51 protein-coding genes (1 of these 51 running past the window's edge) are annotated in these 56,987 nt (G+C 63.8%); 28 read left to right on the top strand and 23 right to left on the bottom strand.

What is annotated here, in order from left to right:
• On the top strand, positions 1–793 hold the 3' end of the coding sequence (locus FHS75_RS00545) for a cation:proton antiporter domain-containing protein (protein WP_179405777.1). The gene continues 983 nt to the left of window position 1, outside the view; the window shows 793 of its 1,776 coding nt (coding positions 984–1,776); its start codon lies beyond the left edge, outside the window; its stop codon occupies positions 791–793.
• 61 nt (positions 794–854) lie between these two features.
• A complete protein-coding gene (locus FHS75_RS00540; RefSeq protein WP_179405776.1) occupies positions 855–1,025 on the top strand; it encodes a hypothetical protein in 171 nt (56 codons plus the stop codon).
• Between the two features lie 6 nt (positions 1,026–1,031).
• On the opposite strand, the gene alaS is transcribed toward FHS75_RS00540, so the two are convergent.
• From alaS to FHS75_RS00525, 3 genes are all read right to left on the bottom strand, one after another.
• Positions 1,032–3,692 carry an alanine--tRNA ligase gene (gene alaS / locus FHS75_RS00535; RefSeq protein WP_179405775.1) on the bottom strand — a complete coding sequence of 887 codons (2,661 nt, stop codon included), beginning with the start codon at positions 3,690–3,692 and terminating at the stop codon, positions 1,032–1,034.
• A 50-nt stretch (positions 3,693–3,742) separates the two neighbouring features.
• Positions 3,743–4,663 carry a diacylglycerol/lipid kinase family protein gene (locus FHS75_RS00530; RefSeq protein WP_179405774.1) on the bottom strand — a complete coding sequence of 307 codons (921 nt, stop codon included), beginning with the start codon at positions 4,661–4,663 and terminating at the stop codon, positions 3,743–3,745.
• A 113-nt stretch (positions 4,664–4,776) separates the two neighbouring features.
• Positions 4,777–6,453 carry a CHASE domain-containing protein gene (locus FHS75_RS00525; protein WP_229735445.1) on the bottom strand — a complete coding sequence of 559 codons (1,677 nt, stop codon included), beginning with the start codon at positions 6,451–6,453 and terminating at the stop codon, positions 4,777–4,779.
• Positions 6,454–6,632: 179 nt separating this feature from the next.
• Here FHS75_RS00525 and FHS75_RS00520 point away from each other — a divergent pair, with 179 nt between their 5' ends.
• Genes FHS75_RS00520 through FHS75_RS00510 form a run of 3 tightly spaced genes read left to right on the top strand, consistent with a single transcriptional unit; the run spans position 6,633 to position 8,618 of the window.
• Positions 6,633–6,827, top strand: a complete 195-nt coding sequence (locus FHS75_RS00520) for a NepR family anti-sigma factor (RefSeq protein WP_179405773.1) — start codon at positions 6,633–6,635, stop codon at positions 6,825–6,827.
• Positions 6,820–7,380, top strand: a complete 561-nt coding sequence (locus tag FHS75_RS00515) for a sigma-70 family RNA polymerase sigma factor (protein ID WP_179405772.1) — start codon at positions 6,820–6,822, stop codon at positions 7,378–7,380. The genes FHS75_RS00520 and FHS75_RS00515 overlap by 8 nt, the downstream gene beginning before the upstream one ends.
• A gap of 56 nt (positions 7,381–7,436) precedes the next feature.
• A complete protein-coding gene (locus FHS75_RS00510; RefSeq protein WP_179405771.1) occupies positions 7,437–8,618 on the top strand; it encodes an AI-2E family transporter in 1,182 nt (393 codons plus the stop codon).
• Here FHS75_RS00510 and FHS75_RS00505 read toward each other — a convergent pair.
• The 5 genes from FHS75_RS00505 to FHS75_RS00485 all read right to left on the bottom strand — a co-directional run bounded on the left by FHS75_RS00505 (position 8,606) and on the right by FHS75_RS00485 (position 13,327).
• Positions 8,606–9,208: a superoxide dismutase gene (locus FHS75_RS00505; protein WP_179405770.1), complete on the bottom strand. Its 603-nt coding sequence runs from the start codon at positions 9,206–9,208 to the stop codon at positions 8,606–8,608. The genes FHS75_RS00510 and FHS75_RS00505 overlap by 13 nt on opposite strands.
• A 218-nt stretch (positions 9,209–9,426) precedes the next feature.
• Complete coding sequence (locus FHS75_RS00500) at positions 9,427–9,723, bottom strand: hypothetical protein (protein WP_179405769.1); 297 nt, start codon at positions 9,721–9,723, stop codon at positions 9,427–9,429.
• Between the two features lie 21 nt (positions 9,724–9,744).
• Positions 9,745–10,014, bottom strand: a complete 270-nt coding sequence (locus FHS75_RS00495; RefSeq protein ID WP_179405768.1) for a GlsB/YeaQ/YmgE family stress response membrane protein — start codon at positions 10,012–10,014, stop codon at positions 9,745–9,747.
• A 152-nt stretch (positions 10,015–10,166) separates the two neighbouring features.
• Positions 10,167–10,910, bottom strand: coding sequence for a cytochrome c oxidase assembly protein (locus tag FHS75_RS00490; RefSeq protein WP_179405767.1), 744 nt, complete (start codon positions 10,908–10,910; stop codon positions 10,167–10,169).
• 128 nt (positions 10,911–11,038) lie between these two features.
• On the bottom strand, positions 11,039–13,327 hold the full coding sequence (locus FHS75_RS00485; RefSeq protein WP_179405766.1) for an FdhF/YdeP family oxidoreductase: 2,289 nt from the start codon (positions 13,325–13,327) through the stop codon (positions 11,039–11,041).
• A gap of 220 nt (positions 13,328–13,547) precedes the next feature.
• Between FHS75_RS00485 and FHS75_RS00480 the strand changes: the two genes are divergently transcribed.
• From FHS75_RS00480 to FHS75_RS00460, 5 genes are all read left to right on the top strand, one after another.
• Complete coding sequence (locus tag FHS75_RS00480; RefSeq protein WP_179405765.1) at positions 13,548–14,624, top strand: efflux RND transporter periplasmic adaptor subunit; 1,077 nt, start codon at positions 13,548–13,550, stop codon at positions 14,622–14,624.
• Positions 14,614–17,718, top strand: coding sequence for an efflux RND transporter permease subunit (locus FHS75_RS00475; RefSeq protein WP_179405764.1), 3,105 nt, complete (start codon positions 14,614–14,616; stop codon positions 17,716–17,718). The genes FHS75_RS00480 and FHS75_RS00475 overlap by 11 nt, the downstream gene beginning before the upstream one ends.
• The gene (locus FHS75_RS00470) at positions 17,715–19,094 is read left to right on the top strand and encodes an efflux transporter outer membrane subunit (protein WP_229735443.1); all 1,380 of its coding nucleotides are present in this window, start codon (positions 17,715–17,717) and stop codon (positions 19,092–19,094) included. The genes FHS75_RS00475 and FHS75_RS00470 overlap by 4 nt, the downstream gene beginning before the upstream one ends.
• 95 nt (positions 19,095–19,189) lie before the next feature.
• A complete protein-coding gene (locus FHS75_RS00465) occupies positions 19,190–19,999 on the top strand; it encodes an SDR family oxidoreductase (protein ID WP_179405763.1) in 810 nt (269 codons plus the stop codon).
• A gap of 6 nt (positions 20,000–20,005) precedes the next feature.
• On the top strand, positions 20,006–21,472 hold the full coding sequence (locus tag FHS75_RS00460) for an FAD-dependent oxidoreductase (RefSeq protein ID WP_179405762.1): 1,467 nt from the start codon (positions 20,006–20,008) through the stop codon (positions 21,470–21,472).
• Positions 21,473–21,478: 6 nt separating this feature from the next.
• On the opposite strand, the gene FHS75_RS00455 is transcribed toward FHS75_RS00460, so the two are convergent.
• The gene (locus FHS75_RS00455) at positions 21,479–22,306 is read right to left on the bottom strand and encodes an oxidoreductase (RefSeq protein ID WP_179405761.1); all 828 of its coding nucleotides are present in this window, start codon (positions 22,304–22,306) and stop codon (positions 21,479–21,481) included.
• Entirely contained in the window at positions 22,303–23,940 is a 1,638-nt protein-coding gene (locus FHS75_RS00450) for an AMP-binding protein (protein WP_179405760.1), read from the bottom strand. Before FHS75_RS00450 ends, FHS75_RS00455 begins: the two co-directional genes overlap by 4 nt.
• 158 nt (positions 23,941–24,098) lie before the next feature.
• Between FHS75_RS00450 and FHS75_RS00445 the strand changes: the two genes are divergently transcribed.
• From FHS75_RS00445 to FHS75_RS00435, 3 genes are read left to right on the top strand one after another with little or no spacing between them, the layout of a single operon-like run.
• Positions 24,099–25,286, top strand: coding sequence for an aromatic ring-hydroxylating oxygenase subunit alpha (locus tag FHS75_RS00445; protein WP_179405759.1), 1,188 nt, complete (start codon positions 24,099–24,101; stop codon positions 25,284–25,286).
• A gap of 1 nt (position 25,287) precedes the next feature.
• The gene (locus FHS75_RS00440; RefSeq protein WP_179405758.1) at positions 25,288–26,076 is read left to right on the top strand and encodes a sugar phosphate isomerase/epimerase family protein; all 789 of its coding nucleotides are present in this window, start codon (positions 25,288–25,290) and stop codon (positions 26,074–26,076) included.
• Positions 26,076–26,441 carry an EthD domain-containing protein gene (locus FHS75_RS00435; protein WP_179405757.1) on the top strand — a complete coding sequence of 122 codons (366 nt, stop codon included), beginning with the start codon at positions 26,076–26,078 and terminating at the stop codon, positions 26,439–26,441. The genes FHS75_RS00440 and FHS75_RS00435 overlap by 1 nt, the downstream gene beginning before the upstream one ends.
• A gap of 4 nt (positions 26,442–26,445) precedes the next feature.
• Here FHS75_RS00435 and FHS75_RS00430 read toward each other — a convergent pair whose 3' ends face one another.
• Positions 26,446–26,886 carry a nuclear transport factor 2 family protein gene (locus tag FHS75_RS00430; protein ID WP_179405756.1) on the bottom strand — a complete coding sequence of 147 codons (441 nt, stop codon included), beginning with the start codon at positions 26,884–26,886 and terminating at the stop codon, positions 26,446–26,448.
• Positions 26,887–27,041: 155 nt separating this feature from the next.
• Here FHS75_RS00430 and FHS75_RS00425 point away from each other — a divergent pair, with 155 nt between their 5' ends.
• Positions 27,042–28,031 carry an NAD(P)-dependent oxidoreductase gene (locus tag FHS75_RS00425; RefSeq protein ID WP_179405755.1) on the top strand — a complete coding sequence of 330 codons (990 nt, stop codon included), beginning with the start codon at positions 27,042–27,044 and terminating at the stop codon, positions 28,029–28,031.
• An 8-nt stretch (positions 28,032–28,039) separates the two neighbouring features.
• On the opposite strand, the gene FHS75_RS00420 is transcribed toward FHS75_RS00425, so the two are convergent.
• From FHS75_RS00420 to FHS75_RS00405, 4 genes are all read right to left on the bottom strand, one after another.
• Positions 28,040–29,449, bottom strand: a complete 1,410-nt coding sequence (locus tag FHS75_RS00420) for an aromatic ring-hydroxylating oxygenase subunit alpha (RefSeq protein ID WP_179405754.1) — start codon at positions 29,447–29,449, stop codon at positions 28,040–28,042.
• On the bottom strand, positions 29,449–30,777 hold the full coding sequence (locus tag FHS75_RS00415) for an aromatic ring-hydroxylating oxygenase subunit alpha (protein WP_179405753.1): 1,329 nt from the start codon (positions 30,775–30,777) through the stop codon (positions 29,449–29,451). Before FHS75_RS00415 ends, FHS75_RS00420 begins: the two co-directional genes overlap by 1 nt.
• Positions 30,778–30,813: 36 nt before the next feature.
• Positions 30,814–32,217 carry an aromatic ring-hydroxylating oxygenase subunit alpha gene (locus FHS75_RS00410; protein WP_179405752.1) on the bottom strand — a complete coding sequence of 468 codons (1,404 nt, stop codon included), beginning with the start codon at positions 32,215–32,217 and terminating at the stop codon, positions 30,814–30,816.
• Between the two features lie 147 nt (positions 32,218–32,364).
• Complete coding sequence (locus FHS75_RS00405) at positions 32,365–33,537, bottom strand: iron-containing alcohol dehydrogenase (RefSeq protein WP_179405751.1); 1,173 nt, start codon at positions 33,535–33,537, stop codon at positions 32,365–32,367.
• A gap of 155 nt (positions 33,538–33,692) precedes the next feature.
• Here FHS75_RS00405 and FHS75_RS00400 point away from each other — a divergent pair, with 155 nt between their 5' ends.
• Entirely contained in the window at positions 33,693–34,370 is a 678-nt protein-coding gene (locus FHS75_RS00400; RefSeq protein WP_179405750.1) for a TetR/AcrR family transcriptional regulator, read from the top strand.
• Here the strand turns inward: FHS75_RS00400 and FHS75_RS00395 are convergent.
• The 5 genes from FHS75_RS00395 to FHS75_RS00375 all read right to left on the bottom strand — a co-directional run bounded on the left by FHS75_RS00395 (position 34,367) and on the right by FHS75_RS00375 (position 39,520).
• Positions 34,367–35,533: an acyl-CoA dehydrogenase family protein gene (locus FHS75_RS00395; protein WP_179405749.1), complete on the bottom strand. Its 1,167-nt coding sequence runs from the start codon at positions 35,531–35,533 to the stop codon at positions 34,367–34,369. The two genes, FHS75_RS00400 and FHS75_RS00395, sit on opposite strands and share 4 nt — an antisense overlap.
• A complete protein-coding gene (locus FHS75_RS00390; protein ID WP_179405748.1) occupies positions 35,530–36,648 on the bottom strand; it encodes an acyl-CoA dehydrogenase family protein in 1,119 nt (372 codons plus the stop codon). Before FHS75_RS00390 ends, FHS75_RS00395 begins: the two co-directional genes overlap by 4 nt.
• A gap of 70 nt (positions 36,649–36,718) precedes the next feature.
• Entirely contained in the window at positions 36,719–37,405 is a 687-nt protein-coding gene (locus tag FHS75_RS00385; RefSeq protein WP_179405747.1) for an SDR family NAD(P)-dependent oxidoreductase, read from the bottom strand.
• A gap of 1 nt (position 37,406) precedes the next feature.
• The gene (locus FHS75_RS00380; protein WP_179405746.1) at positions 37,407–38,750 is read right to left on the bottom strand and encodes an aromatic ring-hydroxylating oxygenase subunit alpha; all 1,344 of its coding nucleotides are present in this window, start codon (positions 38,748–38,750) and stop codon (positions 37,407–37,409) included.
• 98 nt (positions 38,751–38,848) lie between these two features.
• Positions 38,849–39,520 carry a TetR/AcrR family transcriptional regulator gene (locus FHS75_RS00375; RefSeq protein WP_179405745.1) on the bottom strand — a complete coding sequence of 224 codons (672 nt, stop codon included), beginning with the start codon at positions 39,518–39,520 and terminating at the stop codon, positions 38,849–38,851.
• 258 nt (positions 39,521–39,778) lie between these two features.
• Between FHS75_RS00375 and FHS75_RS00370 the strand changes: the two genes are divergently transcribed.
• From FHS75_RS00370 to FHS75_RS00310, 13 genes are all read left to right on the top strand, one after another.
• Entirely contained in the window at positions 39,779–42,112 is a 2,334-nt protein-coding gene (locus FHS75_RS00370; RefSeq protein ID WP_179405744.1) for a TonB-dependent receptor, read from the top strand.
• A complete protein-coding gene (locus FHS75_RS00365) occupies positions 42,112–43,188 on the top strand; it encodes a nuclear transport factor 2 family protein (RefSeq protein WP_179405743.1) in 1,077 nt (358 codons plus the stop codon). Before FHS75_RS00370 ends, FHS75_RS00365 begins: the two co-directional genes overlap by 1 nt.
• A gap of 2 nt (positions 43,189–43,190) precedes the next feature.
• Positions 43,191–44,399, top strand: coding sequence for a cytochrome P450 (locus FHS75_RS00360; RefSeq protein ID WP_179405742.1), 1,209 nt, complete (start codon positions 43,191–43,193; stop codon positions 44,397–44,399).
• Entirely contained in the window at positions 44,396–44,818 is a 423-nt protein-coding gene (locus FHS75_RS00355) for a GFA family protein (RefSeq protein WP_179405741.1), read from the top strand. Before FHS75_RS00360 ends, FHS75_RS00355 begins: the two co-directional genes overlap by 4 nt.
• Positions 44,818–45,567, top strand: coding sequence for an SDR family oxidoreductase (locus tag FHS75_RS00350; RefSeq protein ID WP_179405740.1), 750 nt, complete (start codon positions 44,818–44,820; stop codon positions 45,565–45,567). Before FHS75_RS00355 ends, FHS75_RS00350 begins: the two co-directional genes overlap by 1 nt.
• Positions 45,568–45,584: 17 nt before the next feature.
• Positions 45,585–46,994: an aromatic ring-hydroxylating oxygenase subunit alpha gene (locus tag FHS75_RS00345; RefSeq protein WP_179405739.1), complete on the top strand. Its 1,410-nt coding sequence runs from the start codon at positions 45,585–45,587 to the stop codon at positions 46,992–46,994.
• Between the two features lie 5 nt (positions 46,995–46,999).
• A complete protein-coding gene (locus FHS75_RS00340; protein ID WP_179405738.1) occupies positions 47,000–47,530 on the top strand; it encodes a nuclear transport factor 2 family protein in 531 nt (176 codons plus the stop codon).
• A gap of 25 nt (positions 47,531–47,555) precedes the next feature.
• Complete coding sequence (locus FHS75_RS00335) at positions 47,556–48,896, top strand: aromatic ring-hydroxylating oxygenase subunit alpha (protein WP_179405737.1); 1,341 nt, start codon at positions 47,556–47,558, stop codon at positions 48,894–48,896.
• A 23-nt stretch (positions 48,897–48,919) separates the two neighbouring features.
• Positions 48,920–49,369 carry a nuclear transport factor 2 family protein gene (locus FHS75_RS00330; RefSeq protein ID WP_179405736.1) on the top strand — a complete coding sequence of 150 codons (450 nt, stop codon included), beginning with the start codon at positions 48,920–48,922 and terminating at the stop codon, positions 49,367–49,369.
• 170 nt (positions 49,370–49,539) lie between these two features.
• Entirely contained in the window at positions 49,540–50,883 is a 1,344-nt protein-coding gene (locus FHS75_RS00325; RefSeq protein ID WP_179405735.1) for an aromatic ring-hydroxylating oxygenase subunit alpha, read from the top strand.
• A gap of 101 nt (positions 50,884–50,984) precedes the next feature.
• Entirely contained in the window at positions 50,985–51,548 is a 564-nt protein-coding gene (locus FHS75_RS00320) for a TetR/AcrR family transcriptional regulator (protein WP_179405734.1), read from the top strand.
• Between the two features lie 131 nt (positions 51,549–51,679).
• Positions 51,680–53,419 (top strand): FAD-dependent oxidoreductase, encoded by a 1,740-nt coding sequence (locus tag FHS75_RS00315; protein WP_179405733.1) that lies wholly within the window; start codon positions 51,680–51,682, stop codon positions 53,417–53,419.
• A gap of 5 nt (positions 53,420–53,424) precedes the next feature.
• The gene (locus tag FHS75_RS00310) at positions 53,425–54,057 is read left to right on the top strand and encodes a c-type cytochrome (protein ID WP_179405732.1); all 633 of its coding nucleotides are present in this window, start codon (positions 53,425–53,427) and stop codon (positions 54,055–54,057) included.
• 37 nt (positions 54,058–54,094) lie between these two features.
• On the opposite strand, the gene FHS75_RS00305 is transcribed toward FHS75_RS00310, so the two are convergent.
• The 3 genes from FHS75_RS00305 to FHS75_RS00295 all read right to left on the bottom strand — a co-directional run bounded on the left by FHS75_RS00305 (position 54,095) and on the right by FHS75_RS00295 (position 56,880).
• Entirely contained in the window at positions 54,095–54,652 is a 558-nt protein-coding gene (locus FHS75_RS00305) for a VOC family protein (protein WP_179405731.1), read from the bottom strand.
• Between the two features lie 8 nt (positions 54,653–54,660).
• Entirely contained in the window at positions 54,661–55,896 is a 1,236-nt protein-coding gene (locus FHS75_RS00300; RefSeq protein ID WP_179405730.1) for an aromatic ring-hydroxylating oxygenase subunit alpha, read from the bottom strand.
• A 285-nt stretch (positions 55,897–56,181) separates the two neighbouring features.
• Positions 56,182–56,880: a TetR/AcrR family transcriptional regulator gene (locus tag FHS75_RS00295; RefSeq protein ID WP_179405729.1), complete on the bottom strand. Its 699-nt coding sequence runs from the start codon at positions 56,878–56,880 to the stop codon at positions 56,182–56,184.
• Between the last annotated feature and the right edge of the window lie 107 nt (positions 56,881–56,987).

Raw genomic sequence — 56,987 nt, 5'->3', positions numbered from 1 at the left:
GCGACTGATGGGCGCAAGGCGCGGTACCGCGACCGAGACCGGCATCCTGATGTCCAGTCCCTCCGAGACGACGCTCATCGTGCTGACCGCGGCGGCATCGGCCCAGCTCATCCAGCCCGGAACCGCGCAGTTCTGGCAGATCGTCACGGCCATCGGCCTGACCATCACGCCGATCCTGTCGCTGGTCGGACGACGGCTCGCCCGGCGCGTGGACAATGTCGAGAACCTGCCCGATCCCGAGGAAGAGGCCGGCAAGCGCCGGGCAATCATCATTGGTTGCGGCCGCGTCGGGCAGCTCGTTGCCGACATGATGGTCCGCCACAACCAGCCCTACGTCGCCATCGACAGCGACGCCGATCTCGTTACCGACGGATTGCGGCGCGGGTACACGGTCGCCTTCGGTGACGCGGCGCATGGCAATGCGCTCGACCGGCTGGGGATCGACAACGCCACCGCCGTCATCCTGACGATGGACGAGCCGATCGCGGCTCAGCGCGTCGTCAAGAAGCTGCGCGCCCAGCATCCCGACCTGCCGATCATCGCACGCGCCCGCGACGCGACACACGCCGCCGAACTCTATCGCGTCGGGGCAAGCCATGCAGTGCCGGAGACACTGGAAAGCTCGCTCCAGCTTTCCGAAGCCGTCCTCGTCGATCTTGGCGTCGCGATGGGTCCGGTCATCGCCTCGATCCACGAAATGCGAGACGAATTGCGCGACCAGATCATGAAGGAGGGCGAACTGAAGGCCAAGCCCAAGCTCAAATCCGCCGCACTCGCGGAACGGACCGGCTGACGGACGGGAGCCTGTTCCGCTCTTCGGGCGTTATATTCCTGATACGAAAGGAGATAATGCCATGGAAAAGTGGAACCCCGCAGACCGGAGCGACGGATCGAACAAGTCGCCCGAAGACCAGACTGGCGAGAAGCACGGCTCGGTCGAAAGTCCCCAGCGTAGCGACCACAACATGAAGGACCTGCCGCGCGGATCGCAAGGCGATATCCGCCGCAAGTCGGCGCGGCGCTGACCGTAGCTATCCGGCTTTCAATGCTGCCCTGACGGCATCGAGTGCGGCCTCGCCCTTCGATCCGTCGGGGCCTCCGCCCTGTGCCATGTCGGGGCGACCGCCGCCGCCCTTCCCGCCGAGTTCCGCCACCCCGGCCCGAACCAGATCGACGGCGCTGAAGCGTCCCGTCAGATCGTCCGTAACCGCAACCGCGAACGCCGCCTTTCCGTCGTTCACGGCGCAGATCGCCGCCACGCCGGACCCCATGCGCTGCTTCGCCTGATCGAGCAGGCCGCGCAGTTCCCTCGCTTCGAGCCCGTCGATAACCTGTCCCGAGAAAGTGAGACCGCCCACGTCCTCGTCCGCCGGACCGCTTGCAGCGCCGCCGCCGCCAAGGGCCAGCGCCTTTTTCGCCTCGGCGAGTTCGCGTTCCAGTTTCTTGCGTTCCTCAAGCAATGCCGCGACCCTCGCTCCGACATCCTCGGGTGTGGTCTTGAGTGTGGCCGCGGCGCCTTTCAGCGCATCCTCGCGACCGACCAGCCACCGGCGCGCACCCTCGCCGGTGAGCGCTTCGATCCGCCTGACGCCCGAGCTGACCGCGCTTTCCGACACGATGCGGAAAACACCGATGTCGCCCGTCGCGTTGACGTGCGTGCCCCCGCACAGTTCGACCGAGTAATTTCGTCCGCTCTCGTTCCAGTTGGTGCGTCCCATCGACAGGACGCGCACTTCCTCGCCGTATTTTTCGCCGAACAAGGCCATCGCCCCGGCTTCTATCGCATCGTCCGGGCTCATGAGGCGGGTCTGCACAGGCTCGTTGTGGCGGATTTCTGCGTTCACCTCGGCCTCGATCGCGGCGATGTCCTCGTCGCTGAGGGCAGCAGGATGCGAGAAATCGAAGCGCAGGCGTTCGGCTGCGACCAGCGATCCCTTCTGCGTCACGTGCCCGCCCAGGCGATTGCGCAGCGCCGCATGCAGGAGATGCGTGGCCGAGTGATTCGATCGGATTGCATCGCGACGGTCGGCGTCGACATCGAGGTGCACCGTCTCCCCGACCGCCACCGTGCCGCTGTCGATGCGCCCGTGATGCACGTGCAGCCTGCCGAGCGGCTTCGAGGTGTCCGAGACGGCGATGCGCAGACCGTTCGGTCCCGTGACGGTGCCCGAATCTCCGACCTGCCCGCCGCTTTCCCCATAGAACGGCGTCTGGTTGGTCAGCAGCAGCACGTCCTGGCCTGTTTCCGCGCTTTCGACTTCCTTTCCGTCGACGACGAGCGCGACCACCCGCCCCTCGCCGGTCGTCGCGGTGTAGCCGGTGAATTCGCTGGCGCCTTCGCGCTCGGCGATGTCGAACCATATCTCGCCCGAAGCGGCCTCGCCGGAACCCTTCCAGGCCGCGCGCGCCGCGGCCTTCTGCCGCGCCATCGCCTCGTCGAACCCCTCGCGGTCGACCCCGATACCGCGCATGCGCAGGGCATCCTCGGTAAGGTCGTAGGGGAAACCGTAGGTGTCATAGAGACGGAACGCGGTTTCGCCGGAGAGCTTTTCGCCACCGGACAAGTCCGAAACCGCCTCGTCGAGAAGTTTCAGCCCCTTTTCGAGCGTCTGGCGGAAACGCGTCTCTTCACGTTCGAGCACTTCCTCGACCAGCGCCTGCGCGCGCGCCAGTTCGGGGTAGGCCTGCCCCATTTCCCCGACGAGTGCCGGAACGAGGCGATGCATCAACGGCTCTTCGGCACCCAGCAGGTGAGCGTGGCGCATGGCGCGTCGCATGATGCGTCGCAGGACATATCCGCGCCCCTCGTTCGACGGCAGCACGCCGTCGGCAAGCAGAAAGCTCGTCGAGCGCAGGTGATCGGCGATGACACGGTGGCTGGCCCCGTTTTGCCCCTCGGCCGCGACGCCGGTAAGGGCCTCCGAGGCGGCGATCAGGGAGCGGAACGTGTCGGTGTCGTAATTGTCGTGCTCGCCCTGGAGGACCGCGGCGATGCGTTCAAGGCCCATGCCGGTATCGATCGAAGGCCTGGGAAGATCGGTGCGCGATCCGTCGGCATGGCTCTCGTACTGCATGAAGACGAGGTTCCAGATCTCGATGAAGCGGTCGCCGTCCTCGTCCGGACTTCCCGGCGGGCCGCCCGGGATGTGATCGCCGTGATCGTAGAAGACCTCCGAACACGGCCCGCACGGTCCGGTGTCGCCCATGGACCAGAAGTTGTCGCTCGTCGCGATGCGGATGATCCGCTCTTCCGGCAGGCCGGCGATCTTCTTCCAGAGGTCGAAAGCCTCGTCGTCCGTGTGGTAGACCGTCGCGGTGAGCTTCTCGGGGGCCAGCCCCCATTCGCCGGTCAGGAGCGTCCATGCGTGATGGATCGCTTCTTCCTTGAAGTAGTCCCCGAAGGAGAAATTTCCGAGCATCTCGAAGAACGTGTGATGCCTGGCGGTATACCCCACGTTGTCGAGATCGTTGTGCTTGCCGCCTGCACGAACGCACTTCTGCGAGGACGCCGCGCGCGAAGCCTTGCGCGTCTCCAGCCCGGTGAAGACGTTCTTGAAAGGCACCATGCCGGCGTTCACGAACATCAGCGTGGGATCGTTGTACGGAACGAGCGGCGCCGAAGGTACCGCTTCGTGCCCGTTGGCCGCAAAATAGTCGATGAAGGATCGGCGGATGTCGTTCGTTGAACTCATGGACGCGCCGATAAGCCAGCGGGGCGCGCGCGACAAGCGCGAAGGCGCGTTCAGTGAATCCGCGAGAGCGCCTTTTCGGTGGGCACGGCTTCGCGCGCCGTCACGACACCGAGGCCGGCGGGCATCGTGCGCAGGGTAAGCGGCAATGCCATCCTTTCGATCTCGCCGTCGAAAACCCCCTCGATGGAGCCATCGCCTTCGATCACGACCTGCTCGGCCATCATGAAGGCCTTGAAGTCGTGCGAGGGCGTAGCGATCCCGATCACGGCCTTCGCGACGAATGCCAGCAGGCTGGCCGGGCGCTGCGCCGCGATCGCGTAAAGCGAAAGCGCGCCGTCGATCATGTCCTCCCGCTTGCCAAGGCGCCAGGGTTCGAAGGAATACTGGTTGTTGCCGATGAAAAGCAGGGGCGTGCGAAGCGTTTGGGACCGCCCGTCGATGCGCAGCGCGAACCGCTGCTCGCGCATGTTCGACAGGGCATGCCGGATCGCTCCCAGCGATGCGAACCACGAACGCTTCTTGCCGTCGTCGCGATGACGGACGTAGCGGGCGTAGATGCCGAACGAGGCGCTGTTAACGAATACGCGCGTGCCCGCGAGGCCGAGGTCTATGCGACGCCTCTGCCCTTCGCAGGCGATACGTGCCGCCGCTTCTAGATCGAGGGGAATTTCCAGTTGCCGGGCAAGCTGGTTACGCATGCCCAGCGGAAGTATGGCGACGGCCGTACGGCTGTGCACGAAAGCTCCCGCAGCCATCGCGACCGTGCCGTCGCCCCCCGCGACGACGACCACAGGTTCATGGCCCAGTTCCCGGATGGCCGCATCGAAATCCCATCCGTCGACGATGCTCACGTTCGGCTCGCATCCGGCGCCGGCCATCGCATCCTCTATCCTTCGGACGATAGCCTCGTCATCCTCTCCCTCGATCGCGCTGCTCTGGCGATTGACTAGGACAGGAAGGGTTCGCGACATGATCTTTCCGGGCTGGCACGACGGCAAGGGAAGCGGGGGACGAATTCCCCGCGCGGCAGGATATGCCAGCATGCCCGATCTGCGCAATTCGCCTCAGGGTTCCTGTCGCGCCGTCAGGGCACTTCGCCGCCCATTCGCCGATTGCTCCTGAGACTGAATTCGGTCGCGTGCCGGATCGGTATCTGCAGCGTGCATTCAACACCCCCCGGCTTGAATTGCAGATCGACTTCGGAACGGAGTTCGTGCGCCACGATCTTCTCGATCAAGTCACGACCGAAACCCCGTTTTTCCGGCTGGCACACGGGCGGCCCGCCTTCCTCGCGCCAGTGCAGTTCCGCCACTTCGGGCGACAGCCGGTTCCAGCGAACGTGGATCCTGCCGTAAGGTGCGGACAGGGCGCCGTACTTGGCGGCGTTGGTCGCAAGCTCGTGGATGGCAAGGCCGAGCGAAAGCGCGTCGTTCGGAGCGAGGCTGATCTCCGGTCCGCTCATCTCGACGTGATTGTCGCTCCCCTCCATGTAGGGCGCCAGTTCGCTATGGACGATCTGATCGATGGGAGCATTCTTCCAGTCGCTCTCGGACAGCAAGTCGTGCGTTGCCGAAAGGGCCCTGATCCTGGCCGAAAGGCTTTCGGCAAAATCGTCGAGACCGTCGGCGCGGCGGCGGGTGAGCGCGATGATCGACAACACGTTGGCAAGCGTGTTCTTGACACGGTGGTTCAGCTCGCGGGTCAGCGAGTTGCGGATTGCAGACTGCCTTGAAAGCCATTCCAGAACCTGCCGGTCCGCCGCGGCGCGGCTGGTTATGAGCCACCCCAGGGCCATCGCGAGGACCGACGCGATCAGCCCGAATATCAGGGTGATGCGCGAAAGCGGCGTCAGCGCGCCCGTGCTCTTCGATGTCGCGGAGATGATCCACTCGCGCTGCCCGATGACGATGCGCCGGTCGAGCGTGGCTCCGTTCCTTCCGGGGACGCGCCGCACGGCCAGGAGATTCTCGGGCGACTTGTTACGGTCGTACAAGGCGACCTCCACGTCGCGAACACGGTAAAGCTCGGCAGCGGCGTTGACGAATTCCTCGGCGCGGAACGGGCTGTAGACGAATCCCTTGACCGTGCGCTGCCCGTCCACGTTGGTGAAGACCGGCATGTAGATGAGGAAACCTGCCGAGCCGGGAGAATCCTTGTCCTGGACAAGATGCACCCGTCCCGAAGCGACCGGCTGTCCAAGCCTTACCGCCGCATCCATCGCCTCGCGCCGCACCGGCTCGGAATACATGTCGTAACCGATCGCCCGGCGGTTCCATTCGTCCATGGGAGAAAGAAAGACGATCGGAGTGGCGACACCCTGATCGAGCTGCGGGCGGGGAAAGACGATGAAGTCGGCCTGCTCGCGCTCGCGCCGTTCTACCTCGAAAGTCGGCACTTCCAGCACGCCCAGCCGCCTCGCCCATCCGATTCCCATCGAACTTTGCGAGCCGCCCGACGCCCGAAGATCGTTTACGAGAACTTCGAATTCCTCGCTCGTCACGGTTTCGCGAGTGGAGAAAAGCGCGGCGGCGGCCCGCAGGGCAGCGACGTTTTCCGATGCCCGTCTCTGCAGGCCGGATGCGATTTCGGTTAGGTTGCGGTCCAGTTCGACGAGCCGGGTACGGCGATCGGCGCGTTCGATGGAAACGACGCTTACGGCGGTGATGATCGCTGCAATGGCGAAAAGCAGGAAAGGCCAGCCACGCGGATAGCGATGGAACCATGCCTGCTTCTCGACCCTAGAGAGGAGAGCCCTGTCCATGATCTCCCTGTATTCCCCGCCGAGTCGCATCCGTACCAGCGTTGCCTCGAAGACACATGCATTTGGCAAGCTTTCGTCCGCAGGGGAACCTTACACGTGCCGAAATGTTCCAAGTCTTGTCGCCAACGGGGCGAACCCCTTGACGGATCAGGACAAGCACAGGAAATGAGCGCAGACGAATGGAGTATGCGTTGAGCCAGCCAACGGGCCCGAAAATCCCGAAGAAAAAACCCGACTTCAACCCTGACGGAAAGGGTGGGGAACCGGGGTGGGCGGATGGTCTCAGGCAGCTTTACAACTCCGTCCTGCAAGAGCCTTTGCCCGATAGCTTCGATGATCTTCTGAAGAAGCTGGACAAAGGCAAAGATGACTGAAGACACGGCTGTCTGCGCGGACACCGAAGCGTTCAAGCACGAATTGCTCGAGACGCTTCCGCACCTGCGCGCCTTTGCGCGCGGCCTCTCCGGGAGGCCTGACGTGGCGGACGACCTGGTGCAGGAGACCGCCATCAAGGCGTGGACGGCGCGCGACAGGTTCACCCCGGGCACGAGCATGCGGGCGTGGACCTTCGCAATCCTTCGCAACCACTACCTGAGCGAGCTCCGGCGCAACCGCCGCCAGGTCGACTACGATCAGGAAGCTGCCGAACGCCTGCTGGTCAAGGATGCCGACCAGGAAGAGCGACTGCATCTCGACGACATGCAGGTCGCTCTGCAGGAATTGTCGCCCGAACGGCGCGAGGCTGTCCTGTTGGTCGGAGCCGGCGGGTTCACTTACGAGGAGGCGGCGCAGATCAGCGACTGCGCGATCGGCACGATGAAGAGCCGGGTCGCACGCGCGCGGAGCGAACTCGCGACGATCCTGAACGACGAGAATCGATCTAGAAAGGGCCAGCCGAGGAAGCCCGTAAAGGGCAAGACGGACTGATCCGCCGATGGATCGCCGACGTTCGCCCGCGCGCCGGACCTGCTAGACCCCCGACGATGGACCGTCAGCGCGAACCCCATGAGCCCTCAGCCTGGCCGCGTCGCGAACGGCGGCTGGTCTCCACGCTCGTATTGCTCACGGGCGTGGCCGTGATCCTCGCCTTGCCCTTCGTCCTGTCCGCCGGATCCGAATTCTTCCTGCCCGTCACGATCTCCCTTATCCTGAGCATCATCCTGTCCCCGGTCGCGAATTTCCTCCGCCGTGTCGGACTGCCCAACGCAATCGCCTGCCTTGTATCCGTCCTGCTGGTGCCCGTTGCCTTCTCGCTGGTCGCGCTGCTCATCCTGCAGCCCTCGGTCGCGCTGCTCGCACAACTGCCGCAGCTGACCCGGCAAATCGTCGAGCATATCGAGAATGTACGGGGTGGGTTTTCCGCCTTCACCAACATCGCCAACGAGCTCGCGTCGCTGACCGGATCGGCCGGCCAGACCGAGGTCGTGGTGGCCGCGCCTTCCGCTGTCGAGCAGATCGCCACGGCCACGCCCGCAGTGGTGTTCGAAACCGTGCTGATCGTCCTGTTCACCTTCTTCATGCTGGAAGCGAGGTTCAGGATGCGCCGCAAGCTGTTGCTCGAACGGGAAGATTTCGGTGCATCGGTACGCGCCGCACGCATCCTGCGCGATGTACAGGGCCAGGTCGGCACCTACATCCTGACAGCGTCGATCATCGCGGCGTGCGTCGGCGTGATCGTTGCGCTCGGTGCATGGGCGCTTGGACTGGAAGCGCCGGTGATGTGGGGCGGGCTCGCCGCGCTTCTCAATCTGCTGCCCTATTTCGGGCCGCTGGTAATGACGTTCCTGCTGGCCGCGTTCGGGCTGGGAACGGAGGCATCCGTGCTGGCGGGGCTGGCTCCTGCCGCGATGTACCTGGCGATGCACACCGTGGAGGCGAACTTCGTGACGCCGGTCATACTCGGAAAGCGGCTGACGCTCAGCCCCATCGCCATCCTCGTTTCGATGAGCTTCTTCTCGTGGGTCTGGGGCGTTGCCGGCATCTTCCTGTCGGTTCCGATCCTGCTTGTGGGCGTTGCGCTGTTCCAGCACGTCGGCAGTCCCAACTTCGTGGGCTTCGTTTTCGGCGAAGCGCTATTCCCGATGCAAGAGGACCCGGCAGCGGGATCGTCCGCTACCGGGTCCGAAACGCCGGTCAATGGCGATGCCGTGAACTACGAGGGGTAGACCCAGGCAGTCCCGCGTTCGAAATTCTCCGAAGCGAACTTCCAGTTCACGATGTTGCCCAGAACTGCATTCACGTACTCGGGACGCTTGTTCTTCACATCTATATAGTAGGCGTGCTCCCAGACATCGATCGTCAGGAGCGGGTTGACGCCTTCGGTGATAGCCGTTTCGGCATCGTGCGTCGAAATGACCTTTAGGCTGTCTCCATCGGCGACGAGCCATGCCCAGCCCGATGCGAAGTGACCGACTGCCTCTTCGGAAAGCTTTTCCTTCAGCGCGTCGACGGAGCCGAACGATGCGTCGATCGCCTTGGCCAGCGCGTCGCTGGGCTGCGATCCGTCAGGCGACATGGAGTGCCAGTAGAAACCGTGGTTCCAGGTTTGCGCGGCAGAATTGAAGAGCCCGCCAGAGGATTTCTTCACGATCGTCTCGAGGTCGGCACCGGCCATGTCGGTTCCCTCGATCCCGGCATTGACCTTGTCGACGTACCCCTTGTGGTGCTTGCCGTGGTGGGTCTCGAGCGTCTCGGCCGAGATGTGCGGGGCAAGCGCGTCGTGGGAATAGGGTAGCGGCATCAGCGAGATAGTCATCGGCGTCTCCTGTCGTCAGTCGTTGTGTTCAAAAGGCTGCTTAGCAAAAGGCCCTGAGAGTGAAAGTTTCAAGGCAAAATCCATTTCCGGCCTCTCTCAAACAACGCACGAGGCCGCCTTCGTTCCCGCCAGGAAAGACAAATGGGCGGCGAACATCGTGTCCGCCGCCCATCCGTGTTTGTTAGTGGTGCGAGAGCTCACCGCACCTTCGAGGACCGTCAGTCCATCTGGTCGGCCTGCTCCTCGATAGCATCGGCCTTGTTTTCACCGGCCTCACGAATGGCTTCCGCCTTTTCGTTCATGGCGTCCTGGGCAGCGCCGTCCATTTCGTCGGCCTGCTGCTCCATCGCCTCGGCCTCCTGTTCGGTGTTGTCCTCAACCATGTCGGCCTGGTCTTCGAGTGCGTCGGCCTGCTGTTCCATGGCGTCGTCGGCCGGGTCGTTGCACGCCGCAAGGCCCAGGGTCGCGGTGGCCGCCAGAAGCATGGCCGCACCGGTCGTCTTGATACGTTTCATTCCGATGTTCCCTGTTTTCGCTTACCGCACGGATCCGCGACGGAAGAGGTTCACGATGGCGAGAAGGATCACGGCACCGAGGAACGAGGCGACGAGCGAAAGCAGGTCGAAAGAACCGCTCGTAATCGGCGCACCGCCGATGAGCGGCGTTACGATGAAACCGGCCAGAAGTGCGCCGACGATACCGACGACGATATTAAGCAGAATGCCTTGCTGAGCATCGGTTCGCATAAGAATACTTGCCAGCCAGCCAATGATTCCGCCTATGACTAGAACCAGAACCAGTGTCATAATTCAAACTCCATTGCTTTTGTACCTGGTTAAACGTCAGGTGCGTGCAATGGTTCCGGCAACTGGTCGCATCTCGACTTCGGAAACTGTATATCTTCGAGGGGATGAATGACCGGCAAACCCGTCCCGGACCGAGCCTCCCGCGCCTTGCCTCAGCGAACGGAGCCTTTGCCCGGCGCATCGAGAGCATGGTCCAGCGAGACCTTCGCGGCCCAAATGAAAAGCACCATGCCGGGCACCCACATGAGCAACCCGCCGAACTGCTGGTCGGCCAGCGGTGCAAGGCCCCACGCGCCCGAAGTGGCAAGATGCGGCCCGAACAGCGGTATCGCGGCGAAGGTGAGGATCGCCCCGAGAAGGCCCATCTGGACCGTGGTCATCAACCCCGCCGCAAGCGGCGCGAAAGCCTGCTCGGCCGGGTGGTGAAGAAGATCGCGCCAAAGGAATATCGCACTGCCGAACAGGGTGAGGTGCATGGCCCAGTACACCGCGTCGCTGCGGAAGGTTGCAGCGTAGGGTCCCGGCATGTGCCAGAACCAGAGCGCGAGGGCGAAGCAGGCGGTGTTGGCGGCCAGCAGCCTGCCCGACCATTTTCCGCGATGAGGCCATCCCCACGCGATCAGCGGCGCGGCGAGCAGCACGAGGATCATGTGCTGGCCGATGCGGGCGGAAAACAACGCGACCGATAACGCGCACAGCGGCGAGAAGAACGCGGCAGCCGCAATGGTCCAGCCTGTTCCTGCCATTGTCCTCGACCGCCCCTGCGGAGCGATCCTCGCTACGTGGAAAATGGCGATCCCCAGAAGAACGACGATCGCGACGGGATCGAGATTGAAGCGCGACAGGAGCTCGCCCGGTAACGGCGGCAATCCGCAATAGGGAACTCGCGCTTCCATCAGCTCTGCCGGCAATCGCGACTACGCAAGAGGGTGTATCCTGCCATGGTTCGGAAATCGCGGTGCGGTCCGGAAGTTCCCGGCAGGCGCCGGGTACCGCCCTTCTCGCCCCGCGCCGGTCAGCACGCCTAGACTGCTTCCTTCACGATGCGCACCGGGACGCCCTTGGAGGCGGGCGTCTTCGACAGCTTGTCGTGATACCAGAGCGGAACGAGTGGATTGAGTTCCGGAAAATACCCCCCGAGACATCCATCGGGCAATTCGTAGGGCACGATTCGCAATCCCTCCACCTTGCGCACGATGTCGTCCCCGGCATCTCCGAGAAGCGAAACCGTGTCGCCTTCCCGCAAGCCGTCCCGCTTCATGTCGGCGGTGCTCATCATCACGATCATCCGCGATCCGGAGATTCCGCGAAGCCGGTCGGAATGGCCGTAGATCGTCGTGTTGAACTGATCGTTCGAGCGAACCGTGACCAGATGGTACCTGCCCGCCGCGTCACCGATGCCACACGCGTTCATCACCGTCGGCGTGGTGAATTCGGCCTTCCCGCTCTCGGTCTTCCATATCCGTTCATGCGCGCCGTTCCCGCGATAGAAGCCTCCGGGCTGGTGCATGCGATCGTTCATGTCGTGGAATTCTTCGGGGTATGTCATGGCGATCAGATCGCGGATCAGGCCGTAATCGCCCATCCAGTCGTCCCAGAGCCACTTCGGATGCCCGGGCAGCGTCGCCTTCGCCAGTTCGCAGACGATTGCGGTCTCGCTCTTGAGGTAGGGGCTTGCCGGCGAACGCTTTCCGATCGAGCCGTATATGTGGCTGAAGCTGTCCTCCATCGTCACGGTCTGCCGGCCGGTCTTCTGCACATCGTCCTCGGCGCGGACGAGGCAGGGCAGGATGAAGGACGACTTGCCCGGCATGAGGTGCGTCTTGTTGAGCTTGGTCGCCACGTGGACGGTCAGTTCCATGTCGCGCCACGCCGCATGGACGCGCTCGTGGTCGGGCACAGCCTTTGCAAGGTTGCCGCCAAGACCGATGAAACCCCTCGCGGTTCCAGCGAGAATCGCTTCCAGAAACTCGACCGTGGTATGCCCGTCCTCGGTCGGCGGATCGAAATCGAACAGCTCGCGATACTTGTCGTTGGGAGCGAGGCTGGTTTTCTCGGTGATGCCGACCGTGCGCTGGCCCTGGACGTTGGAGTGCCCGCGTATCGGCGAACAGCCGGCGCCCTTGCGGCCGATGTTGCCCGAAAGCAGCAGCAGGTTGACCAGCATGCCGATCGACTGGCTGCCGTGGACATGCTGGGTAAGCCCCATGCCGTAGATGCCGATGACCCTTTCGGCGTCGGCGTAGACATCTCCGGCAGCTTCGAGTTCGGATCGCGCCAGCCCCGAATTGCTCTCGATCTCGTCCCAGCCGGCGGAGTCCAGCCTGGCGAGAAATTCGTCGAAACCGGCGGTGTGCTGATCGATGAAGGTCCGGTCGAGCACGCCCGGCCCGCCGGCATCGCGCGATGCCGCGTCACGCTCGAGCACGCGCTTCATCACGCCCATCAGCGCGGCGATATCGCCTCCCGGCTTTACCTGCAGGTACTGGTGCGCAAGCTTCGTGGCGGGCGAGACGGTCATTTGCATCGGGTTCTGCGGATCGGTGAATTCGAGGAGCCCTTTCTCCCGCAACGGGTTGAAGACCACGATCTTGCACCCTCGCTCCACCGCCTGCTGCAACGGGCGGAGCAGGCGCGGACTGTTCGTGCCCGGGTTTTGCCCGAGGTAGAAGATGGCGTCGCAATGCTCGAGGTCTTCCAGCGTGCAGGTCCCGACCGGCGATCCCGTTACCTTCTTCAGTCCGACAGAAGTGGTTTCGTGACACATGTTCGAGCTGTCCGGCAGGTTCTGGTGACCGTATATTCGGGCGAACAGGGCATAGAGATAGGACGGTTCGAGGGCCGCCTTGCCCGATGCGTAGAACGTGACCGATTTCGGTTCGAGCTCGCGAAGCTTCTCGCCGATCTCGCGGAAGGCCTCGGCCCAGCCGACCCGGAGGTAGCGGTCGCTTTCGGCATCATAGCGCAGCGGCTCGGTCAGCCTGCCGCGCATTTCGAGATCGTAGTCGCTGCGCGCAGCCAGTTCGGTGACAGTATGTCGGGCAAGATATTCCGGAGTGCAACGTTCGCTGGTGAGGTCCCAGAGAGTGGCTTTCGCACCGTTTTCGCAGAACTCGAAGAGATGCGGGTTCGGCGGCTTCGCCCAGGCGCACGACGTGCACATGTGCCCCTTCGGCTTGTTCTGGTGGAACAGGGTATCGAGCGCTCCGGGCCCTGCCCGTTCCTTGATCTGGATCCGCGTCATGCCCCGGACGGAACCCCAGCCGCCTGCTGCGCCCCGATATCTTTTGGGGGTAGGATCGCCCTCGCTCATATCGCCTCCATCGAACCGTGCCTGTTATCGCAACTTCCGGAGGCGCCGATGGTTCATCTTTTCGGGACTTTTGCAATGGCTGTCGCCTGCTTGCGGCGGTGGTCGCCGGGACGATGACACTCCTGTCGAGGCATGCGACCGGATGCGCCAGGAGTAAGCGGGACAAGATCATGCGCACGGCTATTGGGTTATTGCGAACCGGTCGCTACAAGGGCGCCCCATGCTGAAACGTCTTGCGCCCGCTGCGGCGCTGTCCCTGCTCCTTGCCGGTGGCTGCTCGTCGGAGGAACGGTCTCGCGAGGACGAGGCGGTGCCGATCGTCGCGCAACAACTGCGCGTCCTGCCGGAACGGGAGCGGGTCGAGGCAGTCGGCACGGCCCGTGCGGCCACGTCGGCGGAAATCTACCCGGAAAGCGCAGGCCGCGTCGAACAGGTGATGTTCTCGGCAGGCAACTTCGTACGGCAGGGAACGCCGCTCGTCCGGCTCGATTCCCGGCGCGAGCGCCTCGCCGTCGAAGCAGCCAGGGTCCAGGTGCAGGAGGCATCGCAACTGCTTTCGCGCTATCGCCGGATCGAGGATACCGGAGCAATCTCCGAAAGCCAGATCGAGGCAGGAGAAACGGCGCTCGCCTCCGCCCGCGTCGAATTGCAGCAGGCGCAGACCGCTCTGGCCGACCGGACGATCCGCGCGCCGTTCTCGGGACACATCGGCCTTACCGAGATAGACCCCGGCGACCGCGTCGATACAGCGACGCCCATCGCGCAGATCGACAGGCGTTCGACGCTGTATGTCGACTTCCCCGCGCCCGAGTCCGCGTTCGAGCGGCTCCAGCCCGGACAAGTCGTGGCCGTCACGCCGTTCTCCGATCCGTCGCGCGAAATAGACGCGCGGATCATCGCCGTGGATTCGGCCATTTCGGAGGAAGAGCGAACGTTCACGGTTCGCGCCGCGATCGAGAACAGCGGCGACACCCTGAGACCCGGAATGAGCTTTCGCGTGGTTTTCTCGGGAGCCGGTCAGGCACGGCCCGCAGTGCCCGAGGAAGCCATCGTGTGGGGCGGCGACGGATCGTACCTCTGGGCAGTGCGCGATGGAAAGGCCGCCCGCGTGCCGATAACGATAACCTCGCGCCGCGAAGGCCTCGCGTTCGTCGATGCGCCGCTCAACCCGCGCGATACGATCGTCGTCGAAGGTGTCCAGAAGCTGCGCGAGGGACAGGACGTGCGCATCGCCAAGCCGCCCGGCAAGGCCGCCGCGAAGGCCCCCGGCAAGGCCGGGAACGCCGATGGAGAATAAGTCCGACCTGCCGATGCTGGCGGTCAAGCGTCCGCTGCTGATCGGTGTGCTCAACCTGCTGATCGTGCTGGCAGGCATCGCGGCGCTTCTCGGCATCGAGGTTCGCGAACTTCCCAACGTCGACCGGCCGATCGTGTCGGTTTCGGCCAGCCTGCCCGGTGCCGCGCCCGAAACGATGGATGCGGAGGTCACGAGCATCCTTGAAGACGCCGTGGCCCGCGTATCCGGGGTGCGCCAGATCAGCGCGGCGAGCGAGGAAAACAACTCGCGCATCCGCGTCGAATTCAATCCCGGCGTCGATCTCGATACCGCCGCGACCGACGTTCGCGAAGCGGTCAGCCGGGTCAACCGCGACCTTCCCGAACGGATCGAGCAGCTCACCGTCGTCAAGGCGGACCAGGATGCATCGCCGATCATGCGGCTCGCGGTGTCGAGCCCGGCCCACGACGAGGCCGAGCTTACCCGAATCGTCGAGAACGACATCATCCCGGAACTGCTCACTGCCGAGGGTGTCGCCAGCATCGCCGAGTTCGGCTCCCGGCCTCGTCAGCTTCGCATCGCGGTCGATCCGCTGCGGCTCAATCGCTTCGGCCTTACGATCAGCGACGTGGCCGAAGCGCTGGAGCGCGCGCCGTTCGACGTTCCGGTCGGCAGCTTCCGTTCCGACGCGCAGGAACTCGTCGTGCGAGCCGAGGCGAGCGCGAGCGACCCGGAGCGCATCGAGGCGGTCATAATCGACGGCACGACGAGGATCGGCGATGTCGCGCAGGCGATCTACGCCCCGGCCAACGCGACGAATTTCGTGCGCCTCGATGGCAGACCCGTGATCGGGCTGGGCGTCGTTCGCCAGGCTAGTTCGAACACGATCCAGATTTCCGAAGCCATTCGCGGGGCGGTGGAGCGGCTCAACGGCCGGTTTTCCGACATCTCAATCGAGGTCACGTCGGACGATGCCGAGTTCATCAAGATATCGGTCCGCGAAGTGCTGATCACCCTCGGCTTCACCGTCATGGTCGTGATCGCGACCATGCTGCTGTTCTTCCGCGCGGTCCGGCCGACGATCATTCCCAGCACGACGATCCCGGTAGCGCTGGTCGGCGTCGTCGCCGGAATCTGGCTGATGGGGTTCTCGATCAACCTGCTGACCCTGCTCGCGCTGGTGCTAGCCACCGGCCTGATCGTCGACGACGCCATCGTCGTGCTCGAGAATGCGCAGCGCCTGCAGAACGAGGGCCTCGGAAAGCGGGCGGCGGCAGTTCTGGGGACGCGGCAGGTATTCTTCGCGGTCATCGCCACCACCGCGGTCCTCGTCTCGGTGTTCGTGCCAATCTCGTTCCTGCCATCCGAAGCCGGACGGTTGTTCCGGGAATTCGGATTCGTGCTTGCGGTCGCGGTCATCCTTTCGTCATTCGTGGCGCTTTCGCTGGTTCCGGCGCTCGCCGCGCGGATCGATCTCACCACCGGCCGGCAGGAGAGCACGAGGCTTACCCGCCTCGGCGCGAAGGCGAACGATTTCTACCACCGGCTGCTGCGCAGGTGCCTCGACCATCCCAGGGCGGTAGTCGGCATCTCACTGGCTGCCGCGGGCGCTGCGGCACTGCTCTACGGAACGCTCGACAACGAACTGGTGCCCGACGAGGATCGCGGCACCGTCATCGTCTTCGCCACCGGACCGGACGGCGTCGGCATCGATTTCATGGACGGCGAGCTCGACGAGATCGAAGCGGTACTGCAGCCGTTCGTCGAGTGCGGCGAGATCGTCTCGACCTTCTCGATCGTCGGGCGCTACGATCCCAACCGCGTCCTTGTCACGGCGGAACTTGCCGACTGGGCAAACCGGGACCGGACGCAGACGGAAATAGTCGAGGCGCTGCAGGAGCCAATGGGCGAGATTCCCGGTTCGCGCGTCAACGTACGGGGGCGCGGCACGCTCAGCTTCGGTGGCGGCGGCAACGGAATCGAAGTCGCGCTGACCGGCTCCGAATACGACGAGATCTACCGGTCCGCGCTCGCCCTTTCCGAGGCGATCGACACGCAGTCCGACATCCTTTCGAACCCCGACATCTCCTACCAGCCGACGCAGCCGCAGCTTTCGGTCCAGATCGATCGCCAGCGCGCCTCGGACCTCGGCGTCGATCTCGGCGACCTGGCGCTCACCCTGCGGGCGATGGTGGGCGGAACCGAGGTTGTCGATCTCAACGTCGGCGACCAGGCCGTGCCGATCTTCCTCACCTCGCAGGCCGTCACGATCACCAATCCCAACGACCTGCGAAATCTCTACATACGCGGGACAGGCAACTCGCTCGTCCCGCTGTCGAGCGTCACCTCGATCGCGGAGCAAGGGATCGCGGCCGAGCTCGACCGGACCGAGCAGCGCCGCGCCATCGAGGTCGACGCCAACATCGCCGCCGGAACGCCGTTGCGCGATGCGGTGGACGAGATCGAGCGGCTCGCCGAGGATACGGTGGCCGACGATATCGACATGCTCCTCCAGGGAGAGGCGGAATCGCTCGAAGAGACGTCGAGCGACCTGCTCGCGACCTACGCCTTCGCGCTGGTCATCGTCTTCCTCGTCCTTGTGGCGCAGTTCGAAAGCCTCACGAGTGCATCGGTCGTCATGCTCAGCGTTCCCTTCGCGCTGGCCGCGGCAATCTTCGCGCTTTTCCTCTCCGGCATCTCGCTCAACATCTACTCGCAGATCGGGCTTGTCATGCTGATCGGGCTGATGGCGAAGAACGGGATCCTGATCGTGGAATTCGCCGACCAGCTTCGTCATCAGGATAGATCGGTGCGCGAAGCGATCGAAGAGGCTGCGGCCATACGCCTGCGTCCCATCGCCATGACGCTGATCTCGACCGTGATCGGCGCGCTCCCGCTGATCCTCGCAAGCGGCGCGGGAGCCGAGGCGCGCCAGTCGATCGGCTGGGTCATCTTCGGCGGGCTCGGCATAGCCGGCCTGTTCACGCTGTTCCTGACGCCGGTCATCTATCTCGGCATCGCCCGGTTCGGAAAGCCCCGCAGCCTCGACCTCAAGCGGCTCAGGCAGGAAATCGAACAGGTCGACGAAGCCAGTCTCGCGCAGGGGGCGGCGTGAGGCGGACAGTTGCGCTTGTCGCCGCCCTGATGCTGGCAGGCTGCGGCGCGACGATGCCCGAGCCGCGTGGCCCGGCCGACCTCGACGTGCCGCCCGATTTTGCCGCCGACTATCGCCCGCCGCCCGGCACGGCAGAGACCTGGTGGAAAGGGTTTCGCGATCCGGAACTCGACACGCTCGTCGAGCAGGCGCTGGCCGACAACCTCGAGATAGAGGCGGCGCTGGCCCGTCTCCGGCGCGCACAGGCGCTTGTCCGCGCAGAGCGCTCCGACCTTCTGCCCTCGCTCGATGCCACCGGAAGCGTCGATGCCACCATCGACTCGTCGGGCGATACCGGAACACGGGCAAACGCCGGGTTGCTGGGCTTTTTCCAGCCCGACATCTCCGGGCGGCTCTCGGCGGAGGTGCGTGCCGCGCTCGCGCGGGCGTCGGCAAGCGACTACTTCGTGGCCGAACAGCGCCGGCTCGTCGCAGCGGCGGTGGCGAACCAGTACATCGAATTGCGCAGGACGGGCGCCCGCCTCGCGCTGCTCGAACAATCGACCGAACTGCAGCAGCAGACGCTCAGGATCGTCACCCTGCGCTTCGAGGCCGGGCTCTCGGCCAATCTCGATGTTCGCCGCGCCGCCGCCGACCTGGCGCGGACTCGCGCGCAGAAGGGCCTTCTCGACCTGGCACGCGCACGTTCCTCGCATTCGCTCGCGGTGCTGACCGGCGATCCGCCGAGCGAAATCCCCCCGCTCGCGGTCGAGGCAGGCATCCCGGAGTACGAGGGCGGCCCGCCCCGGGGCACTCCGGCAGACCTGCTGCGCCGCAGGGCCGATCTCCTGGTCGCCGAGGCCGAACTCGTCGAGGCAGCGGCCCTGACAGGTGCCGAACGCGCCGACCTGCTGCCTACGCTGACGATCCCGGGGGACATCACCGCCGGCAGCGGAACCATCGGCGGCCTTTTCGACGATGTCTTCGCCACGATCGGCGCCGTCATCGATCTCCCGCTGTTCGACGGCGGACGGCGCCGGGCCGAGATCGGCGCCGCCGAGGCCGAAGCCGACGCGCGCTTTGCCGAATACCGCAGGACGTTCCTCGTCGCGCTCGGCGAGGTGGAGGATTCGCTGGTCGCGATCGAATCCTACCGCGACAGGAACGAGGCACTGCGGCGAGCCATATCCGAAAGCCAGACCGCCTTCGAACAGTCGAACGCGCTCTATCGCGAAGGGCTCGCCTCGCTGTTCGACGTTCTCGACGCGCAACGGCAGCTTATCGGCAGCAGGGAAGCGCTGATCGACAGCGAGGCCGCCCTCGCCTCGTCGGTCGTGTCCTTCTACGCCGCGGTCGGCGCACAGGTCGTGCCGGACGAAATCGCCGTCGCCGAGTAGGGCGAGTTCTCTCCAAACTCGCTTTTTGTGCAGTCTATGGCCTGCCACCGGAATGTTAGCGTCGTATCCGATAGCGAACACAAGGGAGAATTCGGATGGGCCGACTGCAAGGCAAGCGCGCGATCATTCTCGGCGCCAGCAGCAAGGACAACATGGGCCAGGTCATGGCGCGGCGTTTCATGGACGAAGGCGCGAAGGTCCTCGTCTCCGGCAGGAAAGCCGAAGTCCTCGAGGAGTTCGCGAACGAAACCGGCTGCGAGTGGGCGACCTGCGACATCACCAGCGAGGACAGCGTCAACCAGCTCGCGGAAACCGCCGCGGAAAAGCTGGGCGGCATCGACATCGCGATCAACGCCACCGGCTGGGGGCTGCTGATCCCCTTCCTCGACAACACGCGCGAGCAGCTTGAGCAGATGACCGCGCTGCAGTTCATCGGTCCGTTCCAGTTCTACCAGGCAATGGTCCGCAAGATGGCCAAGTCCATGGGCGGGACCGGCGGATCGATCATCCAGATCAGTTCGGCAACCGCCGACATCATGCTGTGGAACCACTCCGCCTACATGGGCACAAAGGCCGGCGCCGATCATGTGATCCGGTGCGTCGCCAATGAGTTCGGCGAGGAAGGCATTCGCGCCAACTCGATCTCGCCGGGCCTCACGGAAACGCCGATGACGGCCGAAGCGGGCAAGGTGCCGGGGCTCTACGAAAGCTTCCGCAAGGGCTATCCGCTCGGTCGCTGGGGAACCTCGGAAGACATCGCGGCAGCGGCGGTCTTCGTGGCCAGCGACGAGTGTTTCATGACCGGGGAGAATTTCCAGGTAAACGGCGGCCTCAAGCTGCGTGGAAATCCCTCTCCCGACGAGATGAATGCCAGCATCGCGGCAGCAAGCGGTAGCGAAGGGTAAGCACGGATGGTCGATATCCCGAAGGTCCTTTCTCCCGACGAGGTCGGAGGCTGGGATCGCAGCGCCGACGTGGTCGTCATCGGCCAGGGCGTGGCAGGCACGTGCGCGGCGCTCGAAGCGCATCGCGCCGGAGCGGACGTTCTTATCGTCGAACGGGCATCGGGCGGAGGCGGAGCGAGCGCCCTGTCCTCAGGCATCTTCTACCTCGGCGGCGGCACCGCCGTGCAAAGGCATTTCGGCTACGAGGACAATGCCGACGAGATGGCGGCGTTCATGATGGCGAGCTGCGATCCCCTCGACCCGCTGGCGGTCCGCAGGTTCTGCAACGACAGCGCCGATCATTTCGACTGGCTCGAGGATCAGGGCGTCCCCTTCGAGCGCACCGAGTTCAAGGGCAAGGCCGTCTACCTCACCGACACGACCTGCCTGATGTCCACGGGCAACGAGAAGCTCTGGCCCTACAGCAAGATCGCGAAGCCCTCGCCGCGCGGGCACAAGGTCGCCGGGGAAGGCGAGAATGCCGGTGCCGCCGGCATGGCCCCCCTTCTCAGGAAGTGCGAGGACGAAGGCATTCCCGCGATCTACGACAGCAATGTCGTCGCGCTAGTCCAGAACGCGCAGGGCCGCGTCGTCGGCGTGCGGGTCAAGCAGTCGGACGGCATCATCCATGTCGAGGCGCGCAGGGGCGTGGTCATCGCGGCGGGCAGCTTCAATCTCAACCACGAGATGATTGCCGAGAACCTGCCGCTGCTCGGCGAAACGTCCGAACCGCTCGGCACGCCGGCCAACGACGGAGCGGGCGTCCTGCTCGGCCTGTCCGCGGGCGCGGGAACGAGCGCCATGGACGGGGTTATCCCGACCGGATCGATCTATCCGCCGGGACAGCTCATCAAGGGCATCATCGTCAACAAACGCGGCGAGCGCTTCGTGGCAGAGGACAGCTACCACGGGCGCACCGGCAACTTCACGATGGAGCAGCCCGACCAGAAGGCCTGGCTGATCGTCGACAGCGAGATCTTCGCCTACCCGGAAAACAAGTTCGCCAACCACCAGCTCGTCGACGGGTTCGAAACCGTCGAGGAAATGGAAGCGCGGCTCGAATTGCCGGCGGGATCGCTCGTCCGGACGATGAACGAATACAACGCCAATGCCGAAAAGGGCGAGGACCCGTACCTGCACAAGGCGAAGGACTGGCTGAAACCGCTCGACAAGGGTCCGTGGGCGGCGTTCGACATCTCGTTTGACCGCTCGACCTACCTGTTCATCACGCTTGGCGGACTGCGCACCGGCCCGGATGGCGAGTGCCTGACGCCCCGGTCCGAACCCATTCCGGGACTGTACGCGGTCGGCGCCAGCGCCGCGCATATTCCGCGCAACGGGAAGGCCTATGCCAGCGGCATGAGCCTTGGGCCGGGAAGCTATTTCGGTCGCCGCGCCGGTCGTCACGCGGCGGGCGCGAACTGGACCGGCTGAAGCGCGTCAGGTGCCTTGCGGAAAGTCGGTGGATAGGCTCAGCTCCTTGTGGGCTGCAAGCTCGCGCCGCTGACGCTCTACTTCGTCGCCGACGGACTCGTAGGCATCGCGTCCCAGCAGCAACTGGAAGGGTGGATCGGGCATCTCCACCAGCTTGATCATCGCCTCGGCTGCCCGCACCGGATCGCCCGGTTGCAGGCCGCTGGCGCTTGCAAGCCTGTCGTAGAACACGCCGACCGTATCATCGTATTCCTCGATGCGGTCGGCCATGCGGATCGAATGATCGCTTAGGAAATCGGTGCGGAACGCTCCGGGCTCTACCGAAGTGACGCGCACGCCGAACGGCTCCATTTCCGCATGGAGGGCATGGCCCATGCCTTCGACAGCGAACTTTGTTGCCGCGTAGGCCCCGGCTCCCGGAGCGGCCCGGCGCCCGCCCATCGACGTTATGTTGATGATGTGGCCGCTGCGCTGCTTGCGAAGGAAGGGAGCCGCCGCGCGGCACACAGCGTAGGTGCCGAAGAAGTTCACCGCGAACACGTGGTCGAGTTGCTCGTCGGTAATCGCCTCGGTCGCCCCGAGCATTCCGTAACCCGCGTTGTTGACGATAACGTCGATCCGGCCGGCGTCGGCGAACGCGCTTTCGACCGCTCTCCTGACCGCGTCGCGATCGGTGACGTCGAGCTTCACCAGCGTGAGGCCGCCTTCCGGATCGGCGATGCCCGGATTGTCCGAACGGATGGTGCCGATGACCTTGTCACCGCGCGCCAGCGCCGCCTCGGCCAGCGCCTTTCCGAAACCACGCGATACGCCGGTGATGAACCATGTCTTCATGCGTCTGCTCCTGCCTCGGATTCGATCTTCGATTTGATGTCGGCGCGAAGCATGTCCTTGCGGATCTTGCCCGACGCGGTGCGGGGATAGTCGTCCACGAACTCGAAACGCTCCGGCGTCTTCTGCTTCGCCAGGCCGGTGGCCTGCACGTGCTTGCACAGCATTTCTACCGATGCGGGATCGCCTTCGGAAATGATGTAGGCGCAAACGCCCTCGCCGAGCCGCTCGTGCGGCATGGCCACGACGCTGGCATCGCGGACCTGCGGGTGGGTGCGAAGGACATCCTCGATCTCGACCGCCGAGATATTCTCGCCGCCCCGGATGATCAGGTCCTTCTTTCGCCCGGTGACGGTGATCGCGCCGTTTTCCGAGAGCGTCCCCAGATCCCCGGTGCGGAAGTAGCCGTCCGGGGTTATCGCCGCCTCGGCCTGGCTCTTGTCGGCATAGCCCAGCATCATGGCGGGACCGCGGGCGAGGATTTCGCCTTCCTGTCCGAACGGCAACTCCGCGCCGTCGTCATCGACGATCATGACCTGGTAGTCGACGACCTCCCCGTCGGTGGTCGCGGCCAGTTCCTCGTTGTCCATCCAGCCGAACGTCACCAGGGGCACTTCGCTGGCGCCGAAGACCCGGAAGGCCTGAAGGTTGTCGAAGGCCGAATTGGCAGCCGGGATGAGGTCGGGCGGCACGGCCGCGCCGCCGCAGGCGAACACGCGCATGGAAGGAAGCCGCGTCCCGGCCGCTCGCGCGGCGTTGGCCAGCTCGACAAGGAACGGCGTCGCGGCGACCGTCGCCACGACCTCGTGCTCCTCGATGAGCCGGAGCGCATCCTCGGCGTTCCAGCTTTCCATGAAGATGCACTTGTCGCCGGTGACGAACGGCGCCTCGAGGCCGTTCGCATACCCGGAAATGTGGGTCACCGGAGACGGCATGATCGTCGCCTCGCCCTCGCCGATGCCCCAGTATTCGGAAGACAGCCGCTTGATCCGCTCGATAGTGGCATGCGAATGCAGCACGCCCTTGGGACGACCGGTCGTCCCAGAAGTATAGAGCACCATCTTGACGCCGTGCGGATCGACCTGCGGACGGTCGAACGGAAGCGACCTGCCCTCCTCGACGAGGGTCTCGTAGTCGTCCGGCCCGCTTCCGCGCGCCGTGAAGGCGAATTCCAGATCGGGCAGTTCGTCCCTGAGCCGCAGCGCCATCTGCGAAAAGTCGAAGCGGCGGAACTCGGTGCAGGTCAGGATCGCCCGCGCGCGGCAGTCGCCCAGCATCTGGCGGACTTCGGCGTCCCTGTAGATGGGGACGATCGGGTTGACCACGAACCCGGCCATCGCCGCAGCCAGGTTGAACACAGCCGCTTCGTGCCAGTTCGGCAACTGGAAGGACACGACATCGCCCGGCACCAGCCCGCGCGCCATGAGCGCGGCGGCGAGCGCGCGCGCATCGTCGAGCAGTTGCTTGCGCGTCATCGACCGCCGGTTGTCGATTACCGCGACGAAATCGGGATCTTCGGCCGCGCGCTGCTCGGCGAGATCGGCGATCGTGACGTCGCGCCAGACGCCGTCCGCATATTCGGCAAGATGCGGCGGCGGGATCTGCAACCAGTCCCAGGGCTTCGCTTGGTCGGACATCGCGGCCTCCTTTCCCATTGAACGCTCGTGCGCTTGCTTCCCCGTTCCCACCTCGGCGGCAAGGAAACACCTCTCAACTTGCGCAGGTTGTCTTTCTATCCCCGCATAGCCAGATGGTTAAGCGAGCATCGAGAATTCTGCACCGGAGAGGCTTTACGATGGGATATCAGGAACGCGTAGAAAAACTCGGCGAGGTCGCGGAGATCATGCGCGGCTATGTCGAGACGAAGTCCACGCACCAGACCGACAAGACGCTCGAGGTCCCTGCCTCCTCGTACGTGGATCCCGTTCAGTTCAATCGCGAACTGGAGCTGATCTTCAACAAGCTTCCCCTGATGCTGGCGTTTACCTGCGAGCTGCCCGATCCGGGAGACTACAAGGCGATGGACGCGGTCGGCAAGCCGGTCCTCATCGTGCGCGGAAAGGACGGTCAGGTTCGCGCCTTCCTCAACGTCTGCTCGCATCGCGGCGCTCCGGTCGCCGAGCAGGGACACGGGAACTGCCCGCGCTTCATCTGCAAGTACCACGCCTGGTCCTTCGGCCAGGACGGCCGGCTTATCGGCATCGCGGAAGGCAGGAGCTTCGGCGATGTCGACAAGTCGGAACGCGGCCTGAAGCAGCTTCCGTGCGAGGAGCGGTCGGGGATGATCTTCGTCAGCCTCGATCCCGAAGCGAAGATCGACCTCGACGGTTATTTCCGCGGCTATCTCGGAGATTTCGAGGATCTCGGCATCAAGGACTGGCATTACCTCGGCAGCCGCACGATCCATGGCGCCAACTGGAAGATCGCGTACGACGGCTACCTGGAAGGCTATCACTTCCAGTCGCTCCACCCCGAAACGATCTTCCCGCGTACGCCATCGAACACGATGCACTACGAAGGCTTCGGCCCGTCGATGCGGATCGGCTTTCCGCAACACGAAATCGCCAGCCTGCTGAACGAGGTCCCCCGCGAGGAATGGGGAAAGCGTGAGAACTTCGGCTACGATTTCGTGCGTATCCTCTTCCCCAACGTGTCCGTCTTCGTTGCGCCCGAGATCACGCAGGTCGCCCAGCTTTTCCCCGGACCCACGCCCGACCAGAACCGCACGGTGCTCAATTACCTGACGCGCGAAGCTCCGAAGAACGACGAGGAGCGCGAGAAGGCGGAAGGCATGATGAACTTCTTCCGCGACGTCACCTACGAGGAAGACTACGTCATCGGCCTCGAAATCCAGAAGGGCCTTGCGAGCGGCGCGCACGAGAACATCATTTTCGGCAAGAACGAGCGCGGCAACCAGTTCTTCCACGAATGGGTCAACTGGTACCTCGCCGAGGATCCCGACGCTCCCGAACCGGTGATGTAAGGTGAACCCGATCGGGCTTGCCTCGGGCGTGGTGCCCGAATTCGGTCCTGTCGAAACGGTCGAGGCCGCGCGGTTCGGCGGGTTCGACCTTGTCGGTCTGTGGGTGGAACCGGCGGACTGGACGGCCGAGACGACTCGCGCGACCAGATCGGCGTTGCGCGAAACCGGCCTCCCGGTGATCGACGTCGAAGTCCTGTGGCTGCAGCCCGGCAGTTCGATCGACGATCACAAGCGCGTCCTCGATATCGGCGCGGAGCTTGGCGCGGCGAACGCGCTGTGCGTCTCGTCCGAACCCGATCTGGGGCGGACTGCCGACTGGTTTGCCGAACTGTGCCGCCATGGCGGCGCGAACGGGCTGCGCGTCGCACTCGAGTTCGGCATCTTCACCGAGGTCAAGAACCTCGCGATGGCGAAGGAAGTGATCTCCCGCGCCGATCATCCGGCCGCGGCGATCCTGATCGATCCCATCCATGTCGATCGGTCGCAAACGCCGATAGCCGATATCGCGGCGCTCGACCGGAATCTGCTTCCCTACGCGCAGTTCTGCGATGCGCTGGCAAAGCGGCCCGATCCGGGCGACTTCGACGCGATTATCGAGGACGCAGTGGACCTGCGCCAGCAATGCGGCGACGGAGCCGTCGATCTCAATGCGCTTCTGAGGGCGCTTCCCGAGGACGTGCCGCTATCCATCGAACTGCGGTCCAAGGCCCTTCGCGACACATATCCCGAGGCCGGCCCCCGCGCGAAAGCGGTTGCCGACGCTACCCGAAAATGGCTGGAGAGCGCCTGATGTCGATTACCCTGCTGTCGATCTTTCGCCGCCGCGAGGGAATGACCCACGACGAATTCGTCGACTATTACGAGAACGCGCATCGCCTGATTGGGGAGAAGGTGCTGGCAGGCTATGCTTCGGGCTACCGGCGCAGGTTCACGACGCCCTTCGGTATGGAAGCGGACGCAGCGGACCCCGACGTGGTCATGGAAATCGACTTCCCCGACGAAGCCACGATGAACGATTTCTTCGCCTCGATCGAGGGCGATCCGGATACCAGGGCCATGATCGAGGAGGACGAGGAAAAGCTTTTCGACCGGACCTCGATGCGCATGTACCTGCTCGATGAGCGGACATCGCCGATGCCCGCTCCCGAGCGCTGACGGATCAGTCCCGCCGCTCGTCGAAGATGCGGTATTCGCGTCGGGTGAAGACCCACTTGCCGTCGATCTTCGCCAGTTCGTCCTCGTAGTGGCCGTTGGTGTGGACGGTTTCCTTAGTCTCGGGGTGCTCGTAGATTTCGATGGTGAACGTGGTCGCCCTGGCCTTGTCGCCATCGATTTCGATCCGGCCGGGATGTGCCAGGTAGACCATCGGCTTCTTGCACCCGTCGAGCCCGTAGACCTTCATCGATCCGGCCCAGGCTTCCACGATCGCCTTCTTGCCCTCGAAACCGCCGAGGTCCGGATATTCCGGAAGCGCCCAGTAGGAATCCTCCGCCCAGGTGCTGGCCCACAGGTCCTCGTCGATGGTCATCACGCCGTATGCGTAGGTTTCCATGGTTTCGCGAATGGCGATGCGGTCTTCCAGCGGGCCGGTGAATGGCATTCATGCTCTCCAGTTTGTGCCCGCCCTCTGCCGGGTCGAGCTTCGTTGAACGGACTAACAGTCCTGCTAGCATGCGGGCAACTATCACAGGCGACAGCAAGCAGGTCTGATCGCAGCGCGCGCCGGCTTTCCGTGCGCGCAGGCAGGACAAGTCAATGGACCAAGAACGCCCGATCCTCTTCACGTTCGAGGAAACCTGGCGGCGGCTGGCCGAACACAAGCCGCAGTTGCGGGAAGATCTCCGGCCTGCCCTTTTCGACCCTTCGGGCGTGACTGCACCGGCCCTGCTCGATCCGCAGGGTCCTCCCGTCATCGGATTGCTTCACACGGACGGGTACCTCGGCGGTCATGCGGGCGAGTTCCTCGATCGATGTGCGTCCCTGCCGAACCTTGTCTGGCTGCAGAGCGGATCGGCGGGCCTCGACGATCCGCGATTTGCCGAGATCGCCCGCAACGGAGCGACGATCACCCGCAACGACGCGCAGGCATCCTCGATAGCCGAGGTCATCGTCGGGCGCGTTCTCGATCGCTTCCAGAACGGAGCCGCCCGACGCCATGCGAACTGGGAAAGGAACTGGATGCAAAGGTCCTTTTCCGAAATCAAGGGCAGTCGCTGGGTCATCGTCGGGCATGGGGCGATCGGCGGGGAGCTTGCACAGCGCGTCAGGGCATTCGGCGGCCACGTCACCGGGATCAGGAGATCGCCCGGCGGCCCGAAGAACCACGCGGACGAAATCCTGCCGCCCGGGAAACTGGAAGGCGCCCTGCGTTCAGCCGATGTCGTGGTCCTGCTCCTTCCGCTCAAGGACGATACCGAGGGCTTCGCCGATGCCGCATTCTTCGGGCGGATGAAGCAAGGCAGCACGCTCTGCAATTTCGGTCGCGGCGGGCTGGTGGTCGAGAAGGACCTGCTCGAGGCGCTCGAGGCGGGGAGGCCGGACTTCGCGATCCTGGATGTCTTCGGAACGGAGCCCCTGCCCGCCGACAGTCCCCTGTGGACGCACCCGCAGGTCGATGTCAGTCCGCACAACTCCGGCATGGGCGATGGCCTTGCAGGCCGAACCGACGCGGTGTTCCTCGAAAACCTTGCCGCTTGGCAGGAAGGGCGTGCCTTGCGTCTCGTCGCCGGGCGCGATCTGTTCTGAGGCTTGCCCTACTGCGAAAGGTACTTGTCGAGGGTCCGCGCGAAATGCCGGATACGGCTTTCCTGGTAATGCGCGAGATGTACCCTTCCGTTCTTCGAGGCCTTCAGGCCCGCGTGGACGTGCGGAAGATTGTCCCAGTCCTGGTCGAAGATCGCACCCAACGCTCCCAGTTCCTCGACGTCCGACCATTTCTCGTCGTCAGAGAGGAAGCGCATCGGGACCGACCGCGGACGCTCGGCTCCTTCGGGTAGCCGCGTGATCCTGCGAATTTCCATCAGCGTATGGTCCTGGTCCGGCCAGGGCCGCCACCTGTAGATGACGTTCGGCGGGAATCCCCCCCACGGCGCGAAATTCGGAAAGACGTTGTAAGTGAAGGCATCGACCATCTCGCAGTCGCTGACGCTGCCGAAATCGCGCTGTGCCTCCACGCCCAGCCGCTTCCGGTTGACTTCGGCGAGAGCCGCCCGCGCCGTCCCGCCCTCGGGTATCGTCACCTCCAGACCCAGCTGCGCCGACCGGCTGTTGTTCTGGAGCATCTGCTCCAGCACCCAGTCCTGGGTGAGGCCCTTGTCGGCAAGATGCGGAGAAGTGACGGCAAACGGAGTCAGCGCAAGATTGGCGTGATCGCCCCAGAGCGAGTACTTCGTGTTGGCGTCGCCGGCGAAGGGCAGAAGCTGCGGGTGCGTCTGGATCGAATGGAAGGCCTCCATGAAAGCCTCGGCAGCGGCTTTCCAGTTGGCATTCACGACCTTGCCGACCCAGATCGTGGTCACGCATTCGTCGTGACGCCAGTGCTCGAAATGCTCGGGCAACGGAGCAAGGTATTCCTCGATCGACGGACCACCGGCTTCCTCGCGCAGGAAGATATAACCCTGCCACCGTGCCACCTCGACCTGCGGAAGCGCCAGGTCGTCCTCTGACAGGTGCCCGAAGTCCCACTGGCACGGAATATTCTTCAGAGAGCCGTTCCTGTTCCATGCGAACCCGTGGAACGGGCAGACGAAGTCCTCGGTCGAACCTTCTTCGGTGCGCAATTTTCGGCCACGGTGAAGGCAGACGTTGTAGAACGCCTTCACAGTACCGTCGTCCTGCCGGACGATCAGGTAGGACCGGCCGACATTCTCGTACACGATGAAGTCGCCGGGATCGGGCAATTCCTCGTCGCGCGCGGCGAATTGCCAGACGCGCGGCCACATCTTCGCCTTTTCGCGTTCGAAAAATTCGGGATCGGTGTAGCGGCTTGCATCGAGCGGCTCGTCGCCGAGTTCGGGTTCGCTCACGTCGCGAAGGAACTGCGGAACCTCGTGAGTGTCGGTGTCGGCATAGTCTTCCCAGCTCGTGCCGGGACACCTGGCCGGGGCATCGCGCTTTTCCCCCTCGTCCGCGACAGGCCGCCGACCGTGGATCGCCGTAGCCATTACCGGCGACCCTCCAGATAATCGTTGAGGACTTCGTGGAAACGGCGCACGCGCGCCTCCTGCTCGCTGAGCCAGGCATCGCTGTACCCGCGCGAGCGAAGGCCCTTCTGCTGCCAGACCGCCACCGAGAGGTCCTGATCTACGAAGTCGCCGACATCGTCCTCGCCGTAGACCAGATGCTCGAGTTCGGCCTCTTCCAGGGGCTTTTCGCCGGCGACGGTCAGGACCTTGTCGAGGCCTTGGATCCGCGGCGAGAGCGCCCAGTATTCGAACGTGCACTTGTTGGGATCGTCGATGTGCGGCTCGGTCCGGAAGAAGTGGACCTGTCCCGCGACCGGCGTGCCGGTAATCGTGAGGTTGGGAAAGACCGTGTGGTGGAAGTAGTCGGTGAGTTCGTCGTCCTCCAGCTTGTCGATGTACCGGTGGCCGATGGCGGGACCACGCTCGCGTTTCACTTTCTGCAGCGCTTCCCGCCCTTCCCGCGAACGTCCGGCAAAGTCCTCGGCCTTCAGGCCCCACTCCTCGAGCATGAACTGCCAGATCGGCTCGACCTCGTTGGGGCTGTCCGCCCGCATCGAAGGCCGCCCGCGCTCGATCATCCGGTTGTGACCGTTCGGGAACATCTCGAACTCCGTCGCCCGGTAATCCTCGTCGATGTTCTGCCGCATCTGGGGATGGACGGTAGGCAGGTGATAGCTTTCGTTGAAGTTGTCCGACGCGAACTTCCAGTTCGTGTCGACCTCTACCTTGCGCCAGATCACCCTGACCATGTCCTCGATCCCGCGATTGGCGAGCAGGAGCGGAATCGGGTCGAGATAGTCGAGCAGCGGCCTGGCATCGGGGTCCATCGAGTACCATGCGAAACCGCCCCAGGTTTCGCACGGAAGCTCTTTCAGGTTGGCCTTCCCGCATGGCGAATTGCCGCGAAAATCGTCCGGGTCCTGCACGCCGACAAGTTCGCCGTCCAGGGCATATTGCCAGCCGTGGTAGGCGCAGGTGAAGCGCGGCAAGGACCCTTCATCGACATAGACCAGGCGATTGCCGCGATGCTGGCACACGTTGTAGAACGCCTTCACCGAACCGTCCGCCTGCCGGACGAGAAGCACGGATTCGTGCCGGAAATTGTGAACCGTGAAGTCGCCGGTCTCGGGAAGCTCGCTCAGTTTCGCACCCAGGTGCCAGACGCGGGTCCACATGTGGTCCCACTCCCGTTCCATGAACGCCTTCGACGTGTAGCGGCCGCCCGTGATCGGGTCGCCGCGCAATCCCTCGCTCGATCCACCGTCGAGGACGCCTTCGCGATCGAGCCTGCCCGTCACGAGATTCATCGCCTTCTCCCTATAGTCTTCCGCTGCCGGGTCCGGTCACAGGCCGGAAAAGTCGACCGGCTCGCCGGGCTGCGCCGCCAGGTACCGATCGAGCGTCATGTGCGCATGCCGGATGCGCACTTCCTGATAGTTGGACAGGGTCGCCTCGCCCTTCCTGGACGCCGAGAAACCCTCCTGCTGCCACGCCATGATACTGGTATCCTGATCCATGACCTGCGCGAAACTCGGGCTCATGCCCGGAACCTCCGCGTAGGAATCCTCTACCTTCAGCCGGACCGGTTCGGGCGGCGGCGCCTTGGCTTCGCCCGGCTTCACCTTGCGCAGCACGATCACTTCGAACAGCGCGCGATCGACGCGGTCGTCGAGCGGACGGATCCGGTAGGCGATCGGCAGGACGAGCCCGAGGAAGAAGTGGCTTGCCGGAAACACGAGGTAGCCATTGGTATCGAGCAGTTCGCCCGCGGTCGTCGCCGCGGCATCCTCGGCGGAAAGTCCCTTGCGGTAGATGTCCGCCATCACCTGCCGGGCCGTCATTCCCTCGGGAACATGGACCGGCTCACCCGGTCCGGAGTTGCCGGATAGCATCGCTTCGGCCCTCTCCTGCTCGGTAACGGACCTCGGCAGGTCGGGACTGGTAATGCCGTTCGGCGAGATCACCCGGTTGAGATGCGGTCCGTAGACGTCGTACTGTCCTACCTCGCCGCCGTTTGCGATCAGCAGCTGCGGATGGGTCTCGCGGACGTGGTACGCCTCGAGGAAGGCTTCGGACGCCACCTTCCAGTTGCAGTCCAGTTCCTTCTGGAGGTGCAGCGCCACTTCCCGATCCTCGAGCCGGGACCGTTCAGCGTGATCTGGCAAGACATCGAGATAGTCGAGGAGGTCGGGCGCCTTGGGATCCATGTTCATGAAAACGAATCCGCCCCAGGTCGCGATGCGGACTTCGGGAAGGCGGAAAGCCTCGTCGACCACGTGTGGCAGATCCCAGCGGCTGGGCACCTGTGCAAGCTCGCCTTCCAGTGTCCAGGTCCAGCCGTGGAAGGGGCAGCGAAGCTGCTCGCACCAGCCTTCGGAATGGCTGGGCTTCAGCTTGGTGCCGCGGTGCAGGCAGCTGTTGGGATAGCCCTTGATGCCCTCCTTCGTCCGGACAACCACGATCGAGTGCTTGCCGATGTCGTAAACGTAGTAGTCCCCGACGTCCGCGATATGCTCCTCGCGGCAGACCCACTGCCAGGTGCGGGTCCACATGCGCTCCATCTCGAGGTCGTAGAACGCCCGGTCGGTGTAGCGCGCGAACGGAATGTCCTCGTCGCCCAGGAAGCGATAGGATTCGTCGGCCAGGGTGCCGGGGGGCCTCTCCCCGTCGCGCTCCAGCAGGTGCTGATATGTCATCGCGGGCGAACGCGCCTCTCCCGGACGGATTTCTCGTTCGATCTTGCCCATTTCCTTCGACCTCTCCCAAGGTTCCGCGCATTCGGGCTCTTTTCGGCCCGGCTTTATCGCGCGGCGAGACCCTCGCCATCCTCGCAATCCAGCTGTCAAAAAGCAAGCAGCCTTGCTTGCTTCAAGCGCACCGTATTCCTTTTTGCCTCAGGTTGCCAGAGCAAGTATCTGGCGAACGTCTTCCGGTCCGCGCAATGGCCTGACGTTGGTGCCGCCCCAGATGTCGTGCAGCGTGATTTCCGCCAGCCTGTCGAAATCGGATTGCGAAACTCCGACGTCGCCCAGCGACGTCGGCAAGCCGAGTTCGCCGACCAGCCCGGAAAACTGTTCGTGGACCGGCTTTCCCGGTTCGCCGAAAGCCGCGCTCAGCCGCTCCCGGTTGCGCGCGGCCTCGCCGTTCCAGCGCTGGACCGGCGGCCCCATCACGCATGACGTGTATCCGTGCGGCACGCCCCGCACGCTGCCAAGCGCATGCCCGATCGCGTGGCTCGCGCCCATCGGCACGCCCCCGGCGAGCGGGATGCTTGCCTGCCATGCCCCGACCTGCGAGCGAAGCCGCGCATCGAGGTTCGCCGGATCGGCCTTCGTCTGCCGCAGCGACTCACAAAGCAGCTTCAGGCCGCTTTCTGCGAGGCCATCGTGATACGGGTTCGAATGCTCGCCGCAGAGCGTTTCCACGGCATGATCCACCGCCCGGATTCCCGTCGAAAGCCATAGCCAGTCGGGCGTGTGCACCGTGATCGCGGGATCGAGGACGATCGCGACCGGCGCCATGCGCTCGTGCTGGAAGCCGAGTTTCCTGCCCTGCTCCTCATCGAGGGCTCCGGCAAGGCTGTTGAATTCCGCGCCCGATAGCGTCGTCGGGACGCAGACCACGGGCACTTCGGGAGCCTTGCCCGGGCGCTCGACGATCCCGCCGCCCTCGTCGAAGGCAATTCGCAGGCCGGCAATGGCTCCCGGATCGGTCGCACCATGGGCCAGCGCCAGAGGGAGAACCTTGGCACAGTCGATCACCGAGCCGCCACCGATCGCGACGATCAGGTCCGCCTTCGCATCTTCGGCAGCGCGCGCCGCGCGGGCAATCCGCGACACGGGAGCATGTGCGCCCGGTCCCGGCACCGTCGCTGCATGCCGCGTGCCGAGCTTTCGGGCGATACGGTCGATCTCGTCCGTTTCCCGTTCGAGCGTCGCGGACGCGAGGATGAAAACCCGCCGGGCATCCATCCTTTCCGCCTCTTCGAGCACGGCGGATGCTGCCGGTTTGCCAAGCGTCACCCTTTCGGTAAGCGGCAGGCGGACTTCGAACTGGGTATCGGGCATCGTCTCTCTCTTCCGCGTCAGTGTCTGCGGTCAGGCGGAGAAACTCAACGCGAAAAACAGTCTGGCTTGTCTAAAACATCTGTCGCGGACTATGCAGGTGGCTCTCCGGGCCGTTTCGTTGCCCGGCTTCATCGAACCGCTGTCGAGATATCGCCTTGCCAAGATCAGCCGCCGCCCTTTCCACCCTCGCGCCGCAAGGATTGCCGCGCAAGGACGCAGGTCTGCAGGAACGGCGCAGCGCCGAAACAAGACAGGTAATCCTCGAAGCGACGATCCGGTGCCTGGCGCGGCATGGATATTCGAAGACGACGACGACGCTGGTGGCAAGCGAGGCGCGCGCTTCGCGCGGCGCGATGCTGCACCACTACCCGACGCGGCAGGCCCTGATTGCCGCGACGATCGAATACGCGTTCTACAAGCGCATGAAGACCTTCATCGCCACGATACGATCGTTGAGCGAAAGCGACCGGATCGAGCGGAACAAGGGCATCTTCCTCGAACTCAGGAGCCTCCAGTCCGAGGAATACCAGGCTTATCTCGAGCTGCACGTCGCAGCACGCACCGACCCTGAATTGAGGGATGTCTTCTTTCCGCGCGCCAAGCGCTACGATGCGGTCTGGCGGGACGAGATCGCGAAGGCCTTTCCCGAGTGGACAGAGCTGGGCGAAGCGTTTCCGCGGGCGTGCGAGCTGACGCGCGCCACGCTCGAAGGGCTGATGCTCAACCGCGACATCTGGGACGATCCGGCAAACGAGCGCGTCGTCGTCGAACTGCTCAGCCGCATCCTGACGATGATCCGCGAAGGCCGGATCGAAGTGCCAGAGGCCAGCTAGCGTCGGAATGCCTCGCGCGCGATCAGGCCAAGCTGCACTTCCCTCGCCCCGCCGAAGATCGTCGCGGCGCGGCTATTGAGGTAATCGCCCGGCAGAGCGTCGCTCTCGCTCTCGACTTCGGTTGGCCAGATGGCCCCGTCTTCACCCAGCGCCAGGTGGCCGGCCTCCGCGACGTCCTGTTTCAGCTGGCTCGTTCGCAGCTTGAGGATCGAGGAAATCGGACCCGGATCCTCTCCCGCGGCAAGCGGGCCGAGAATCTTCAACTCGAGCATCTCGAAGACGTCGACGTCGATGGCGACTTCGGCGATGCGGCGACGCGCGTCCGGGTGAATCTCGATGCCCGCAGCCATCCGGCTTTCGAGCACGCGACCGATGCGCTTGAGCGATGCCCGCAACCGGGCCGCGGCGAAACCGCCCGCGCGCTCGAAGCGCAGCAGGAACTTGGCATAGTCCCAGCCCTTCCCCACTTCGCCGACGAGGTTGGACTTCGGCACGCGCACATCCGACAGGAAAACCTGGTTGACGTCGTGATCGCCCCCGATGGAAACGATGGGACGCACTTCCACGCCGGGCGTGTCGAGCGGGATGAGCAGGAAACTGATCCCCGCCTGCTTCGGCCCGTCGCCCGAACCGGTGCGCACGAGCGTGAACATCATGTTGGCGTGGTGGGCATGGGTCTGCCAGATCTTGCTGCCGTTCACGACGTAGTCGTCGCCATCGGGCACGGCGCGCGTCGTCAGCGACGCCAGGTCCGAACCGGCGCCGGGTTCTGAGAAGCCCTGGCACCAGTAATCCTCGTCGGTCAGTATCCGAGGAAGGAACCGGTCCTTCTGCGCCTGTGTGCCGAAGGTGAAGATGACCGGCCCGACCAGCCTCAGTCCGAGCGGGAACACGTAAGGAGCGCCCGCCAGCGCGCACTCGTTCTCGAAGATGAAGCGCTCGAAACCCGTCCAGCCGGTGCCCCCGAATTCCTTCGGCCACATCGGCGCGAGCCAGCCCTTTCCCGCAAGCTTGCGATGCCAGGGCACCGAAATCGCGGGCTCGGGATACACGCCGGTCAGCAACGACTGGCCGCGCCTCGACTCCTCAGGCAGATTTTCCGCGATGAAGTCGCGAACCTCGGCGCGGAAAGCCCGCTGGCTCTCGTCAAGTCGAAGGTTCATGGTGCATCGGTCCCGAGAATTGCGCTCTCTCGGAAACACCCGCTCCCGAGGACGTCGCGCTCGTACCGGTCGAGATGCCGGGCGGAACCGTCCATCGCGCGGAAGGCGGCCAGGTCCCGGAAATAGCCCGCTATCGGCAATTCGTCGCAAACGCCCATGCCGCCGTGCGCCTGGACCGCGTTCTTCGCTACCACGTCGCTGGCCCGGCCGATCTTGTTCTTCGCCGCCGATACGGCGCGGATGCGACTGGACGGGCCGAGGTCCATGGAAAGCGCGGCGAGCAGCGCCGCCGCTTCGGCTTCCTCGCAGGCGACCGACTGGGCAGCGATCATGTGCTCGACTGCCTGGAACCGCGCCAGCGGCCTGCCGAATTGCTCCCTTTCCTGAACGTAGCGCGCCGTCTGTCCGGACGCCGCCCTCATCGCGCCGAGCGCTTTCCAGCACGACGCGAGCGTCAGCTCGTCGAGCAGCTGGTCGACACTGTCAGCCGCGAGAGACCCGTTTTCGGAGGGAATCCTTGCGCGCTCCAGCGTCAGCATCGCGCCGCGACTCTCGTCGAGCAGTCGCTTCGCCGAAACCGACACACCTTCGGTCCCCGGAGTCACGGCGAACGCGCGCCGCTCGCCCTCGCCGGTGTCTGCCAGCAGGACGACAAGGCCCGCTCCCGGCGCTCCGCGCGTGAGAGGCACCGCTCCGGATACGATGTCCGCGTCGCCGGCCTCGGCAATGTCCGCGTTCGACAGGAGCGCCACCGTGGCGTGGATCTCCCCGCTCAGTATCGGGGGAAGCCACCTTTGTGCTGCAGGCGCGTCGAATGCCGTCGCAAGGGCTCGCGCGGCAATGGCGGTTTCGGCGATCGGCTCGACGACGCGGTGGCGTCCGCAACATTCGAGAACCATCGCCAGTTCGAGCGGACCGAACCCAAGGCCGCCCAGGCGCTCGGGCACGGTCAGCGCAAAAAGGCCCAGTTCGGCGAAGGCCGACCGGTTTGCCGGGTCCACCCCGTCCTCTGCGCCGGTCGAGCGCGCGCGGGCGCCGGCTCCATATTCGGCGGACAGGAAACGCTCCGCGCCATCGCGGAACAGGACCTGGTCTTCCGTGTACTCGAGGTTCATCCGGCCTGCCGTTCTCCAGCGAAGTCACGGCACGGTCGCCCCCCTTCCGGAAGCGACCGTGCTCAGGACCTTACCAGGCGTGCGGCTCGCCGTTCCACTTGTAGAAATCGCCCGTCTTGTCGAGCGGCCACCACTCGGCCAGCTTGCGGATTTCGCTCGCGCTTTCCTGGGGGGTGATGTCCGCGTCGGGGCCGCCCATGTCGGTCTGCACGTAACCGGGATGGATGGTGCCGACCACGATGCCGCGATCCTTGAGATCGATGGCGACCGAACGGAACATGCGGTTGAGCCCGTTCTTGGCCGCGACGTAGGGATAGAACCCGCCATAGGGCCACGTCGATGCCGCCAGCTGGCTGGAGAACGCGATGACCTTCGAGCCTTCCGACAGCTTCGGGAGGAACGCGCGCAGGACCCGCAGCGGCCCCTTGAGCATGATCTCGATCGCTTCGTCGAAGGTGTCCCAGTCGCCCGGTTCGAGCATCGGCTCCATTTTTCCGACGATACCGGCGACGATGTAGACGTAGTCGATACCGTCGGCATCGACCGACTTCGCGGCATCGGCAACCGAACTGTCGCTTGTGACATCGGCGGCATGGACGGTCAGCTTGCCGCCCGACGAGGAGGCAAGGCCCGGCAGTTCCCCGGCATTGTCGGGATCGCGGACTAGGGCAAAGACCCGGTCGCCGGCTTCCACGTGCTGCCTGGCCAGTTCCAGACCGATACCGCGGGATGCACCCGCGACGATTACGTTTGCCATACTAGTTCCTCTCCTCGAGCCAGTCGTTCAGTACTTCGTGAAAAAAGCGCACGCGCGTTTCCTGGTCGGAAAGATACGCGTCCTGGTATCCGCGCGAATGCATCCCGGCCTGCATGTTCTCGGCCAGTTCCATGTCCTGGTAGACGATCTGGCCGGCCAGTTCGGGGACGCCGCGCCCGCCGTCGAAATCGCGGTGTTCGCAGGTTTCAACTTCCTTGAGGGGCTTCTTGCCCGCCATGATGGATTCGACCTCGTCCTGCCCCTCGACGGGGAAGGCCATGCACCACAGGTCGAAATAGCACTTCTCCGGATCGTCCGGATGCGGCTCGGACCGGAAGAAGATGAGGTTGTCCGGCAGGAAGCTGATCGTGACGTTCGGGAACATCACCGTGTGCGGGCTGTCGGTGATTTCCTCGTCGTTCATGTTCTCGTAGTGGACGTAGCCCTTTTCCTTCCACTGCGCCTGCTTCGCCGCCTTGAGGTCCTTCCAGCCCTGGAGCGCGAATTCCTCGTAGCTTTCGTACTTGTCGGGATCGATTCCCCAGAACTTGAGGATGCCGGCAAACATGTGGTCGTAGCCGCCTGCAGGCCTGTCGGTCAGCGACGGGCGCATCGGCTGGACGGTGCGGCCATGTCCCTTGGGCCACATTTCGTGACGCGCGGAATCGACGTCCTGGTCGATCCAGGGCGGCACCTGGGGATGCGCGGTTCGGGTATGGTAGCTTTCCGAGAAGTTGTCGGTGACGAACTTCCAGTTGGCGTTGATGGCGATACGATACCAGACCACGCGCACGGCGGTTTCCATCGGGTAGCGCTGGAAAAGCTGCGGCATCGGGTCGAGGAAATCGTAAAGGTCGGGCGCGTTGTCGTCCATCGTGTACCAGACGAAACCGCCCCAGGTATCGCAGCGAACGGGCTTGAGCTTCAGCTTGCCACAAGGGTTCCCGGCAGAGAAGTCGACGTCGGCGTCCTGTGCGTGATCGAGCGTTCCGTCCTTGGCATAATGCCACCCGTGATACGGACAGGTGATGCCGTCGACCGAGCTCGATTCATCGACCATGCGCATGCCGCGGTGGGCGCAGGAATTGTAGTACGCCTTTATGGAACCATCGTCCTGCCGCATGCAGATGACCGATTCCTTCAGGAAGTTGTGGACGAGGAAATCGCCCGCTTCGGGAATGTCGGCGGTCCGCCCGGCGACATGCCATATGCGCGTCCAGAGCTTGTCCCACTCCTTCTGGGCGAATTCCTTCGAAAAATAACGGTCGCCGGTAAGCTTGTCGCCGCGCAGGTTGGACGGATCACGGCCATCCATCGGCGGCGGAACGGTCATCTGCTTGTTCATCTCGCTGGTCCTCTCTCCAGAGTTTACGAATCCCCGTCCTTTTCGAACTTCGGCAAATTGTACGCCGCCTGTCAAAACAGGCAACCCTGACGGTTTTGTCAGCCGCTGCCGTAGAGGTCTCTAAGGGTTTTGAGCAACATGGCCCGCAAGGCCGCGCTCCGCTCGTGACTCTCGGTCGCCGGCAGTTTCAGCAGCGTACCGATGTGGACAGCCTCGGCGAATTCGCTCGCAATTCGCAGCTTGTCCGCCCGTTCTCCCCAGTTGGAGAAGGCCTTGCGCATCTCGCGGTGCCAGATTTCCTGGAAGTGCCGCTGCGCCGGGTCGAAAACGGCGGCCAGTTCGCTGTCCGAACGAGCGGCCACAGCCAGGTGCAGGTACGCCGTGTATTCGCGGCCCTTTACCGATTGCCAGTGCAACTCCTCGGCAATTGCCAGCCAGTCGCCTTCGTCGCTTTCGCGAACCTGGCTCAGGTAGTCGTCGAGGAAATAGCGCATCCTCTTGTAGAAAACGTACTCGGTCAGCGACAGCACGAGTTCGGTTCGGCTCGCGAAATGATGATGCATCGCGCCGCGCGACAACCGGGCGCGCCGTGCCACTTCATTGGTCGAAAGCGCGGCATAGCCGCCGTCGAACAGGACATCTATCGCCGATTCGAGGATCGCCTCGCGGGTCAGGGAGCTCTTGCGCTGCTGCCAGGGCAGGCCTTCCTTCGATACGAAGAGCGGGAATTCCTTGGCCAGCACCGCGCTCGAATGATCGAACGGCTTCATGGGCAAAGCCTATTCCCGCCGTTTCGTTCGACGCCACTAATCAAACTCATAGTAGCTTGCCAGCCGGCCACCGTGGCAAAACCGGCAGCGCTACCTGTTTTGCCGGGCGAAGCGCAGCGCCAACCTACCTAGCAAAAACCTTAGGTTGAACGTTTGCCCCGCGCAGCAGAAACAGTCACAAGCGCCGGTTTTTTTCGGCGGAAGGATAAGCTGATCGGACCGCATCAATACGGTTCGGCGCCAAGGAGGGGGAATGTCATGAAGAGGAATGCAGTGCGCCTGCTTGCCGGTCTTTCGCTGGCGGCGATGTGCCAGTCTCAGGCTTTTGCGCAGGATATCGACGAGCCGCAGCCAACCGCCGGCGTCCGCGATATCGTCGTCACCGCGCAGAAGCGCGAACAGAACCTCCAGGACGTTCCCATTTCGGTCGCGGCAGTCGGCGGAGACGCGGTGCGCGACCTTAACGCCGGCACGCTGCAAGGCCTTGAAGGCGCGGTCCCCAACGTCGAGATCGGTACCTTCTCCAACACGCCGAACACCGCCGTCTTCACCATCCGCGGCATCGGCGTCATCGAACCCGATCCCTATGCGGGTAACACCGTGGGCATCGTCGTCGACGGCCAGCCGCAGTTCTTCTCGATGGGCGCGCTGCTCGACCTTTACGACGTGAACCGCATCGAGGTGCTGCGCGGTCCGCAGGGAACCCTGTTCGGGGCGAACACGACAGGCGGCGTCGTCAACGTCATCAACAACGAGCCGGTCAACGAGTTCGAGGGCCGCGTCGATGCGCTCTACGGCAACTACGACCAGTTCCAGATCGGCGGCGTGCTCAACGTGCCGCTCGGCGACACGCTCGCCGCGCGCTTCGCGGTCAACCACAACGAGCGCGACGGCTACGTCACCAACGTCGTCAATGGCGAGGACATGGGCCACCGCAACGTGACGCTGTTCCGCGCATCGCTGAAGTACGACAGCGGCAACTTTGAAGCCCTGCTCACCGGTGAGTACGATCGTGCGCGCAACGGCTCGCCGATCGTCGTCGCCGGCAACGTCCCCGCCGATGTCGAGTACGTACCCGAAGGCTTCATGAACATGTACGCCTCGCCCTGTCTTCCGGCCGGCACGCGATGCGAGGCGCCCGACCGCTATTTCTCGGCGCGCGACGGTGGTCCGCTCAACGACACGCCCGATCAGTCGGACATGAACAACTACCGTGTCATCCTCGACATGACGCTGAGCGATACGGCGATCGGCGACATCACCTCGATCACCGCTTACCGCGAGTTCGACCTCTTCGAATACACCGACCAGGACGGCACGCCCATTTTCCTGATCGACACCGAACGCCTGACACAGGGCTGGCAGTTCAGCCAGGAGCTTCGCACCTCGGTCGAACTGGGCGACAGCATCGACCTGCTGCTGGGCGGCTTCTACATGAAGACGCACTACGACCACTACCAGAAGCTGCGCATCGATTTTTCGGGCGGCGTAACCTACGACTTTGCCACGGGTGACGTGACCAAGGGCTTCCCGGGACTCTACCAGTTGAACCTGCAGGACCAGGACAACCAGTCGATCAGTTTCTTTGCGCAAAGCTACATCGACATTACCGATCGCCTCAAGGCGCAGGCCGGCATCCGCTACACGTACGAAAAGACCGAGATGCTCGCGTCAACCGCTACCAGCTTTGCGCCCGGCGGCGTGACGACCTTCGAGGGCGTGGCTCCCGATGGTACGCCCAACACCGACCTCGGAACGGCGGCACCGCCGCTCGGCACGGAAAGCTGGAACAACGTCGGCTGGAAGCTTGGCCTGGATTACGAGGTCAACCCCGATGTCCTCGTCTACGGGTACTGGGCGCGGGGCTTCAAGTCCGGAGGTTTTACCGGTCGTATCGGCATCCCGCAGGACCTTGGTCCCTACGATCCCGAGAAGGTCGACACCTTCGAAGTCGGCCTGAAGGGCGACTTCTTCGATCGCCTCCTGCGTTTCAACATGGCGGCGTTCTACACCAACTACCGCGACATGCAGCTGGCCCAGATCTATTTCATCGGATCGGGCGCCGATCTCGTGCAGGGCAACACGATCCTGAACGCGGCTTCGTCAGACATCTGGGGCGTGGAGCTGGAAACGATCCTCGCTCCCACCGAAGGGCTGACGATTAACGCTTCGCTAGCCTACCTGAGCGCCGAGTACGCTGACTTCGACTACATCCTGCCCACCGGCGAGATGATCGACCTGAGCGGAGAACGCCTGCAGAACGCACCGAAATGGACTGCCAGCATCGGCTTCATGTACGAGAACGACATTTCGGACGCGATCGGCATCCGGTTCGGCGCGAACTACCAGTACAGCTCGGAGAAGCTGCTCACCTCGATCATCGACACGGCGCGGGCCAGCATTCAGCCGACCCACATCGTGAACGCGAACGCTGATCTCATCTTCAACGAGATGTATTCGATCGGCGTGTTCGCCACGAACCTGTTCGACGAGCGGTACATCAACTCGGTGTTCGATTCCCCGGGCACCCTCGGCCTCACCAACTACGCTCCGCCGAGGATGTACGGCGTAAAGGCGTCGGTCGAATTCTGATGCAGGATGCCGCGTCAGCCAGGCCCGCCGTTTCGCCGGACGACCTGGCTGCCCGGCACCAGATCCTGAATGCACTTGCGGTTCACAGCCGGGGAGTCGATCGTGCCGACGCGACGCTCCTCGGCTCCGCCTACCACGACGATGCGACGGTCGATTACGGGTTCTTCGCCGGACCGGCAAAGGACCTCGTCGCAATCCTCGCCGATGCGCAGGCCGGCACGCCGCCGACGCTGCATCGCACCGCCGCGCCGTTCATCCGCGTGAGCGGCGATACCGCGGTCTCCGAAAGCTACGTTATCGCCTATGTCGAGGAAGCCGATGCGCAGCGCATCGTGTTCGGCCGCTACCTCGACCGGCACGAGGGCCGCGACGGCGTCTGGCGCCTGACCCACCGGCAATACCTGCTCGAAGGCAATTCGAACCGGCCCAACAGCAACGCGCGCCCGGCAGCACCCGGCGACGATCCGAACTACGTGCCGCAAGGCGGAAAGCGCGGGGCCGATCCCGGCTCGGCATTTCTCTCCCACTTTCGAGCTAAGGGAAAATCCATGGCATCAGCATCGCCCGCGTCGACCGGTCTCGACGCTGCCCTCGCGCGCGCGGAAATCCAGGATCTCGTCATGAGCTACTGCCGCGGGGTCGATCGTGGCGACGGGGACCTCCTGCGCTCTATCTTCGCCGACGACGCCACCGTCTCGCTCGGCATCACGAACGGGACGGCGAGCCAGTTCGCACAGGACATCGTGGCCTTTGTCACCAGCGATGTCGTCGAAGTCGTGTTTCACTCCGTCGCGAACCAGTGGATTGAGGTTCGCGGCGACAGCGCGGTGGGCGAGCACTACGCCATCGCGAACATGGTCAGCCAGGGGCAGGAAACGCTGACCGGCGGCCGCTACCTCGACAGCTACGAGAAACGCGACGGCCGGTGGCTGATCGTCGAGCGGGTGTTCGTGACCGACTGGACCTCGACCCAGCCTTCGACGATGCAGAAGGACGGCATCTACGAAGCCCTGAGCTGGGGCCGCAACGACATGAGCGACCCCGTGTACGATTTATGGAGAAGCGCCGGAGGCTGAATATGGCAACGTTGGCCGAACCCGTACCCGCCCACGTGTCGCCCGACAGGGTGGCCGACATCGACGTTTACGCGCCCCCGGGACAGGCGGAGGATTATCACGCGGCCTGGGCCGACCTCCAGGCGAAGCTGCCCAGCCTTGTCTGGACCCCGCGCAACGAGGGTCACTGGATCGCGCTCGGCGGAGAGGTGCTTGCCGAAGTCCAGTCCGATTACGAACGGTTTTCGAACCGGATAATCGTGATCCCCAAGTCGGTCGGCGAACATCACCACCTTATCCCCACGACGATCGATCCTCCCGATCATCGCCCCTACCGCAAGCTCCTGAACGACAACCTGCTTCCCTCGGCGATCAGGGGCCTGCGCGAATCGATCCGCGACACCGCTGCGGACCTGATCGAGGGTTTCCAGGCGGACGGGCACTGCAATTTCACGACGGAATACGCGCAGATCTTCCCGATCCGCATATTCCTCGCGCTCGTCGACATGCCTGAAAGCGATGCGCCGATGATCCGGCACTGGGCGCTGTGCATGACGCGGCCCGACATGGACATGTCGTTCGAGGATGCGAAGGCGGCATTCTACGAGTACGTAGCCCCGGTGGTGCGCGAACGCAGCGCCAATCCCGGCGACGACATGATCAGCAAGATGCTCGATGCCGACATGGGCGGTCGCAAGCTCGGTTTCGAGGAATCGCTTTCGCTGGTCACGCAGGTGCTGATCGCGGGGGTCGACACGGTGGTCAATTTCCTCGGCTACGCGATGCTCGCCATCGCGCAGGACAGCGACCTGCGCAGGGCGCTCGTCGAACATCCGCAAGGCACCATCGCAACCGTCCACGAGCTTTTCCGGCGTTTCGGCCTCGTCACGATCGCGCGCGAGGTGCGCAACGACATCGAATTCCACGGCGTTCAGCTGAAGGCCGGCGAGATGGTCTGCATCCCGACCGTGGTGCATGGCATCGACCCGGCGCAGAACGAGGATCCGATGAAGATCGATCCGATGCGCAAGCGCTCGCCGCATTCCACCTTCGGCAGCGGGCCGCACATGTGCCCCGGCCAGGAACTCGCGCGAAACGAAGTGGCCATCACCATCGAGGAGTGGCTCAAGCGCATCCCCGAATTCCGCGTCGCGCCGGACAGCGACCTGACCAACGACGGCGGCATCGTCGCCAGCGTTCGCAAGCTTTGCCTCGAATGGGAGACCCGATGACTACCGAGCACAAGGAAGGCGGCTGCCTCTGCGGAAAGGTTCGCTACAGCGTTGCCTGGCCTCCCCTGACGATCGTGACCTGCGCATGCGCCAACTGCCAGCGGCATTCGGGCGGCGCGGTATCCGTGATCGCGGTTTCGAAGCGCGAGGATCTGGACCTCAGGGGCGACCTCAGGAGCTATACCGACAAGGGCCATACCGGGGGCGATGTCTACCGCGAGTTCTGCCCGAATTGCGGCTCCGCCGTCATCACCGACACGCCCACCGCCCGCGCGAACGAGATCATCTTCATCAAGGCCGGCACGCTCGACGAGACCCGCGATCTCGAGCCTTCGGCGCATTGCTGGACGGGCGAGGGCCAGAAGTGGATGGTCTACCCCGAAGGCGCTCCGACGATGATCCAGCAAGAGGACTTCTGATGGGCCGCATGGACGGCCGCGTCGCGCTCGTCACAGGCGGCGCTTCCGGGTTGGGAGCGGCCGACGCGCGCGTTCTCACGCGTGAGGGCGCGGCGGTCGTCATCACCGACGTTCAGGATGACCTGGGTTCGAAGGTTGCTTCGTCGATCGGGGAAAAGTGCGTCTACCTTCATCAGGACGTCCGGGACGAAGATCGCTGGACCGCTGTCGTGAACGAGACGATCGACCGGTTCGGAAGGCTGGATACGCTCGTCAACAACGCCGGCCTCGTGCGCTTCGGCACCATCGAGGAGCTTGGCTACGAGGACTTTCGCCTGCAGACCGAGGTCATGCTCAACGGAGCGTTCCTTGGCTGCAAGGCCGCGATCCCGCACATGTCCAGGGACGGCTCCGGCTCGATCGTCAACATGGCCTCGGTCGCGGCCATGAAGGGCATTTCGGTGATCCCTGCCTACAGCGCTGCGAAAGCGGGGATCGTCGCCATGACCCGCTCGATCGCGGTCCACTGCCGCGAACAGGGTTACCGCATCCGGTGCAACGCCATCGTGCCGGGCGCGATTGCCACCCCGATGACGCAGCAGGCGGTCTCGGAACTGCCGGCCGACAGCGCCGGACTGGAACAGTCGACCGACCACGGAATGGGGGAGCCGGAGGACGTGGCCAACATGGTGCTGTACCTCGCCAGCGACGAGGGGCGGCATATCACCGGCACGACCATCACCATCGACAACGGCGAGACGATGGCGTGACCTTTCGGAGACGTTGAATGGCAACCGTTATCAAGGAACACGGCCTTCCGACGAAGGCGAAGTCCGAAACCCCTGCCCGCTGCCCCGGCGAAACAGTGCAGGACATCGTAGCACGCGACGCGGTACCGCCGCCGCAGGTGCTTCGGCTCGTCGAGCCTGTCGATCTCGACAAGGCGCCGGTCTCGGTCGACCGGTATTTCGACCAGGATATCTTCGACCGCGAAATCGAGACGATCTGGAAGAAGACCTGGCAGTGGGTGTGCCGCGAGGATCACATTCCGGAGCCGGGCGATTTCTACACCTACGAGGTCGCGCACCTGTCCTACCTCGTCGTCCGGCAGGGTGATGGCAGCGTCAAGGGCTTCGTGAACTCGTGCATGCATCGCTGCACCAAGTTCAAGCGCGGCGAGGGTATCGGCAGCGCCGACAACATTCGGTGTCCCTATCACGGCTGGACCTGGAACAACGACGGATCGCTGAAGGCGGTGCCCTGCGCCTGGGACTTCGATCAGGTCGACCCCGCCGAAACCGCGCTGCCCGAAGTCCGCATCGCGCACTGGGGCGGCTTCATCTTCCTGAACCCGTCGAGCGAGGGTCCTTCGCTCGATGAATTCCTGGCGCCGCTGCCGGAGCATTTCAGGGACTGGCACATCGACAAGCGCTACGTCGAACTGCACGTGGCGAAGGAACTGCCGTGCAACTGGAAGACCGCGCAGGAAGCCTTCCTTGAATCCTATCACGTCCTCGAGACGCATCCGCAGCTCCTGACGGGCGTTGGCGACGCGAACGTCCAGTACGACATTCACAGCGACCACGTGACCCGCTTCTACGCTGCCGGCGGCGTCAATTCGCCGCACCTTGCCGAGCCGCTTTCCGAACAGGAACTCGTCAACACGATGATGGTCGGCGACCGCTCGGTCCTCGACGACATGCAGGTCGGCGAAGGCGAAAGCGCGCGCACCGTCATGGCCCGTTTCCTGCGCAAGGTCATGGGCGAGAAATACAGGACCGATCTGTCGCAATATTCGGACAGCGAGATGATCGATACCATCGAGTATCACGTCTTCCCGAACATGGTGCTCTTTCCGGGGCTGTCGCTTCCGATGGCCTATCGCTTCAGGCCGATCGGGACCGATCCCAACCGCACGCTTTTCGAAGTGCTGTTTCTTCGCCCCGTTCCCGACGAAGGCGAGGCTCCCGAGCCGCCCGAACCTTATCGTATCAGCGAGGACGAGAGCTATGCTTCCGCCCCCGGTTTCGATGCCGGCATGGGTCATGTCTACGATCAGGACACGGACAACCTGCGCGCGCAGCAACAAGGATTCCGCGCGAGCAAGCGAGGGACGCAGCATCTCGGCAATTACCAGGAGGCGCGGATCAGGCACTTCCAGATGGTGATCGACAAATATCTCGCAACGGAGACCTGATCGCAATGGGCAAGGAATTCGATCTGGAAGCGGAAATCCGCGACCTCGCGGCACGGCGGGACATCATGGACGCGGCACACCGATACATGCGCGGCCTCGACCGGCTGGACAGGGACCTTCTGCTGAGCGCGTTCCACGAGGATGCGCATGTCGATGTCGGGATGCATGCAGGAGCACGCGAAACCTTCGCCGATTTCGCGCTCGGCTTTCTCGAACAGATGGCCGGCACGCATCACATGCTCGGACAGATCAGGATCGAGATGCACGATGCCGGGAACGCCAGCGGGGAATGCTATTTCCAGGCGTGGCACGACGTGAAGAACGAAGCGGGCGAAGATCGCGACCTGTTCATCTCGGGTCGATACATCGACGAATATGCCTGTCGGAATGGCGAGTGGCGGATCGTCCGCAGGCGCCTTATATCGGACTGGACGACGGACCACCCGGCCTCGCGCGGTTTCTTCGATCAGGGAAATCCGCACAGGCTCGGACGGCGTGGCGAGGATTTCAGCGACACGCGCGACTGGCCCGCATAATTCCTGAGGGAAGAGGATCTATCCCATGAACGTACAGAGCGGCGCAGCGCGCTATTCGCCCGAGTTCGACCAGCCCGTGCGGGGCGACGTCATCACAGCGGACCGTTACACGTCCGCCGAATGGATGGAGGCCGAGTACGAGAAGCTCTGGCCGCACATCTGGCACCTTGGCGGCGTCATCGCCGACCTCGAGGAGGAAGGCGATTTCATCCGCCACAACTTCGGGCGCGAATCCGTCATCATGGTCAAGCAGGCCGATGGCACGGTGCGGGCGTTCTTCAACACCTGCCCCCATCGCGGCAATCGCCTGATCCTGGGTGAAGTGGGTTCGACGCCGCGCATCACCTGTGGCTACCACGGCTGGCAGTTCGACCCCGACGGCACGCTGGTCAACGTCCAGGACCCCGACGATTTCCCCGGCGGCAATCCCTGCGGCAAGGTCCACCTCGAGGAACTGCGCTGCGAAACCTGGGGGCCGTTCGTCTTCTGGAACATGGACAAGGACGCAAAGCCTCTCCTCGAATGGCTGAAGCCCTTCCCCGAGCGGCTCGCGAACTACGGGCTGGAGAACTGGATCCGCGCCTTCGCCGTGTCCGCCGACTGCGAATTCAACTGGAAGATCATCCGGGACAATTTCAACGAAAGCTACCACCTGCCGACGATCCACCCGGAGCTTTCGACCTTCATCAACGACGGGCTGCCCACCACCGTCTTCGAGATGTACGACAACGGACACAACTCGATGTGGATGGTCGGCCACCAGGCGACGACTCGCGAGGACCACCATTCCGGCGACGTCCCCGCCCCGCTCGACGACGTCGCGCGCGCCTGGGAACTCGACCCCGCCGATTACAAGGGTCGCACGGGTGACCTTCGTGAAGCTATCGTCCGGCAAAAGCGCAAGCTCGGCCCGGGACGCGGCTACCGGAACTACGACAGCATGACGGACCAGCAGCTCGTGGATTACTTCCACTGCACGCTGTTCCCGAACCTGACGATCACCATGTCGCCCGAGCAATGCCAGATCCTGCGCACCGAACCGCACCCGAGCGACCCGGCCAAATGCGTGTTCCAGCACTGGTGCCTCTATCCGCCGGTCGAGGGCATGACGGAAATCAAAGGCACGCCGCTTGGCGACATCCCGCTCGAGCACGATGCGGTCGTGCGCCATTCGACCTATGGCGACGGCGTGTCGCTCGGCTTCGTGGCCGACCAGGACCTCTCGATCGGCACCAGCCAGCAGCAGGGCCTCAATTCGAGGGGCTTCAAGGGCTGCATGCTGACCCATCAGGAAAAGCGCATCCAGCGCTTCCACGAATTGCTCAACGACGTGATCAAGGGCGCTCCGCCGCCGGCGGATCGCTGACCGACTTTCAAGGGGGAGACCAAATGAGTATCATGCCGCCGGACGTGCGCCAGGCCGTCGCCGACCTGATGACCGAATACTGTTACCGGGTCGACAGGCTCGAGGATGGAAACGCCGAGCTTCTCGCGCTTTTCACCTCGGACGCGGTCTGCGACTTCTCGCCGATCGGCCTGCCCGAGATGACGACGCGCGAGGCGATCAAGGGTTTCTACGACAGCGTCTTCGAGGACATGACGCACCATTTCCACATGATCGCGAACCATCGGCCCGAAAGCTGGGACGGCACGGTTGCCGTGATGACGGCCTACGTGATGGGGCTCGGCCGGTCGAGCGACGGGAACACGGTAGACGTCAAGGTTCGCTATCGCATGGAGTGTGTCGAGGAAGGCGGACGTTGGAAGATCCGTCGCTACACGATCTCTCCCGGCATGCCCCTCCCGGGATCGCTGGGCGAGATACACGGCGAGCGTTGATCGGGCCTAGCCTTTTGGACAGGCACCGGGGGTTTGGCAGTCCGGTTTGATCTTGCGCAACTACTTCCGCTCGTACCGGAGTATGGCCGGGATCGATAATCTGGTATGGTCATCCCGAAGAGGGGGACTGCGGCGCGCCGAGCGCGACGGCTGAGGAAAGGAAAGCAACGATGGCAACCATTCTCGATCGCCCCGAGGACAAGCAGGACTATCCGTCCCACCCCGACGCCGAACTTCCGCGCGCGCGCGGCGACGCGATCACCGGCGATCGCTATTACTCGAAAGAATTCGCCGAACGCGAATGGCAGCACATGTGGAAACGCATCTGGCACGTCGGCGGGCGCACTGCCCAGCTCGAGGAGCCGGGCGACTTCATCACGCACCAGTTCAAGGACGAATCGGTGATGATGGTCAAGCAGCACGACGGCTCGATCAAGGCGTTCTTCAACGTCTGCCTTCACCGCGGCAACCAGCTCGTCAACACCCGCGAAGGCGGCGTGATGAGCCACTTCACCTGCCCCTATCACAACTGGAAGTGGGGCCTCGACGGCGAACTGGACGAGGTCCAGGATCCCGAGGACTTCGACGTCAATCCCTGCGGCAAGCTGAAGCTCAAGGAACTGCCCTGCGGAACCTGGGGCGGGTTCATCTGGTTCAGCTTCGATCCTGATGCGAAGCCGCTGATGGAATATCTCCATCCGATTCCGGACCTTCTGAAGAACCGGGATCTCGACAACTGGGTTCGCGTGGTCAACCGCCGTCTTCGGGTGAACACGAACTGGAAGTTCGCCTCGGACAACTTCAACGAAAGCTACCACATTCCCGCTGTGCATCCGCAGTTCGAGCCAATGATCGACGATCACTACTCGACCACCGTCTTCGAGATGTATCCCAGCGGTCACAACCGCATGATCGAGAAGCTGCAGCCCTCGTCGCGGTACGAGGATGCGCAGCAGGTCAAGCCGCTCTGGGCCGAGGTCCTCAAAGAATGGGATATCGATCCCGCCGACTACGAGGGGCGCGCACAGGAAGGCCGCCTGGCGCTGCAGGAAGCGCGCCGTCGCCTCGGACCCGGGCGCGGCTACACCTATTTCGACAACTTCAGCGACTGGGAACTGACCGACCAGTTCCACCATACGATGTTTCCGAATGTGACGATCACCGGTACGCCCGAAGGTCTGCACTTCTTCCGCACCCAGCCCGACGCCGAGGACCCGAACTGGTCCACCTTCGATTACTGGTACATGGTGCCGAAGGTCGAGGGTGCAGACGAGGTCGCGACGCTCTATGGGATGCGCCCCTACGAGGAAGCGCCGTACGAGGACGACGACTACGCCGAGTACGAGGCGAGCATCGCGCAGGGCGATTTCCTGATCCAGGACCTGTCGATCGCGGTCACACAGCAGAACGGCCTCAAGTCGATGGCCTGGGAAGACGCATGGCTTTCCCGGCAGGAAACCCGCGTGCGCCGCTTCCACGAGGTGATCAACGATTACATCGAAGGTCGTCGCTGACGGCCGGCAACGATTCCGGCGGCGATGGCTTCGCTGCCGGACTTGCCTCACCCGCCCATGTCGGGCCAATAGGCCACGGATTGTGGGAACCGGGGCGATAAATGCCGATCGTTGTCGACAAGCAGGAACGGCGCGAAATGGTCGCCTCGGTGGCGTACGACCTTGTCGCGCGCGACGGCATCGATGCCGTCACTTTCCGCCAGATTGCCAGCGAGACCGGGAACTCGACGGCGATCGTCACGAATTATTTTCGCAACAAGGAAGAACTTCTCTTCGAAGTCTACAAGCGTGCCAACCACGAGGCGATGTCCCGCGTCGCCGCTGCCTTCCAGGCCGGCCAGCCTCTTGTAGACTGCGTCCTGGAAGCGATGCCGGCACATGACGAGGGACGCCGCAACTGGCGCGTATGGCTGGCGTTCTGGGGCCGCGCACACGCCGATCCGGCGTATGTCCTCGAGACGGCCCGGAATGGCGACGACAGCCTGAAGCTCTATCGCAGGATGGTCGAAGGACGGGCCGAGGCAGGACTTTCCGACCCGGACCTGCAGGCTCGCAAGCTGCTTACCCTCGTTGCCGGCATTTCCCTGGAAGCCTGCCTGTCACCCGAGACATGGCCGGTAGACCGAATGCGAGACGTCCTGGAAAGCGAGATCGGCAAGCGCTGATCCCATGCTGTTCGACCCCTAGCGCAAATGCTAGGATTTTTGAAATGACGATTGTCATTTCTTGAGCGTTCTGCAATCTTGCTAGGGTCGCGGAATCGGGAAGCCGAACGCATGAATGTGGGAGAGAGACTTTGACCGGGAATCGTAGTGGCATCAGCCGCCGGCAGGTGCTGGCAGGTTCGGGAGCGGCAGCGGTCGCCGCAGGAACGCTCGGCTATGCAGCCTCGGCATCTGCGCAGGCCGGCGAAGGACCGTGGGACCGCGAGGCGGATGTCGTCTGCGTCGGTTCCGGCGCGGCAGCAGGAACCGCAGCCGTGGCCGCAGCGTCGGAGGGCGCCGAAGTCATCGTGCTGGAAAAGATGCCGATAATCGGCGGCACTACGGCAAAGTCGGGCGGCGTTGCGTGGTTCTTCAACCACCCCATCCATCAGGCACAAGGGATCGTCGACAGCAAGGCCGACGCCATGCGCTATGCCGTGCGTTACGGATATCCGCGCGAATACGATGCTTCGAGCGCGACGCTGGGGCTCGATGAAACGCGGTACAAGACCCTCGAGGCGTTCTACGACAAGGGAACCGAGGCGATCAATCAGCTCGACAAACTGGGTGCGGTGAAATTCAAGCAGTTCCGCCTCTTCTTCGTCGACGAACCCGCGCCCGACTACGCCGATCACCTGCCCGAGAACAAGGTCCCGACGGGACGCGCGCTGGAGCCGGCCGTCGGCTCGGGCTCGTCCGAAGGGGGAGCCTCGCTGGCCAAGCAGCTTGCCGCCTATCTCGAGCGCATCGAGATGCCGATCTTGCTCGACACACGCGTCACCAGGATCGTGCGCAATGCGGAAGGCCGGGTCATCGGCGTCGAGGCAGATCAGGAAGGCAAGCTGCTTCGCATCAAGGCACGCAAGGGCGTCGTGTTCGGCACCGGCGGCTATTCGCACAACGTCGAGCTGTGCAGGCTGCATCAGCCGTGGGTCTATGGCAGCTGCGCGCTTCCCGGATCGACGGGGGACTTCATTCCGCTCGCGCAGGAAGCGGGCGCGAAAATGGGCAATCTCGGCTATGGCTGGCGCACGCAGGTCGTGCTCGGAGAAGCTCTCGCCAACCGTGCCATCGGGTTGGGCGCGTTCGTGCTGCCTGGCGATTCCATGATACTCGTCAACAAGTACGGGCAGCGCTGCGTCAACGAAAAGCGCGACTACAACGACCGGACCAAGGCCCACTTCCATTTCGACCCGGTGCACGAGGATTATCCCAACCACCTGATGGTCATGCTTTTCGACGAACGATCGCGCGATTATTACGGCGGTGCATTCCCGCTTCCGAAGAACAAGGCCGAGCAGCCTCACCTCGTCGAAGGCGCGACCTGGGACGAGGTTTTCGCCAAGGTCGACGCACAGCTCGCAGGATGGGCCGGGCATACCGGAAACTGGCGCCTGCAGCCTGAATTCGCCGCGAATGCCAAGGAGGCGATCGGGAAGTTCAACGGCTATGCGAAGGCCGGCAAGGACCCCGAGTTCCAGCGCGGCGCCCAGCTTTACGACACCCAGTGGCACAAGCTGTTTTCCGCCAAGAACCCGGACACCAGCTTTGCTGACAGTGGCTACCCCAACAATACGATGCATCCGTTTTCGGAGACGGGCCCCTACTACGCGATCGTCCTGGGTCCGGGCACGCTCGATACCGCAGGCGGTCCGCAGATCGATCACAACGCCCAGGTCCTCGATCCCGACAACAAGCCCATCCCCGGGCTCTACGGCGCGGGCAACTGCGTCATGGCGCCAACGGGAGATGCCTATCTCGGAGCGGGCGGGACTATTGGCCCGGCGGTGACTTACGGCTATATCGCGGGCCTCCACGCAGCAAGGTCATAAGAATCATGAGAATTTTGGTTACAGCAGGCTTGGCCCTCGCGCTCGTTTCCTGCGGCCAGTCGGAGAGCGAGATCGGGGAGGACGCGCTGGCGTCTACCTCGGACGTGGCATCCGTCGAACAGGAGCCCGGCGCGACTGCGAGCGCTCCTGCCAGCGAGGCTGCCGAGGCACCGTCCGAAACGCCTTCGTCCAGTGCGCCGACGGTGGCGGAAAAGGCCGAGGTCGCGGAAAAGGCCGCCTCGGCGGCAGGCAAGTCCGCGCCTGCCGAACCCGAGGCAAAGATGATGCAGGCCTCGGCCACGACGTCTTCGGGCAAGTCCTACTACGAGGAGAACGTCGCTCCGATCTTTGCGAGCGCATGTGCGACCTGTCACCTCACCGGGACCGAAGCGGGCAATATCTCGCTCGTCCCCAGGAAGGCCGTCGCCAACCTCGTCAACGTCGCGTCGACCGAGGCACCTAACCTGAAGCGCGTCGTGCCGGGCAAACCCGATGCAAGCTACCTCATAATGAAGCTGGAAGGCACGCATCTCCAGAACGGGGGATCCGGGCTGCAGATGCCGTTCGGCGTCGGGCCGCTTTCGAAGGACCAGATCGCCAAGGTCAGGACCTGGATCGCACAGGGCGCGAAGCCGTAACGCCTCACGCCTGCATTGCGAACGGAAAGAGCGCCGCTCAGCCTTTCGGCAGGAGCGGCGCTCTTTCGTAGAACTTCAGGTTGTCCAGTTCGATCGTCGCGGGCTCGCCCGGCTTCCACGCCTCGTGCGTGCGTTTCCAGTGCGCGAACAGGCCCATGATATGCGGCGGGTCGCCGTGGATTTCCGTGAAGCCGCCATTCAGTTCGCGCGTGTCGAAATAGGCGGCATTAACCTCGTCGGCGTAAAGTTCGGTAGCGAGCTCGTACCCCATGTCGAGCCAGCGCTGCCGCTCCGATGCGAAATCGGAGACGAGGTACGCCACGTGGTGAAAGCCTTCCTCGCCCGGTGAAAACATGTCGCGGTAGATCGATTCCCTTTCGTCGTGCTGCTCGATGAACTGGATCATCAGATCGCCGAGATAGCCGAAGGCGTAGGAGACATCCGCCTCCTCCGCCGTCCCGCGATATGTGAACTCGTCGCAATGATGGTGGCGAACCATGAAGAACGGTCCGGCGCCGAAAACGTCGGACCACTTCTTCGCGGCTTCGTCGATGCTGGAAACGAAAAAGGCCTGCTGGAAAAACTTGCGATCCATCCTCCGGCCTACTCCGCGGCTTCCGCGAAGGGCCGTTCGATATAGGGCTCAAGCAACTTTTCGACCGCCAGGCCTTCCGGAATGAGCCCTTCTCCGATGAGCCGGTCGACCTCCTCGTGGAACCAGTAGATCCGCCGCTCCTGGTAATTCACCATCATCCCGGTGAAGCCGCCCGATTCCAGCGAGCGCTGGATCGGCCCCAGGTTCATCATGTCTTCTTCAAGTACTTGGTGGAATATCGGCAGGAAGCGGTCCCAGAACGCGGGACGATCACCCTCGCCCCAGTCGGGCGCAACGTAGATCGCCTGCATGACGCACGAATTGACGCCGTCCGGCCAGAACAGCAGCACCGGGAAACCCGTCGGCTCGACCGGCGAGATGAGGTTCGGGAACGCCATGTAGGCGACGTTGTTGAGCCTGTAGAAATCCGGCATCGTGGTGATATCCGGCGCGCCCTCGAACTCGACGAAGTTCAGCCCCTCGTTCATCTTCTTTCGCGTCGCCATGCGCGAATGGCCGCCTTCGAACAGCCCCATCGCGGCGGCCTTGTGGTCGAGCATAATGCCCGCATTCGTCGGATGGATCGTGTTGATATGGTAGACTTCGAGGAAGGCATCCATCGCCACCTTCCAGTTGCAATCGATCGGGTAGTCCTGAACATGAACGGTCCGCAGGCCTTCCATCTTGACGCAATCGAGTTCGGTCGGAAGCGGCGCGAGGTATTCCTGCAGCGGCTCGGCATCCTTGTCGAGATTGACGAACACCCAGCCCGCCCACGTATCGCACGACGCTTCGATCAGACCTCGATTGGATTTGTCGAGACACGGAAAGTCGCGCTCGTCGGGCACGCCCTTTAGCTTGCCGTCGAGACCGTACGACCAGCTGTGGTACTGGCAGCGCAGCAGCCTGGTGTTGCCCTTTTCATCGCGGACGACGGGGGCGCCCCGGTGACGGCAGGTGTTGTAGAAAGCGCGCAGCTTGTCGTCCTGGCCACGGATCAGCAACAGAGGCACGCCGAGCCGGTCCCAGAGGCGATAATCGCCCGGCTTGCGCAGGTCCTCGTCACGACCGGCGCAGACCCAGCTCTTGCCGAGAACATGCTCACGCTCGAGTTCGAAGAACGCCGGGTCGGTGTAACGTCCGCCGGGAATCTCCGGAAGCGGCGGGAAGCCCTGGCGCGGTCCTTCGCGCTTGGCTTCGAATTCGATTACGCTTTCCACCTGGTCGTAAACGTTGCCGGTCATCTGGCATTCTCCTGTCCCGCGGGCGCGGTTCGTGCCGCTGCCGCAATTAGCGATACGTGCCCTTCAAGGTCGCAACCTTCGTCCAGGCTTGCTTCAAACGTATGCCCTGCCCCACCGGTTGGTCCACTCGCCAAAACGAGAGATTCCGTCATACGGAAAGGGCACTCGATCTCCTGCGCCTACGTGACACAAAATTAAACCGTGTTCCACCGATTCTACGCAAAACCGAGACGAAATGCGCCCGACACCCGTTGAAATCGAAAGTCATTTTCAACTGGTACGCATTTACGAACGTCGATCTCGAAGCCTGTTCTGGAGCAGTCTCACCTCCTCAACGAGGTCCTTGCGCAAGGATACCTTCGCAAGCGGCGTCAGAACGCGATAGGTATCGAGCATGGCGAAGTCCTCATACTCGCCGTCCGCGATGTTCATTCCGGCCCACAGGTTCTGGACCGACACCTGATCGAACATCATCGAGCGGGCGGTAAATTCGATATCGACCCACGAATGCAGCAGCCGCTCCCGCTTCATCGTCTCGAGAGCATTACGGTGCAGCCGTTCGAAAAAGGCGGTCAGGTGGAATTCCTGCGCGGAGCCGACGAGCATCGGGGCAAGCGCCCGGGACAGCTGCGGCGTGTCGAGCACGGCCGCGCATGTCTGGCGAACGATCGACCGGAGCCTTTCGAGTCCGTCCTGCGGGAGATCGCGCTCGATCTGGTCGGTAACCGTATCGAGCCGCAAGGCCACCGCCTGCGCGACGACGGCCTGCTTGCTGCCATAGATGTCGTAGAGCGTCTTCTTGCTGACCTCGCTCGCAGCAGCCAGCTCTTCCACGGTAACCGCATCGTATCCCCGCGACGCGATGAGGTTCAGCGTGGCCTGCATGATCTTTGCGCGGCGGATCAGCCTGTTTTCGCTAAGCTTGCGCCCAAGCCGGTCGGTCGCGAATTCTCCGATCTTTCGTGCGAGTGCGGACTGGGGCATTGGCTGTCGTTCTCAAACCCTTCATACCTCGCGCCGATGACGGCGCGGTTGTCCACCCTGGTACAGCGGCAGCCCAAACTATAACAAGGGCTAGTATCAGGGCTGCG

The sequence above is a fragment of the Novosphingobium marinum genome (assembly GCF_013408095.1).
GTDB lineage: Bacteria > Pseudomonadota > Alphaproteobacteria > Sphingomonadales > Sphingomonadaceae > Novosphingobium > Novosphingobium marinum.
Note: the sequence above shows the minus strand (reverse complement) of the source record. Positions and strands in the feature narration are given on the sequence as shown.

Coding starts and splice junctions, on each gene's coding strand:
- FHS75_RS00530 (WP_179405774.1), bottom strand. CDS start 4,663: ATGTCGCGAACCCTTCCTGTCCTAGTCAATCGCCAGAGCAGCGCGATC.
- FHS75_RS00520 (WP_179405773.1), top strand. CDS start 6,633: ATGGAGTATGCGTTGAGCCAGCCAACGGGCCCGAAAATCCCGAAGAAA.
- FHS75_RS00305 (WP_179405731.1), bottom strand. CDS start 54,652: ATGGATCGCAAGTTTTTCCAGCAGGCCTTTTTCGTTTCCAGCATCGAC.
- FHS75_RS00410 (WP_179405752.1), bottom strand. CDS start 32,217: ATGGGCAAGATCGAACGAGAAATCCGTCCGGGAGAGGCGCGTTCGCCC.
- FHS75_RS00515 (WP_179405772.1), top strand. CDS start 6,820: ATGACTGAAGACACGGCTGTCTGCGCGGACACCGAAGCGTTCAAGCAC.
- FHS75_RS00450 (WP_179405760.1), bottom strand. CDS start 23,940: ATGTCCGACCAAGCGAAGCCCTGGGACTGGTTGCAGATCCCGCCGCCG.
- FHS75_RS00405 (WP_179405751.1), bottom strand. CDS start 33,537: ATGCCCGATACCCAGTTCGAAGTCCGCCTGCCGCTTACCGAAAGGGTG.
- alaS (WP_179405775.1), bottom strand. CDS start 3,692: ATGAGTTCAACGAACGACATCCGCCGATCCTTCATCGACTATTTTGCG.
- FHS75_RS00325 (WP_179405735.1), top strand. CDS start 49,540: ATGGCAACCATTCTCGATCGCCCCGAGGACAAGCAGGACTATCCGTCC.
- FHS75_RS00300 (WP_179405730.1), bottom strand. CDS start 55,896: ATGACCGGCAACGTTTACGACCAGGTGGAAAGCGTAATCGAATTCGAA.
- FHS75_RS00435 (WP_179405757.1), top strand. CDS start 26,076: ATGTCGATTACCCTGCTGTCGATCTTTCGCCGCCGCGAGGGAATGACC.
- FHS75_RS00485 (WP_179405766.1), bottom strand. CDS start 13,327: ATGAGCGAGGGCGATCCTACCCCCAAAAGATATCGGGGCGCAGCAGGC.
- FHS75_RS00335 (WP_179405737.1), top strand. CDS start 47,556: ATGAACGTACAGAGCGGCGCAGCGCGCTATTCGCCCGAGTTCGACCAG.
- FHS75_RS00540 (WP_179405776.1), top strand. CDS start 855: ATGGAAAAGTGGAACCCCGCAGACCGGAGCGACGGATCGAACAAGTCG.
- FHS75_RS00380 (WP_179405746.1), bottom strand. CDS start 38,750: ATGAACAAGCAGATGACCGTTCCGCCGCCGATGGATGGCCGTGATCCG.
- FHS75_RS00455 (WP_179405761.1), bottom strand. CDS start 22,306: ATGAAGACATGGTTCATCACCGGCGTATCGCGTGGTTTCGGAAAGGCG.
- FHS75_RS00420 (WP_179405754.1), bottom strand. CDS start 29,449: ATGGCTACGGCGATCCACGGTCGGCGGCCTGTCGCGGACGAGGGGGAA.
- FHS75_RS00525 (WP_229735445.1), bottom strand. CDS start 6,453: ATGGACAGGGCTCTCCTCTCTAGGGTCGAGAAGCAGGCATGGTTCCAT.
- FHS75_RS00360 (WP_179405742.1), top strand. CDS start 43,191: ATGGCAACGTTGGCCGAACCCGTACCCGCCCACGTGTCGCCCGACAGG.
- FHS75_RS00370 (WP_179405744.1), top strand. CDS start 39,779: ATGAAGAGGAATGCAGTGCGCCTGCTTGCCGGTCTTTCGCTGGCGGCG.
- FHS75_RS00355 (WP_179405741.1), top strand. CDS start 44,396: ATGACTACCGAGCACAAGGAAGGCGGCTGCCTCTGCGGAAAGGTTCGC.
- FHS75_RS00445 (WP_179405759.1), top strand. CDS start 24,099: ATGGGATATCAGGAACGCGTAGAAAAACTCGGCGAGGTCGCGGAGATC.
- FHS75_RS00475 (WP_179405764.1), top strand. CDS start 14,614: ATGGAGAATAAGTCCGACCTGCCGATGCTGGCGGTCAAGCGTCCGCTG.
- FHS75_RS00425 (WP_179405755.1), top strand. CDS start 27,042: ATGGACCAAGAACGCCCGATCCTCTTCACGTTCGAGGAAACCTGGCGG.
- FHS75_RS00320 (WP_179405734.1), top strand. CDS start 50,985: ATGCCGATCGTTGTCGACAAGCAGGAACGGCGCGAAATGGTCGCCTCG.
- FHS75_RS00375 (WP_179405745.1), bottom strand. CDS start 39,520: ATGAAGCCGTTCGATCATTCGAGCGCGGTGCTGGCCAAGGAATTCCCG.
- FHS75_RS00415 (WP_179405753.1), bottom strand. CDS start 30,777: ATGAATCTCGTGACGGGCAGGCTCGATCGCGAAGGCGTCCTCGACGGT.
- FHS75_RS00390 (WP_179405748.1), bottom strand. CDS start 36,648: ATGAACCTCGAGTACACGGAAGACCAGGTCCTGTTCCGCGATGGCGCG.
- FHS75_RS00385 (WP_179405747.1), bottom strand. CDS start 37,405: ATGGCAAACGTAATCGTCGCGGGTGCATCCCGCGGTATCGGTCTGGAA.
- FHS75_RS00510 (WP_179405771.1), top strand. CDS start 7,437: ATGGACCGTCAGCGCGAACCCCATGAGCCCTCAGCCTGGCCGCGTCGC.
- FHS75_RS00495 (WP_179405768.1), bottom strand. CDS start 10,014: ATGACACTGGTTCTGGTTCTAGTCATAGGCGGAATCATTGGCTGGCTG.
- FHS75_RS00480 (WP_179405765.1), top strand. CDS start 13,548: ATGCTGAAACGTCTTGCGCCCGCTGCGGCGCTGTCCCTGCTCCTTGCC.
- FHS75_RS00395 (WP_179405749.1), bottom strand. CDS start 35,533: ATGAACCTTCGACTTGACGAGAGCCAGCGGGCTTTCCGCGCCGAGGTT.
- FHS75_RS00465 (WP_179405763.1), top strand. CDS start 19,190: ATGGGCCGACTGCAAGGCAAGCGCGCGATCATTCTCGGCGCCAGCAGC.
- FHS75_RS00295 (WP_179405729.1), bottom strand. CDS start 56,880: ATGCCCCAGTCCGCACTCGCACGAAAGATCGGAGAATTCGCGACCGAC.
- FHS75_RS00430 (WP_179405756.1), bottom strand. CDS start 26,886: ATGCCATTCACCGGCCCGCTGGAAGACCGCATCGCCATTCGCGAAACC.
- FHS75_RS00490 (WP_179405767.1), bottom strand. CDS start 10,910: ATGGAAGCGCGAGTTCCCTATTGCGGATTGCCGCCGTTACCGGGCGAG.
- FHS75_RS00340 (WP_179405738.1), top strand. CDS start 47,000: ATGGGCAAGGAATTCGATCTGGAAGCGGAAATCCGCGACCTCGCGGCA.
- FHS75_RS00365 (WP_179405743.1), top strand. CDS start 42,112: ATGCAGGATGCCGCGTCAGCCAGGCCCGCCGTTTCGCCGGACGACCTG.
- FHS75_RS00345 (WP_179405739.1), top strand. CDS start 45,585: ATGGCAACCGTTATCAAGGAACACGGCCTTCCGACGAAGGCGAAGTCC.
- FHS75_RS00460 (WP_179405762.1), top strand. CDS start 20,006: ATGGTCGATATCCCGAAGGTCCTTTCTCCCGACGAGGTCGGAGGCTGG.
- FHS75_RS00505 (WP_179405770.1), bottom strand. CDS start 9,208: ATGACTATCTCGCTGATGCCGCTACCCTATTCCCACGACGCGCTTGCC.
- FHS75_RS00500 (WP_179405769.1), bottom strand. CDS start 9,723: ATGAAACGTATCAAGACGACCGGTGCGGCCATGCTTCTGGCGGCCACC.
- FHS75_RS00350 (WP_179405740.1), top strand. CDS start 44,818: ATGGGCCGCATGGACGGCCGCGTCGCGCTCGTCACAGGCGGCGCTTCC.
- FHS75_RS00310 (WP_179405732.1), top strand. CDS start 53,425: ATGAGAATTTTGGTTACAGCAGGCTTGGCCCTCGCGCTCGTTTCCTGC.
- FHS75_RS00330 (WP_179405736.1), top strand. CDS start 48,920: ATGAGTATCATGCCGCCGGACGTGCGCCAGGCCGTCGCCGACCTGATG.